Here is a 56,804-nt window from a genome sequence, read left to right as displayed (position 1 = left end):
CAGGCCCCCAGCAGGCTTTGCCCGCAAACGCGGACCACCTGCCCATTGATCCCGCCGGAAGCCGGATGCGCCAGCCAGGCAATGGCTTGCGCCACATCCTCGGGCTGTCCGCCCTGGGCCAGGGAGTTCATCCGGCGTCCCGCCTCACGGATCAGCAACGGAATCTTCGCGGTCATCTGGGTCTCGATAAATCCCGGCGCCACCGCGTTGACCGTCACCTGCTGGCGTGCCGCCAATGGCGCCAGGCCCTGCACCAGGCCGATCACCCCGGCCTTGGAAGTGGCGTAGTTGCTTTGCCCGAGGTTGCCGGCAATCCCGGAAATCGACGACACGCCGATAATCCGCCCACCGGGATTGATCGCCTGCCCCTCGAGCAACGCCGTGCTCAGCCGCAGCGGCGCCGCCAGGTTCACCGCCATGACCTTGCTCCAGCCGGCCTCGGTCATTTTCGCCAGGGTCTTGTCCTGGGTGATTCCGGCGTTATGGACCACGATATCGAAAGCGCCCTGCTCACCGGCGAATGCCAGCAGCCGTTCCGCCGCCTGGGGCGCGGTGATGTCCAGGGCCAGCGCGGTTCCCCCCAGGGATGCCGCAACGCTCTGCAACTCGCTTTCCACGGCGGGGATATCCAGGCAGACGACCTGGGCCCCCTCGCCGGCCAGCACCTGGGCGATGGCCAGGCCGATGCCACGGCAGGCCCCGGTGACCAGGGCCCGCCGTCCGCTGAGCGGTTTGTCCCAAAGAATGTCCCTGGGCACGTCCACCGGCTCGGCGATCCGCACCACCTGACCCGAGACAAAGGCCGAGCGCCGGGACAGGAAGAAGCGCAGGCTGCTGTCCATTTCCGCTTCGGCACCGGGTTCGACATACAGCAGTTGCGCGGTGATCGCCCGCCGCAACTCCTTGCCCAGGGACCGCACGAAACCCTCCAGGGCCCGCTGCGCCACCGTCTGGCCGAGGGTCGCGCAGTGTTCCGGCGGCGTGCCGAGGACCAGCACCCGGCCCTGGGCGCTCAGGCGCCGGACATTGGCGTGGAAGAAACGATACAACTCGTCCAACTGCTGCACATCACTCAGGCCGCTGGCATCGAACACCAGCCCGCGGACCTTGACCGTGGACGGCGCATCGATGCTCGCCGGTACCGCGGCCACGGTCTCGGTGGCGGCGAAGATCCGTTGCAACTCGCCCAGCAGGCGGCCCTGGGACCCCGCCGCCAGCACCACCGGATTGAGCAGGTTGCCCGCCTGGCCCGGGCGATAGCGTTGCAACGCCTGGGGTTGCGGCAGACCCAGGGTCCGAGCCAGCCAGTGGCCCCAGGGGGTATTGACGAATGAAAGGTAACCGTCAGCCATGAATAGATTCCGATAAAAACCCGAGAAACATCATTTAAACCGGGCTGCCCGCGGCCACCCGACGCTTGCCCAGGCTCTTGTCGGCCTGATCGATATGCGCCTGGCGCCGCTGCAACGCCTCCAGCAGACCAAAATCCTGGGGAAAATCATCCACCTGGATCCCATGGTCGGCATATTCAACATAGCGGCCGAGCAGCTCCCCTTCCTCACCGCTGATCAGTTGCGCGGCCAGGGCCTGGGTCCGCCAGGCCACGAACGCCTCGCGGGAGAACGGCAATGGCGCGATGCTTCCCTGACGGACCGCCGGTTTCAGGCGGGTCTCGATCAGTTCAACCTGGGGCAGCAAGCGGAACGCCAACTCACCGTAGGCCAACTTGTCGATATCCGCTCCCGGGATATAGGAGTCGGCCAACAGCCGATCACGGCTCTCGCCAGGGGTCTGCACCAATTCGGCGACCTCGGCCAGCAGCCGGTCAGAGGGTTTGACCAGGGCAATGCCGAACGGGAACGCCAAGCCGCGAATCAATCGGCAGGCCGCTTTCGAAGGATAGTTGTCGAGGGTTTCGCCCAAGGCTTCATGGGCTCGCCACAGGGCGTCCTGGGCAGCCCAGTGCACCAACGGCAGGTCCGCGCGGGGCCGCCCGTCATCCTCGAAGCGCTTGAGGACACAGGACAGGATGTATAGCTGCGAGAGGATATCGCCGAGTCGTCCGGTGATGCTTTCCTTGCGTTTGAGCGCACCGCCCAGCACGCCCATGGAAATATCCGAAACCAGTGCCAGCACCACCGACAGGCGCTCGATCTGGCGGTAATAAGCGGCCAGCGCCGGCTCGGTTTGCGCAGGAGCCTTGAGCAGCCGGCCGGCCGTCAAGCCGTGCACCACGGCCCGGATCGTATTGGCCAGGACAAAGCCGATATGCCCGAACATCGCCTGGTCGAAGGCCTCCGCCCCCTCAGGCCCCTGGCGTCGGGCCGCTTCCATTTCACGCAAGACATAGGGATGGCAGCGAATCAGCCCCTGGCCGTAGATGATCAGGCAGCGGGTCATGATATTCGCGCCTTCCACCGTGATGGCAATCGGGCTTTGCTGGTAGGCCCGGGCCAGGAAGTTGTTCGGCCCCATGCAAATGCCCTTGCCGGCGGCGATGTCCATGCCGTCGTTGACAATGATCCGGGCCCGTTCGGTCACGTGGTACTTGGCGATGGCGGAGATCACCGAGGGTTTCTCGCCGGCATCCAGGGACGCCACCGAGACCTTGCGCACCGCATCGCAGGCATACAGATGCCCGGCCATGCGTGCCAGGGGCGCCTGCACGCCTTCGAACTTGCCGATGGGCAGGCCGAATTGCTTGCGCATCGCGGCATAAGCCGTGGTGCCGCGTACGGCCACCTTGCCCAGGCCGACATTCGCCGAGGGCAGCGAAATCGCCCGTCCGGCGGCCAGGCACTCCATCAGCATGCGCCAACCATTGCCGACCTGCTCGCGACCACCGATCACCCAGTCCAGGGGAATAAACACATTCCGGCCCTGGGTCGGACCGTTCTGGAATACCGCATTGAGCGGCCAGTGCCGACGACCATGCTGCACCCCCGGGTGGGACGTGGGGATCAGCGCACAGGTGATCCCCAGGCTGCCCGGGCTGCCCAGCAGGCCGTCCGGGTCTTCGGCGCGGAACGCCAGGCCGAGCACCGTGGCAATCGGCCCCAGGGTGATATAGCGCTTGTCCCAGGTGACGCTGAAACCCAGCACTTCCTCACCTTCGAACGTGCCTTTACAGACCACTCCGAGATCGGGAATCGCCCCGGCGTCGGAACCGGCGTAGGGGCTGGTGAGGGCAAAACAGGGAATATCCTCACCCCGGGCCAGACGCGGCAGATAGTACTGGCGCTGGGCCTCGGTGCCGTAATGCAGGAGCAGTTCGGCCGGACCCAGGGAGTTGGGCACCATCACTGAGATCGCTGCCGCCGAACAGCGGGTCGAGAGCTTCATCACCACCTGGGAATGGGCATAGTGGGAGAACCCTTTGCCACCGTATTGCCGGGGAATGATCATGCCGAGAAAGCCGGCATCCTTGGTGTACTGCCAGGCCTGGGGCGACAGGTCCTGCCAGACCTGGGTGGTTTCCCAGTCGTTGGCCATGTCGCAGAGGGTTTCCACCTCGTTGTCGAGGAAGGCCTGCTCCTCCGCGCTCAGGCGCGCCGGTGCTGCACTCAACAGACGCTCCCAGCGCGGCTTGCCGCTGAACAGCTCGGCGTCCCACCAGACGGTGCCGGACTCGATCGCCGCGCGTTCGGTGTCGGACATGGCCGGCATGACCTGGCGAAACAGGACCAGGGCCCTGCGTGAGAGCAAGGCCCGGCGCAAGGGCCTGACCGCCAGCACCAGCGCCGGAACCAGGGCCAGCAGCCCGCCGATGGCCGTGCCCAGTGGCCCGACCACGCCGAACAGATAACCGCCGGCCAGCCAGACCAGCACGCCCGCCAACCAAAGGCGCGCGGGCGCCTGCCGATACCCCAGGGCCAAAGCCCCCACTACCGCCAGCAACAACCAGAAAGTCATGAGCACACCTCTTTGAACAGTCAGGAGAAACCACGGGCACTGATCGCGAATCGCGCCTTGGGTCGGCCATCGCCATGCCGACCCGCTGGTCCTACCTTACAAAGAATAAATATAATTTAAAATTATTTTTTAAAATAAATATTTAATCCTACTGAAAGACGCGCACAAAAAAGCCCGACCTGATTGCTCAGGTCGGGCTCTTCAAGACTGCCCGGATCAGGCCGTCATAGGCTTCAGACCTTGACGATCCAACCCGCAGGGGCTTCGACGTCGCCGGTCTGGACACCGGTCAGCTCGTTGTACAGACGCTGGGTCACCGGACCGACTTCGGTCTCGCTGTGGAACACGTGCAACTGGCCGTTGTACTCGATGCCGCCGATCGGCGTGATCACTGCGGCAGTACCGCAGGCACCGGCTTCCTTGAAGTCGGCGAGCTTGTCGATCAGCACGTCACCTTCGATGACCTTCAGGCCCAGGCGCGATTCAGCCAGTTCGATCAACGACAGACGGGTGATACCCGCCAATACCGAAGGCGATTTCGGCGTAACGAATTCGTTGTTCTGGGTGATGCCGAAGAAGTTGGCCGAACCGACCTCCTCGATCTTCGAATGGGTCAGCGGGTCCAGGTAGATACTGTCGGCAAAGCCACGCTTCTTGGCCTCGGCACCCGGCATCAGGCTGGCGGCATAGTTGCCACCGACCTTGGCCGCACCGGTGCCTTGTGGCGCGGCACGGTCGTAGCTGGAGATCACGAAGTTGTGTGGCTTCATGCCGCCCTTGAAGTAGGCGCCGACCGGAATGCAGAAGATCGAGAAGATGAATTCGGGCGCGGTACGCACGCCGATGTTGTCGCCCACGCCGATCACGAACGGCCGCAGGTACAGCGCGCCGCCAGTGCCGTAAGGCGGGATGAAACGTTCGTTGGCGCGAACCACCTGCTTGCAGGCTTCCATAAACACATCGGTCGGTACATGCGGCATCAGCAGACGCGAGCAGCTGCGCTGCATGCGCGCGGCGTTCTGGTCAGGACGGAACAGGTTGATCGAACCATCCTTGCAGCGATAGGCCTTCATGCCTTCGAAGCACTGTTGACCGTAGTGCAGCGCGGTCGAGCCTTCGCTGATGTGCAGGACGTTGTCTTCGGTCAGCGCACCGTTGTCCCACTCGCCGTTACGGTAGTACGACAGGTAGCGCTTGTCGGTCTTGACGTAATCGAAACCCAGCTTGTCCCAGTTAATGCTTTCCTGACCCATGGCATCCTCAATCATCTGATAACCGCCTGATTCGCTCAGGCTTATGACATTTTTTTCGCAGACCCACACAATACTCTATTCAGGCAGGAAATCGCAGCCTGGGCGACGCGCATGTCCTACATGCGTTTATGCCCGGTCCGTCATGCTGTACCCCAGTTGGGGGTCGTCAGTCGGCATGCACCGCCGAGACGGCCTGGTGCCCGAAGCGGTATTGATTGTTGCCACTGCGCTTGGCTTCGTACATCGCCAGGTCGGCGGTATGGATCAGTGTGTCCATGCTCGGTGCATGGTCGGGGAATACCGCCACACCCAGGCTGCAACCGATCTGCGCCTGGTGATCGCCAAGACTGATCGGCATCGACAGCTCGACGAGGATTTTCTCGCACAACGGATGAATCTCATCCGACAATCCGCTGTCCCGTTGCGCCTGCCCTTCGAGGACCAGCACAAACTCATCGCCACCGATGCGGGCTACGGTGTCCGAGGTCCGCATCAGGTTTTTCAGGCGGGCTGCCGTGGTGATCAGGATCCGATCACCGGCGGCGTGGCCGTGGGCATCGTTGATGTTCTTGAAGCCGTTGAGGTCGAGAAACACCAGAATCACCCGGGTGGCCTCCGTGCGGGCACGCTCCAGCGCCCTGGACAGACGCTCTTCCAGCACCAGTCGATTGGGCAGTCCGGTCAGTGCGTCGTTGTGGGCCAGGGTGTGCAACTGGCGAGCCCAGGCTTTTTCCTCGGTGATATCACGCACCACGCCCATCATCTTGATCGCCGAGTCATGGACGTTCTTCACCACATTGCCGGTCTCGCGCAGCCAATGGACGCTGCCGTCCGGCCAGATCACTCGGTATTCCTCGTCGTGGTTCTCACCGGTCTCGATGCAACGCGCCTCCCCGGCCCTGACCCGGTCCCGGTCTTCGGGGTGCACGCTGGCGCAGAACAGTTCGTAGGACGGGGTCACCTCATCCACCTTGTAGCCGAACATGCCGTAGATGGCCTCCGACCAGTAGAGTTTTTCGGTGTCGACGTCCCAGTCCCAGGTGCCGATGCGGGCAAAGTACTGGCTGCGCTTGAAGCGCTCGATATCATCGCCGGTGTCGAACCGCCGATTGCATTCGGTCAGTTGATGCAACTGCGCCCGACACTCGGCCAGTTCCCGACGGGCCTCGCGCTCATGACGTAGCAGCACCCAGATCAACGCGATCATGGGCACTGCGACAACCGCCTCGATCCATGAGGTCATCATTGAACAGCAGGTACGTTGAACATGGGCATGGAACTAATAAATGGCCAGTGGCTATCTTAATTCACGCTGAACGTGTGCCCATGTTTTTTTGGTGGGCCGAGGTTTCGGCGATCAACGACTGGTGAACAGCAAAACCTGCCATGACCCCGGCGGCGGCCGCGAATGTCGCATTGTGCATCGGGCTGGCGGCATCGCCGGCGGCAAACACCCCCGGCACGCTCGTCTCCTTGCGCTCGTCGACCCGGATATAAGCGCCCTGGGGGCCTTCGTCGAACAGACAACCCAATTGCTCCGCCAGTGGGCTGGCCATCTGGGTTTTCGGCCCGGTGAACAGCGCCTGGACCTCGATCACCCGACCGTCGCTCAAACGCACCGCCTCAAGCGCCGGTGCCTGCCCCAGCAGCTCGACCACCGGGGTCCGCTCGATCCGCACGCCTCGTGCTTGCAGATGGGCCAATTGCTCGGCGTCGGGTTCATGGAGCCCCTGGGTGAAATACACCGTCGGGCCCCAATCGGGGATCATCCCAGCCTGATGTGCGGAAAGCGGCATGGTGGCCAGCACGCCCAGGGAACGGTCGCGGACTTCATAACCATGACAGTACGGGCAATGCAGCACCGTGCGGCCCCAGCGCTCCGGCAAACCGGGAATCGCCGGCAACTCATCACGCAAGCCGGTGGCCAGGATCAATCGGACCGCCCGCTCTTCCCGGCCATCAGCCAGCAGCACGGCAAACCCGGCGTCGACCGGGCGCGCCGACACCACCTCCCCTTGCACGAATTCGACGGTCGGATAATCCAGTAGCTGACGCAACGCCTCGTCCCGGATCACCTGGGGTGACTGCCCGTCCTGGCCGAGAAAACCGTGGACAGTCGCCGCAAACCGATTACGCGGCCGACCGGAATCGATCAACAACACCCGCTGCCGGGCCCGCGCCAACTGCATGGCCGCCGACAACCCGGCAAAACTGGCCCCCACCACCACTACAAAATGCGACATGAGCAGAACTCCTCGTGGATCGAACTTACGAAACTTTATAAGTTACGTAATAGACTTCCGTCAACTCCTGTAACTCATCTTGTTACGGACGGTCGACTTTGCTATATCTGCGCTCTGTTTTTCACCTGCGAAACCGCCCCATGCGCAACGACAGCCGCCTTTCCCGCATGCTGCACGTGTTGATCCACATGGATCAGCACGACCAGCGCACCACTTCCGAGACCATCGCGCAGATGCTGCGCACCAACCCGGTGGTGGTGCGGCGGACCATGGCCGGGCTGCGGGATCACGGTTATGTGCACTCGGAAAAAGGCCACGGCGGCGGCTGGACCCTGGCCCGGCCCCTGAGCGAAATCACCTTGCTGGATATCCATCGGGCCCTCGGCGCCCCCGAAGTGTTTGCCATGGGCCTGTCGCGGGAAGAACCGCAGTGTCTGGTGGAACAGGCGGTCAACGCCCGGCTCACCGATGTCCTGCAGGAAGCCGAAGCCCTGCTGATCACGCGCCTGGGGCAAGTGACCCTGGCCGAGCTGGCGAGTGATTTCGACCAGCGCCTGGCGCAGAAGCGCCTGGAAAACCCTGATTTGGAAATCCTGCATGGGTTACCCACCCTGGAGAAGTCATGAGCAACACTGAATTGCAGGTGACAGACCTGCTGGAAGGCGACGGCAAGGTCGTGGTCAAGGGCGCACTGATCACCACGCAATACCGTGGTTTGCTCGAGGATGGCAGCGAGTTCGACTCGTCCTACAGCCGTGGCAAGCCGTTCCAGTGCGTGATTGGCAGCGGTCGTGTCATCAAGGGCTGGGATATCGGCCTGATGGGCATGAAGGTCGGCGGCAAACGCCAACTGTTCGTACCGGCGCACCTGGCTTATGGCGAGCGCGGGATGGGCTCGCGGGTGGCCCCGGGCGCCGACCTGACCTTTGAAATCGAACTGCTGGAAGTGCTGACGCGGGACGATTGAGCACGCCTGCGGCTATCCTTGAGCTTCGCTCACGACGACACGCACGGCCCGGCCCCATCAGCGCCGTGCCCGCCGCTCGATAACCGGAGATATCCCATGCCCGACCCGCAGGTCAGCGCGGCCCTGGAAACGCTCTTGCCACTGATGGCCGAACAGCCCTTTCTGGTGCTTACCGGCGCCGGTATCAGCACCTCCTCCGGCATCCCGGACTACCGCGACAGCGACGGCGTACGCCGGGGCAAGCCGCCGATGATGATCCAGGAGTTCCTCGGCTCGCCCCAGGCCCGCCGCCGCTATTGGGCCCGGGCCATGCTCGGCTGGCCACGGGTGCGCATGGCCCGGCCCAACGCGGCTCACCGCGCCCTGGCCAGCCTGCAGGCGCAACAGCACCTCAGCGGCCTGATCACCCAGAACGTCGACACCCTGCATGACCAGGCCGGCAGCCATGATGTGATCGAGTTGCATGGCAGCCTGCACAAGGTCCTCTGCCTGGATTGCGCGGCCCGCCTGGAGCGTGATGCCGTCCAGCTCATGCTGGAGGCGCAGAACCCTTATCTCACAGGGGTCGAAGCGGTCCAGGCGCCCGACGGCGACACCCTGCTGGACGCCGCCTTCGAGTCGCGCTTCCAGGTGCCCCGCTGCCCGCAGTGCGATGGCGAGCGCTTGAAGCCCGACGTGGTGTTCTTCGGCGAAAACGTTGCCCCGCTCACCGCCGCCAAGGCCTTGGCCAGCGCCGAGCAGGCGGCGGGGCTGCTGGTGATCGGCTCCTCGTTGATGGCCTATTCGGCCTTTCGCCTGTGCAAGCTGATGGCCGAGCGCGGCCTGCCACTGATCGCCATCAACCTGGGCAAGACCCGCGCCGATGAGTTGCTGGACTTCAAGTTCGAAGCCTCGTGCGAACAGTTGCTGCCGCTGCTGGTCGAGCGCCTGGGCTGATCAGCAACTGATGGGCAGCGCTTCGATCAGTGCCTGGGTCGAACGAACCCGGGCAATGCGCGGCATGACCTTTTCCATGGAGAACCGGTGGGTCTCTTCACCCAGGCCGGAACAGGCATCCTCGGCAATCACCACGGCGTAGTTGTGGTGCCAGGCATCCCGGGCGGTGGACTCGACGCCGGAATTGCTGGCGATCCCGCAGACAATCACCGTGGTAATCCCGCGACGACGCAATTGCAGGTCCAGTTCAGTGCCGTAGAAGGCGCTCCAACTGTGCTTGGTGATCTGCACCGGGGCGTTCAGGGCGGCAATCGCGGGGGTCAGCAGCGCCCAGTCTTCCGGCAGGCCACCCGCTGGCACGGCCATCGGCATATCCACCGGCTGGTTGAGCTTGTCGGCGTAATCACTGGCAAAACCCACACGCACAGCCACCACCAAACCGCCCGCCTGGGCCAGGTGCGCACCGAGCCGCGCCGCCCGCTCGGCGACCGCTTGCGAGGCATGGGGCGCCACCGGCATGGCCATGATCCCCTGCTGCAGATCGATGATCACAAGGGCACAGGTACGAGGATCGAGCGTAAGCGACATGATGATCTCCTGATCGACGGGCATCGGCTTGCGCAACCCGGCAAGCACGAACGTCAAAGCTGCGGTTAGAATATGAGGATAGCCTCACAACAAGGATATGAGGATGCCCTCACAAACTTCAAGTAAAAAAAATGTCAGCATCCACACGCCACGCCTGGAACGCGGCAAGCAGCGTGTGGCCGACCTGATGATAGCGGCGGCCCAGGTCTTCGCCGAACGCGGCTATGACGCGGCCACCATGACCGAAGTGGCGGCCCTGGCCCAGGCATCGATTGGTTCGCTGTACCAATACTTCCCCACCAAGGCGCTGTTGGCGCAGGCCCTGCACAACGCTCAGTTGGATGCGCTCCGAGGCCGGCTGGAAAGCCTCGCGCAGCAGGCGCCCGAGCTGAGCCCACGGCAGACCGCCGAACGGATACTGGAAGAGTTGTCGCTGTTTCTGGAAGAAAACCCGGCATTCGTCGCCCTGGCGGAGCGCCGGGATATCGACAAGGCAGCCAAGGCCGTGACGCGCTCAGGCTTGCTCGCACTGCTGGCCGGGTTGTTGGCCCTGGCACAACCGCCCCTGCCGACGGAGCGCCATGCACTGACGGCGGTGATGCTGCTGGAGCTGATGAAAATCAGCGTATCGCTCAAGGCCGGTGAGTCCCCCGAGATCGCCGAGGGCGTGGTCCAGGCTTTCAAGAACATGCTCGGCCAGCACCTGGACGCGCTGTAGGTATTGCCGGAGCCGGCAAACCCGCACCTGGGTCAACAGGCCCTTCCCGCCTCCGGTCACGCGTTTGCCCGCCCTGGGTGACAGGGCTGGGCGATCGCCTTATGCCGATGGAATCGTCAGGCCCTTGATCACTGCCGGGCGGGCGACGAACTGTTCCAGTGCGCGAAGCACATGGGGGAAATCCTGGATGCCCACCAGATCGCCGGCTTCATAGAAACCGATCAGGTTGCGGACCCACGGGAAGGTCGCGATGTCGGCAATGCCGTAGTCGTCACCCATGATCCAGCGGCGGCTTTCCAGGCGCTGGTCCAGCACACCCAGCAGGCGCTTGCTCTCGGCGACGTAACGGTCGCGCGGGCGCTTGTCCTCGTAGTCCTTGCCGGCGAACTTGTTGAAGAAACCGAGCTGGCCGAACATCGGCCCGATACCGCCCATCTGGAACATCACCCACTGGAGGGTTTCATAACGCCGGGCCGGGTCCTTGGACATGAAACGGCCGGTTTTCTCGGCCAGGTAGATCAGGATCGCCCCGGACTCGAACAACGGCAGCGGCTGGCCGTCGGGACCGTTGGGGTCAATGATCGCCGGGATCTTGTTGTTGGGGTTCAACGCCATGAATTCCGGCGTCAGCTGGTCATTGGTGGAGAAACTGACCAGGTGTGCTTCATACGGCAGGCCCAGCTCTTCGAGCAGGATCGAGACCTTGACGCCGTTGGGCGTAGGCAACGAATAGAGCTGGAGACGGTCTGGATGTTGTGCAGGCCATTTATGCGTGATGGTGAACTCGGAAAGATCAGTCATGGAAAGCTTCCAGCCAGCGTTAGGGAATGCGGCAACGGGTCAGGACCATCCACCCGTCCGGGCGCTGATTATAGGCACAGCCAGTGGCCGTGCCTGTAGCGTCGGGCCTGAGATTTTTCATCCGCCGTCAATCACTGAAACAGAGAGGACATCATGTATCTGAAAAACCTCAGCCTGCCGTTACTGGCAGCAGCAATTCTGACCCTGGCGGGCTGTTCCACGCCCACCGTGGTGACCTTGCAGAACGGCACCCAGTACTTGACCCGGGACACACCCGAAACCCACTCCGCCGACGGTTTTTATGAGTTCAAGGATATTTCCGGCAAAGAGGTTCGGGTCAAGGCCTCCGATGTGGCGACGGTGAAACCGAAGGATTGACGCCGAGCGCCGGGTTTCAGCGAAAATCCCGACTGCGCACGGTAATGTCCGTCAGCAGTGAACCCAGGTCGCTCAGGCGTCCGGCAATCACATGTCGGACGTCGCCCTCGGTTTCCAGGCGCCCGTCGACTTTCAGCAACTGCGCGCCCACCAGCACTTGCCGTTGCCGCTCGGCCAGGTCGCGCCAGACCACCACATTGACGTTGCCGAATTCGTCCTCGAGGGTGACAAAGGTCACCCCACTGGCCGTGCCCGGTCGCTGGCGTCCCGTGACCAGGCCGACAATGCTCACCGGCCGTCCGTGCTCAACCTCCAGCAACTCCCGTGAACTGCGGCAACGCAGGGCTTTCAGTTGACCGCGCAACAACGCCAGCGGATGCGGCCCCAAGGTCGTGCCGAGACTGGCGTAATCCGCCTGCAAGTCCTCGCCGACACTTGGGCGCGGCAACAGCACCGGGGTTTCGGCGGACCTCGACAACCCGGCAAATAAACCCAACTGCGTTTCCACCCCAGCCACTTCCCAGCGGGCCTGATAACGGTCGCCCGCCAAACCGCGCAAGGCACCGGCATCGGCCAGCAGTTCCTGGGCCCGACTATCCAACCGCGCCCGCTCGCCCAGGTCGGCGATATCCTCGAAGTCCCCCACCCTGCGCGCCGCTTCGATCCGCCGTGCATCCTCCTCGCGCAACCCACGAATCATCCGCAAGCCCAGACGCAGCGCCGGCTGCGGGCCATCCGTCGGTTCCAGGCTGCAATCCCAATCGCTGGCCCGCACGTCCACCGGACGGATCTGCAACTGATGCCGCCGGGCATCCTGGAGTATCTGGTCCGGGCTGTAGAAACCCATCGGCCAGCTGTTGATCAGCGCACAGGCAAAGGCCGCCGGTTCATGGCACTTCAGCCAGCAACTGGCGTAGGTCAGCAAGGCAAAGCTGGCGGCATGGGACTCGGGAAAACCGTAGCTGCCAAAGCCCTTGATCTGCTCGAAGATCTGCGCGGCGAACTCCGGCGCATAACCGTTTTTCGCCATCCCCTTGGCCAGCCGCAGGCGGTGCGGCTCAAGTCCGCCATGGCGTTTCCAGGCGGCCATGGAGCGGCGCAACTGATCGGCTTCACCCGGGGTGTAGTCCGCCGCCACCACCGCGATCTGCATGACCTGCTCCTGAAACAGCGGCACCCCCAGGGTACGTTTCAGGACCTCCTCAAGTGCCGGAGAAGGATAGGTCTCGGGCTCCTCCTGGTTTCGCCGCCGCAGATACGGATGCACCATGCCGCCCTGGATCGGCCCCGGCCGGACAATCGCTACTTCGATCACCAGGTCGTAGAAGTTCTTCGGTTTGAGCCGTGGCAGCATCGACATCTGCGCCCGCGACTCGATCTGGAATACGCCGATGGTGTCGGCCCGACCGATCATCGCGTAGGTCGGTTCATCGTCCGGCGGCAGGCTCGCCAGGGTCCAGCGCGGCCCGCCGCGATACTGCTGGACCAGGTCGAAACAGCGGCGCAGTGCGCTGAGCATGCCCAGGGCCAGGACATCGACCTTGAGCAAACCGACCTTGTCCAGGTCGTCCTTGTCCCACTGGATGATGGTGCGCTCGGCCATGGCGGCGTTTTCCACCGGGACCAGGGTATCCAGTGGCTGCTCGGAAATCACGAAACCGCCCGGATGCTGGGACAGGTGCCGGGGAAAACCGATCAGTTGCCGGGTCAGCCCCAGTACCCGACGCAGCACCGGGCTGTCGGGATCGAAACCGCTTTCGCGCAGACGTTCCGGCGCCGGCGGCTCATCGCTCCAGTGGCCGCAGGCGTCGGCCAGGGCATTGATCTGATCCGGCGGCAGGCCCAGCGCCTTGGCCACATCCCGCACCGCCCCCGCACCGTGATAGGTGCTGACCACCGCCGTCAACGCCGCCCGGTTCCGGCCATAACGCTGGAAGACGTACTGCAAGACCTCTTCGCGGCGATCGTGCTCGAAGTCGACATCGATATCCGGCGGCTCGTTGCGCTCACGGGAGAGGAAACGCTCGAACAGCATATGGGTGCGATCCGGGTTCAGCTCCGTCACGCCCAGGGCGTAACAGACCACCGAATTTGCCGCCGAACCACGGCCCTGGCAGAGAATGCCCTGCTCGCGGGCGAAGCGGACGATATCCTGCACGGTCAGGAAATAACTGTCGTAATTCAGCTCGGCGATCAGCCCCAGCTCGTTTTCGATCAGGTCCCGAGCCCGGGGGCTGATCCCTTCCGGCCAACGTCGATGGATACCCTCCTCCGTCAGATGCCGCAGCCAGGACGCCGGGGTCTGCCCTTGCGGCACCAGCTCACGGGGATACTGGTAGCGCAACTGGCCGAGATCGAAGGTGCAGCGTCGGGCAATGACCTGGGTCTCGGCCAGCAAGGCCGGCGGATAAACTCCGCGCAAGGCCTCGAGACTGCGCAGATGCCGCTCGCCATTGGCATGCAGTTGCTGCCCGGCATCGGCCACCCGGGTGTGCAGGCGAATGGCGGTCATGGTGTCTTGCAGGGCGCGCCGGGCCCGCACATGCATATGCACATCGCCGCTGGCCACGGCGGGAATCGCCAGTTCACCGGCCAGGGCCAGCAAGCGCGCCAAACGCCGTTCATCGTCCTGGCCACAATGCAGTTCCACCGCCAGCCACAGGCGTTCGGGAAAACGCTCGCGCAACCAGCGGCCATCGGCTTCGGCAGGGGGCTGCCCGGGCAACCATAACGCCAGCAGCCCCGACAATTCCTCTTCGAAGTCCGCCCGCAGCACTTGATAACGGCCTTTCTCCGCACGCCGCCGGGCCTGGGTGATCAATCGGCAAAGGGCCTGGTAGCCCAGCAGATCTTCCACCAGCAAGACGATCCGAGGCCCATTCTCGATCTGCATTTCACTGCCGATGATCAACGGCAGGCCGCTCTCCTGGGCGGCCTGCCAGGCCCGGACAATCCCTGCCAGGGTGCACTCATCGGTAATCGCCAGGGCTTGATAACCCTGCTCCTTGGCGCGTTCGAACAACTCCTGGGCACTGGAGGCCCCGCGTTGGAAACTGAAGTTCGACAGGCAATGCAACTCGGCATATTCGCCACTCATGCGAACCAGCCCTGCAGCAACAACGGGCCGCTTTCCCCCACCGTTCGATAGGCCCAGGCGTGGCGGCCGGCGCGGGTCTCGATCAGGTAATAGTCGCGGCGTACATCGGCGCCATCCCACCAGCCCGATTCGATCCGCTCCGGTCCCAGCAGGACTCGCGCGGCCTGTTCGGGCAATGGCAACGGCGCCTTGAGCAGCCAACCGGGGCGCAACGGGCCGACGGCGGCCAGGGGCTCGGGGCTGTTCGCCGACAGCGCTTGCCAGGCACATTCAGGGCGGTGATCGGCCTGGAAACGCAGGCCTTGTACCGCGTCATCCCCCAGCCGGGCGCGCAAGCGTTCGCGCAATTGCTCCCAGGGCAAGGACTGTTGCGGGCGCTCGTCGAAGAGTTCGCGGTGCTGCGGGACAAAGGCCGGCAAGTCCTCGGCCTCCAGGCGAAAACCGCGTACCGCCGACTCGACCTGGACCTGCTCCAGCCGCCCACGGGCCAGTTCGAAAAGCATCAAGGGATCACGCTCGGCACTCAGCAGGCCGACCTTGATCCGTGTCTCCGCGCACCCGGCATGTTCCAGGATCAGCTCGAAGCGCTGTACACCGCTGTCACGCCCACAGAGAAACGCCGACAGGTCCCCGGTCAAACGGCGCAAGGGAAACAGCAAGGCCTGATTCGAGGTCACATCAAAATTCAGCTCGATCCTGGCCGCAAAACGATCCGGCGGCAGGTAGAACGCCAGGGCCAGAGGTCGCTCACCGAGCAGGGTGTCGAGGTGCTTGAGCAGCGACGCCTCGAAACGCCGGGCCAGACTCTGCCGGGGCAAGGCCAGCACTTGCTCCAGGGTCCGCAGGCCCATGCGCGACAAGGCCGTGGCCGCCTCCTGTTGCAACCCGACCCGGTCGATCGGCATCTGTCCCAGGGCCTGGCGCAAGGCCCCGTCGTCCGCCAAGGCCAGGCCATCGTAGGCATTGGCCAGGACCCGCGCCGCCGCCGGATTGGGCGCGACCACGATCCGGTGGCGAAAACCCAAACCGCTCAACTCTTCGCGCAAGCGCGCTTCCAACTGCGGCCAAGGCCCGAACAGGCCCAGGCTGGATTCGATCTCGAACAGCAAGGCTCGCGAATAACACAGGCTGACCTGGGAGCTGAAGCGATAGGCCCAGGCGGCGAGAAACTGCTGCCACTGCTCGATTTCGGCGTGATCGTATTCGGCGCTGGCAAAGGCCTTGGTCAAGGCATGGGCGGCGGTCAGCGATTGTCCGGGGCGCAGGCCCAACGCCCGTGCCGCGGCGTTCACCGCCTGCACCACCCGACGTTGCGGCGAGCCCGTCAGCAGCGCCAATGGCGCTTCAGGTTCAAGGGTGCGGCGCAGCACACCGTCCAGTGCCAGTTGCGGAAAAACAATACAGACCCAACGCATACCGCCTCAATGCCCTGTATTGAAGGCAATCGGTGCCGAATGGGCCAGCCCGCCGCGGCACTTGAGCACCCGCAACTGCCCGGGCCGGCCCTCGACGGCAATCCGCAGGGCCGCCGGCGACGGATTGATCGCCTCTTCCAGCGAGCGATAGGCAAAGGCCAGGGTCTGACCGCTTTCCGCCGCCACCTGCAAGCGCCGCAAGGCCCGGTCATCGGCCTGTTGCGGCCAGCACAGGACCGCGCCGCAACTGCCGGAGCGCAGGCACTGTTCAGCGGCCCACAAGGCATCGCGCGGTGCCGCCTGGATCACCGATAACTGCCGCAGATCCACTCCCGCACTCAACCACGCCTGGGGATAGGGCACATGGGGCGGCGCCACCAGGACGATCCGCTCGCCCCGGGCCGACAACCGCGCCAGGGTTGGCCAGACCAGTTGCAACTCACCAACGCCCTCCCCGGCGATAAGGATTTCCGTCAGCGCCGCCGGCGGCCAGCCGGCACCGGGCAAGGCCGCGTCAAGGGCCGCATGGCCGCTGGGCTGGCGATCGGACTGCGGCTCGGCCAGCGGCGCAACCGCCCGGCCTTTCCATACCCGCCGCTCATCCAGCAGCGTATCCAGGGCCACCACCGCGTCCCTCATGCCGGCCGCACCAGACCGCAGAACACGCCTTCGATGCTCAGTTCCTGATGCTCGGGATCGACCACGATAGGTTCATAGGCCGGGTTGCGCGGTAACAGGCGGATACCCGTGGCCGTGCGCTCGAAACGCTTGATGGTGACCTCGCCTTCCAGCCGGGCCACGACGATCTGGCCGTTGCGCACCTCGCCCGTGCGGCGTACCGCAACCAGGTCACCGTCGAGAATGCCATCACCGATCATCGAATCGCCCTGCACCTGCAGCAGGTAATCCGGCGCGCGGGAAAACAGCGCCGGGTCAAGCAGCAGCCGGCGATGCTCCTGGGCATCGACATCGATCGGCCGGCCCGCCGCCACCCGCCCCAGCAACGGGATATCCAGCAACTCGGCCCGGGGTGCCTGATCGAGCAGGCGGATGCCCCGCGCCTGGTGGGCGTTGACCTCGATAAAACCGCCCTCGGCCAAGGCCACCACGTGCTTGCGCGCCACGCTGCGGGAGGCAAAGCCAAAGGCCTCGGCGATCTCGGCAAGGCTCGGGGGCTGGCCGTTACGCACGATGCGCTCGCGGATAAAGGTCAGGATGGCGGTACGGCGGGGGCTTAAAATCGTCATGGAGTACATTTGTACTCCTGTGGGATTTTCCTGACAAGAGCCATTAGTCGAGACACGGGCTCACGCGCCCTGGCTCCACGAAAGCGAATGGCCTGGCCGGAACGAAAAATTTGATACTCGCTCTTCATGTATGAATAGAACTACGGAACTATCTTACTTATAAAAAACTGCAAACCCTTTCAACAGAGACAACCCAATAACTTGCAGATTCGCTCATTTAAAACTTCCAGAAAATTAATAAGCACATATTGAAAAATGGAATCATCTTGCTATATTCACTCGGGCATCGCCCCACTGAAAACAGCCACAGGCCTGCTTCCTTATAAAAACTTCAATTATTACCCGGAGACCGCCATGCCTTATTCCAATAAAAACCATCAGGGACATCTCGCTATCCTTCTGGGTCGCGCAACCAGGGACGCGTCATTCGCCACCGAGTTGCAGGCAAACCCGATTGCTGCCGCCAAGGACCTTGACATCACCTTGCGCATCGACGAGGTGGTGGCGCTCAAGGGCCTGGATCTTGTCCAGTTGGCGGCGGCCTCGAACACCCTGCGCAGCCCTCTCGCGGCCCATGCCAACGTTGACCCGCAACAGGCTCGAACGAATTAAACCTGTGGGAGTGTCCTTGCTGTATTACCCACCGAATGATCGCAACGTTCCTGTTACAGCCCATTGAGTCAGTTGCTAACAGTCAGTTATTGATTCTCGCCCCCGGACACTGCCAACACTTCAAACTTCTCTATCTCTCTTTCTTGAAGGAGGGTTACTGCGCGCTCGTCATTCACCCAGTGATAGATCAAGGACACCGACATGACCACCCGACTGCAATCCCAGCTCGACGAACTGTTCCAATACAACACGTTTTTGCCCGACGCCACGCCGGACCGTTTCCACCGTTTGCTCGATCGGCTCAGCCAACAACGCTACAGCACCTTCGCGGCGCTCTATGCCGAATGTTTCCAGCACCTGGAGGGCAGCCCCAAGCTCAACCCGTTTTTCTCCAGCGCGGTGCACCTGATTCTCCTGCCGGTTGCCCAACGCCGCCTGATCATCAACGATCCGGTCTTCCAGATCTGGGTCGCCCTGACGTTTCAACAGGCCAATGCGGTCTTGACGGACCTGACGCGCGACAGCGCATCCCTGCAGGAGATGCTCCTGGAATTGCCGGCGATCCTGCAACGCATCACCCAGACCGCGGTCGATCACAAGTACTCGAACCATCCGCCGATCCGCCGCTTCAACGTCGATCCGCTGATCGCCGCCGCGACACCGCCCAGCTATGAATTCCCCGAAGACGAAAACACCCGCAAGCACCTGGAGCGCACGGGTTACTCCATCCATTTCTTCCGCGACGTGCTCAGCGTCGCCCTGTCGCGCATCGCCAACACCTGGCCGGCCTGCTACGAGCAGTTCCGGCACCTGGTCAAGCTGATCTGCTACTTGCCCGACGGCACCTTCCGCAGCTGTTCGGCGGCGCGCTACACCGGCGTCATCCTGCTTTCGGCCAAGGACCATTCGATTCTTGATATCGAAGAATCGCTGGTCCATGAAACCACCCAGCAACTGCTGTACAGCCTGGTCGAGGTCTGCCCGATCATCGACGAGCAACGCGCCGGGGAACGCCTGTACAGCCTGCCCTGGTCCGGCCTGCAGCGCGATCTCCAGGGTTATGTCCATGCGTTCTTCGCCGCGCTCGCCCAGGTCAAATACCTGGAGCGTGTGCGCCAACGCCCGGCCGTGGAAATGCAGCGGGCCGAAGAGCGGATGCTCGACATTCTGCGTGGCCTGCTCAAGGCCCTGCCGGAAATCGAGAGCTGCGAGGCGTTCACCCCCCGGGGCCGGACCCTCATGGACAATCTTGCCCAGGAAGTGCACGCCCTGCGCAGTCGCCATGCCGGCCTGCTGAGCCGTTCAAGCACGACGACAGGCAACAAGCCGGCCCTGGGCATGGTCGTGTAAAAACCTGGGTGGGCGGGGAGCCTAGTTGGGATCGAGCAACCCGCCCGTCCAGTTGTGCGACACCCGGCTGCCAGTGAATTTCGCCACCACCGAGCCTTGTGCGATCAAGCGGTCCCGGTGGCGGGTGATCATTCGCCCGGCCTGGGCCGCCAGCAGGATCACCTCGGACGATGCGTCTCCGGGGCGCCCGACGATCCGGGCAAACCGCTGCCCCTCTTCGACGAAGTCGCCCAGTTCCTTTTCGAAAACCAGGACCCCGGGCCGAGGCGCCAGAATCGTCTCCATATGTCCCATCTCCACCGCCTGCACCGGCCAATCCACCAGCGACGGCGCCTCGTCGATCACCCCGACGGCACACAACCAGGCGTACAGGCCGTCGGCATCCTGCCCGGCCAGGTGATCGCTGACATCACCCTGTCCACGCAACTCCAGGGTGGCGGCAAAGCGCTGCGCGGTATCGCCGTCACGCAGCCAGGGGGCGATAAGGGTTTCCTCGAAGGAACCATCACCGCCGTCATCCCAGATAATCGCCAGGTCCATCTTCAGCGCTGCCGCCAGAGCCCGGCCCCTGGGCCAGAACGCACGGTGGATATAGACATAGGGCAGTGCCTCGTCGTCGGTATGCAGGTCGAGCACCAGGTCCGCCGTGGCCGCCAGTTCCACCAGGCTTTTCTGCCAATGCTGGACATTGGTTGCGGACCGCACCAACGCCTGCGACTGGTCGAATGAGCGATTGAAGTTCTGCCCGGTGGCCTCATGAAAACGTCCGAGAATCCGCCCATGGCGAAATTGCCCGATACCCAGCGGGTTGGCTTGGGGCACCAGGGTCACGCGGCCCTTGAGGCGGCCCTCGGACTCGGCCTGGCAAAGGCGCGGCATCAGCAAGTGCAGCACCAGCATGCCGGCGATTTCATCGGCATGCACCCCGGCCTGCAAATGCACTGTCGGCCCGTCGCCGCGCCCCTCGAAACGCCAGGCACCAACCCGCAGGTCCTCGCCGTTATTGCCTCGAACACTGAACGAAACATCCTGCGCCATAGCCTTGCCCTCCTCTCATAAACGTTGAAAATCAATCCGTCGCCAGCCCCAACAGTGGAAATTGAACGTACGTTCAACTAAGCTCGCCAACCTGGCATCGAAACCAAGGATTCCCGTGAGCACCGACACCCGAAAATTTCGCCGCGCCGAACCCGACGAGCGCCGCGACCTGCTGATCGCCGCGGCCCTGCGCTGCCTGGCCCGGGACGGCCATGCGGGGATTTCCGTACGGCGTATCGCCACCGAGGCTGGGGTCTCCGTCGGCCTGCTCAACCATCATTTCGGCAGCATCGACGCGCTGATCGCCGACACCTACCACAAGCTCGCCAGCGAACTGACCAGCACCCTGCTCGAAGAGGTCCGCCAAGCCGGCAGCGCCGCCGAAAAGCTCGAGGCCTTCCTGGTCGGCTCCTTCTCGCCACGGGTCATGGACCCGCAATTGCTGGGGGTCTGGGTGGTGTTCTGGAGCCTGATCCGCCACTCCGAACACGTCAGCCAATCCCATGAAAAAAGCTACCGCGCCTACCTCGACCTGATCCGCCAACTGCTCGATGACCTGGCCAGCGCCGAAGGCTTCACGATTCATGACAGCCGCCTGGCCGCCATCGGCCTATCGGCGATGCTCGACGGACTCTGGCTCGAGTGGTGCCTCAACCCCGAGACCTTCAGTCCCGCCAACGGCTTGCACATCTGCCGCTGCTGGGTAAAGGGGTTGCGTCACGGAGCATTCGGCACCGACGACGTCCTGTGAGGCGTGTCGGCCGAAGACCATCGCCAGGGTGCCGCTGAGGGCAATCAGCCCCGCACCGATGATCAGCGACATGTCCATCAGCGTGCCCCAGATCAGGCTCGACAGCAGGAATGCCCAGATCAGCCCGGTGTATTCGAACGGGGCCAGCAAGGTCGCGGTGGCTCGCTGGAAACTGGCGAACAGCAGGAACTGGCCGATGCCCCCCACCAGCCCGGCGCCGAGCATTCCCAGCCAGGCCGGGGTCGATGGTGGTGTGTGGGTCCAGGGCAACGCCAGGGCCATGCAGATGACAAACACCCCGTTGGTGATCAACATCTGTTCCAGCACCGAGGTCTGTTCGTCCACCTGTCGCAGCTGGATGTAGGTAAAGGCCCAGCACAGCGCCGCCAGCAGCGTCAGCACGATGGGCCAGGGGTTGCTCATATTGCTCGGGCGACAGGCGATCATCACGCCGACAAAACCGATGATCAGGGTGAACCATTGCCAGCCCGTGGCGCGTTCCTTGAGGATCAGCGCCGCGAGCACCGTGACCATGATCGGTGCGGAGAAATACAGGGTGGTCATTTCCGCCAGGGTCAGGTCCCGCGCCGCCGTGTAATACAGCAGCCAGGCGACGATCGAGAGCAAGCCGCGCACCACCAGCAGGCGTCGGCTCGGCGACTGCCAGGCGCGCCGGACCAGGCGCATGCGCCCGGCCAACAGACAGGCCGCGACCACCACCAGACCGCGCCAGAACAGCACGGTGACCACCGAATAATCCGCCACCAGCCACTTGATGGCGGCGTCCTGCAAGGCCAGGAAGGCATAGCCCAGCGTGCACAGGCCGATGCCCTGCAACGAACGATCAACCCCTGGCGTCTTCATTACACCGACCTGCGCATCGGCGTTCCGCGCCGTTCGGCAAAGGCAAACAGCGCCTCGATCAGAAAGGTCAGGCAGACATAGACCCCGGCCACCAGCAACAACGGCTGGTAGACCTGCAACGTCTGCGCCCGGACCACATTGGCCGCCCCCAGCAGGTCGATCACCGCAATGGTCGACGCCAGCGCCGTGGACTTGAGCAGCATCACCGTCTCCCCGGCCAGGGTCGGCAACAGCAAACCCATGGCCCGTGGCAAACGCACCCGCCACAGCGACTGCCGTAGGGTCATGCCAAAGGCCGAAGCCGCCTCCATTTCACCCTTGGGCACCGCCAGCAGCCCACCGCGAATCACTTCGCCGACATAGGCGCCCACCGACAGCACCAGGGCGAACACGATGTACCAGTAACCGTCCCGCAGATACGGCCAGAGGAAACTGCCGCGAATCAGTGGGAACTGGGCGAACAAGCTACCCAGCCCGTAGTAGAAGATGTAGATCTGGATCAGCAGCGGCGTCCCCCGCAGCACGCTGGTGTAGAACAGGCTGGCCTTGGCGACCAGGCGGTTTTTCGACAACCGGGCCAAGGCCACCAGTACCGCCAGCCCGAACCCCAGGAGGCTGGAGATCAGCAACAGGCTGAGGGTCGTTTGCAATCCGCGGCCCAACAATGTCGCGTATTCGAGTGTCCACTCTGGAATCATTTCATTCACTCAGCCAAAGGCATCCAGCGACGAATCCGTCGCTCAAGCCGTCCCGACAGGGTGTTGGACACCAGCGTCACCGCGTAATACAGCGCGGCAGCCGTGAGGTAGAACAACAGGTAGTGGCGCGTCGACCCCGCGCCCTGCTTGGCGGTGTACAACAGCTCGTTGGTGCCGACCACGCTGATCAGCGCACTGTCCTTGATCAGGTTGATCCACAGGTTGGCCATCCCGGCCATGGCATAGGGCGCCATGATCGGCAGCGTGACCCGGCGGAACAGACCGAAACCGCTCAGGCCGAACGCCTTCGCCGCCTCGATCTGGCCGAACGGAATCGCCAGGATCGCCGCACGGAAAATCTCCGAGGCGTAGGCGCCCTGGACCAGCCCCAGCACCAGGATCGCCGCCAGCGGGCCGCTGAGATTCAACGCGTCATAGCCCATCTGCATCATCAGCGAGTTGAGCAGCATGGAGCCGACGTAGTACAGCAGCAGGATCAACAGCAGTTCCGGCACCGCCCGGAACAGCGTGGTGTAGCCGCGCATCAGCGCCGCGATCGGCTTGGGGGCGTTGAGCTTGAGACAGGCCACCAGCAGCCCGATGCACAACCCGACCACAAAGGCCCCGGCCGAAATCTGCAGGGTCATCCAGAGCCCCTTCAACAGCGCACTACCCCATCCCTGTTCGCTGAAATCGATCAATTCGAACATTGCTGGCTCTCCACTTCAGTGGCCTACGCGCTCACTGTAGGCGCGAGCTTGCTCGCGAAAAAACGTCAACGACAACGCGGGGTCTTTGAGAAAACGCAGCGCACTTACGTTCATCGCGAGCAAGCTCGCTCCTACAGGGGCCGTAGCCGCAGCCCATTCGCCGTGGTGGTTAAAACGCAGGTTTCACACTGGTACCGAAGTAGCTCTGGGAGAGATCGTCATAGTCCTTGCTCGCCAGCAAGGTCTGGATCGCCTTGTCGAGACGCGCCTTGAGCTCGGTGTCATCCTTGCGCAAGCCGGCGCCCACGCCCTTGCCGAAGATCGGGTCATAGGGCACCGCACCGAGGTAAGCCAGATCCTTCGCATCCGGGGTCTTGACGAAGGCGGTCATGGCCGTGCCGTCGGCCATCATCAGGTCGATGCGCCCGGCAATCAGGTCGGCGTTGGCCGAGTCCTGGGTGTCGTAGTACTTCACGTCGGCGATCTTCTCGTAGTAGGCCTTCAGGTAGCTGGCACTCACGGTGGAGTTCTGCACGCCGATGATCTTGCCCTTGAGGTCATCCGGGTACTTCTTCACCGAAGCGCCCTTGGGCCCGACAAGCGCAATCACCGAGTCGTAGTAGGCCTTGCTGAAGGCGATCTGTTTTTCACGCTCCTCGGTCACCGACATGGAGGAGAAGATCACGTCGATCTTCTTCGCCAGCAGCGACGGGATGATCCCGTCCCAGGCCACTTCCTTGATCTCGCACTCTGCTTTCATTTCGCTGCACAGCTTGTGGATCAGGTCGACTTCAAAACCCTTCCATTCACCATTGGGCTGCTTTTCGGTGTACGGCGGATAGGGTTCGGCCGCGACCGCGAAGCGGATGGGTGCAGCCTGCGCCGCGCTCATGCCGGCCAGCAGGACACAGGCCACGCCCGTCAACCAGTTTGCCAAACGTCGATTTCCCATGATGTTGCCCCGTCTTCTTATTTAGTGCATTAGCGAGTCTGATGAGCGTTGACGAATTGCCGGCAACGCTCGCTGCGTGGGTGTACGAACACTTCATCCGGCGAACCGGTTGCCTCGATCAGCCCCTGATGCAGGAACGCGACCTTGGAAGAGACATCGCGGGCGAAGGCCATCTCATGGGTCACCAGGATCATGGTCCGGCCTTCTTCGGCGAGGGAGCGGATCACCCGCAGCACTTCCCCGACCAGTTCCGGGTCGAGTGCCGAGGTGGGTTCATCGAACAGCATGACCTTGGGCCGCATGGCCAGGGCCCGGGCGATGGCCACCCGTTGTTGCTGTCCCCCGGAGAGAAACGCCGGGTACTCGTTGCGCTTGGCCGCGAGGCCCACGCGTTCAAGCAAGGCTTCGGCCCGTTCAATGGCCTCGGCCCGACTCTCACGCAGGACCTGGGTCGGCGCTTCGATCAGGTTTTCCAGCACCGTGCGATGGGGCCAGAGATTGAAGTTCTGGAACACCATGCCCAGGCTGGAGCGAATCCGCACAAGCTGCTGGGCATCGGCCACCAGCGGCGCGCCGGGGCGGTCGAAGTTCAGGTGAATGCTTTCGCCGTCCACCAGGATGCGGCCCTGGTCCGGCACTTCGAGCATATTGATGCAGCGCAGCAAGGTGCTCTTGCCCGAGCCGCTGGCGCCGATCAACGAGATCACCTCGCCCTCGCGGGCCGTCAGGGATACGCCCTTGAGCACCTCGATATTGCCGAAGCGCTTGTGCAGACGGTCGACCTCGATCATGGTCCTGGTCGCGACCGGCTCGACGCTGCTGGCCACCGTTACGGGGCTGATGGGCGGGCGCACCGGCTCGCCCCGGAGTACCGCGACAAACCCGCGGATCCGCTGGCAGGCCTGTTCCAGGCGCTCTTCGCCAAGGGTGAAGGAGATCCGTACAAAGCCTTGCGCCGGCTCGCCGAAGGCCGCCGCGTCAAGCACCGAGACCCCGGCTTCACGGAACAGCCGCCAGGCGAACTCCAGGGACGTGAGGCCGGTCTGACGTACATCCACCAGCACAAACATGCCGGCGTCGGGCTTGAGCACTGCAATGCCAGGACAATCGCCAAGCCCGCGCACCACCAGGTCGCGACGTCGACGATAGATCTCGCTCATGCCACGGGTCACCTCGTCATGGGCCTGCACCGCCTTGAGCGCGGCTTCCATGACAAAGCCGGGCAAGCCGTAGAGCATGCTCAGCACCAACGTCTCGGCATGGGCCACCAGGATTTCATTGGCAATGATCCAGCCAATGCGCCAGCCGGTCATGGCGTGGGATTTCGACAGGCTGCCAATGGTCACGCAACGCTCGGCCATGCCCGGCAGCGCCGCGAGGCTCAGGTGCTCGCGCTCGAACGCCAGGCTTTCATAGACCTCATCCACCACCACCCACAGGTCATGGGCAATCGCCAGGTCGGCGATGGCTTGCAGCTCCTCGCGACCGAGCACCACACCGGTGGGGTTGTTCGGATTCGAAAAGAAGATCGCCCGGGTGCGCGGAGTGATGGCCTTGGCCAACAAGGCCGCGTCCAGGCGAAAACCCGAGTCCGCCGCGCAGGGCACCCGTACCAGGGTCGCACCGGAAGCCTTGAGGGTGGCCTCGTAGGTCACGTACATGGGATCGAGGGCAATCACTTCGTCACCCGCGTTGAGCAGGCACATGGAGGTGATGAACAACGCGTTCTGCGCCCCGGCCACGGTGATGACATTCGCCGCCTGCAACTGGCGGTCGAACAGTTGGCTGTAGCGTGCGCCAATCGCTTCGCGCAAGGCCAGGCGACCGGCGATCTCGGTGTAGTGGGTATCGCCTTCGCGCAGGGCTTCGATGGCCGCTTCGGTGATGAAGTCGGGGGTGGCGAAATCCGGATCGCCGACGCTGAGGATGATCACATCCTCGCCACGGCGCTGGGCTTCGAACGCCGCGTGGTGGATATCCCAGGCGGCGACGCCTTTCCCGCTGATCCGCTCAACAAAGGGTGAAAACCGCATGCCAGTGCCTCGTTCGAATGTGAAGAAACGCAAGCCCGCAATCAGCCGGGGGTGGTGGAGCCAACATAGTCGAAGCTGAACAGTCGTTCAATAGCAAAATCCGCCCGCTGCGCGTTCAGTACAAACAGGTCGTTTTCACGACAGTCGTGACAGGCGTCAGCGGGCGCAGGCGTGCTTGAGTTCGATCAGGGTCACGCCGGGATGGGCAAAGCCGCTACGCAGGTCGCGCTCCAGTTCATCCAGGCTCTGCGGCTCATGCACGGTGCAACCAAACGCCCGGGCCAGCAGCGCGAAATCCGGGTTGCGCGGCAATACCCCTAGCGGCTCGATATCCAGGCTGAGCATGTCGTCACGGATCTGCCCGAGGGCGTCGTTGTTCCACAGCAGCACCACCAGCGGGCTGTCCAGTTCCTCGACCGCAGTGGCCAACTCCTGGACCGTGTAGAGAAAACCGCCGTCGCCCACCAACACCAGACCGGGTCGTTGCGGCGCAGCAAACTTGGCGCCGATGCCCGCGGGCAAACCATAGCCGAGGGTGCCGTAGCCGGTGGGGTGCAGCCAGCTGCGCGGCGCCCGGCTGGCAAAGGCGTAGTTGCCGGTGTAAGCCAGCTGGGTCATGTCGCTGCTGATAAACGTATCGGCCGGCATCGCCGCCGCAATCCGGTCGAGAATCTTCTGGTGAATGTTCTGCAACGCCCCGTGACCCGCCCGCACAGCGGCCCTCAGGTTCGCCACAGCCTGGATCGCCTTCCCGGCCTCCCGGGGCTCGACCGGCAATTGCGTCAGCAAGGCCGCCAGGGTCTGCGTGGCATCCCCGTGCAAGGCCACGGCACAGGGATAGAAGTCGTTGAACTTGCGCGGGTCGATATCGACGCGGATCACTTCGCCTGTCAGCGGCAGGCGCTCGCGCCAGTAATCGGTATCGGCCATTTCGGTGCCGACCGCGAGCACCACGTCGGCTTGTGCGATCAGTTCCCAGCCGGCTTCGACGCACAGGCTGGAGCCGGCATTCAACGGCGCATCCGGCGCCAGCAAGCCTTTACCGGCGACGCTGGTGAACAGCGGCGCCGCCAGGCGTTCGCTCAAGGCCTGCAACTCGCTCCCGGCAGCCAACGCGCCACCGCCGGCAATGATCATCGGCCGCTTGGCCGCTTGCAGCCGCCGGGCGGCTTCCTGCAACGCCGGGACACTCGGCAGTCCGCGCCCCGGACGGCGCACCACGTCACGGCTCCAGTCCCGGCTGATCGGCCCGGCCAGTACGTCCAGCGGCACCGAAATATGTACCGGCCGTGGCCGTTCGCTGTCGAACACGGCAAAGGCCCGGGCGAGCAGTTCCGGCAGGTCGTCGGTGCTCAGGGCCACGGCGGAAAACGCGGTGATCGGCGCGGTGATCGCCCGCTGATCCTGGGTCTCGTGCAGGCAACCCCAGCCCTTGCCCAGGCTGGCGGTGTGGTTGACGCTGGAAATCACCAGCAGCGGAATCGAATCGGCGTAGGCCTCGCCGATGGCGGTGGCGGCGTTGGTCACGCCGGGACCGCTGATGATGAAGCAGACGCCAGGCTTGCCACTGACCCGGGCATAACCGTCGGCCATGAAACCGGCGCCCTGTTCATGGCGGGTCAGCACATGGCGGATGCCGCTGCCGGGCAGGCCGCGATACAGCTCCAGGGTATGCACGCCGGGGATGCCGAACACCGTGTCGACACCGTAATGGGCCAGCAGGCGAACCAGGGCCTGGCCACCGGTGAGCGGAGTGGAAGAAGCTTGCGGAGTCGATTGGGAGCTCATGCTAGCCCTCGGCTTGTTGTGATGGGGGGATGGCGGATCGCTCGACGATATTAAACACTTGTTCAATAGCATGGCAATCCTTCCGCAGCCGCCCCCAAAAGCCTCACCTTCGACCCAAGTCATTGTTTTAACTATCAATAGATTCACAACAGGCTTCTCTGCATGCGGGCCTGTTACATCTTTGAACATCCTCGCCTGCAGCATTAATTACCGCCCCCTGCCCTTGGCTTGCGCGTTGAATAACGGCCATCACGCCATGACAAGGACCGCAACATGAGCCCCCCGATCACCTCGAGCGATCCCCCCGCCGACGCCACCACAGCGCTGTCGCTGGACCACGCCATCGAACATTTCCTCAGTGACCTGCCCGCCGAGACGGCCCGACGTATTCGCCTGGCCAGCGGTATCGACACCACCACCTTGCGCGCCGCCTACAGCGAATCCCGACAGGTGCCGGCATTATTGCTCGACACCCGCCTGCGCTTCGAACTGGACCAGGAGATACAGGACTTCATCGATGGGCTGAGCCACGATTCCCCTGCCGTGGCCGAGGTGACGACCCTGTCATGGCAGTTGCAGTTGCTCAGCCTGGAGCAGCTCTGGCCGGCGACGAGTGTCTTGCAGATCTACGATCCACCCGAGGACTCGGCGGCGGCCGAATATGGCCCCGACCTCTCGCCCCATCTGCCGAGGGTGCGTGTCAGCCGGGCCTGGGTGCTCGATGGCAGTCTGTGGAGCAGCGTCCTGCAACAACTGTGTCCGGCACAGAGGGCGGCACTGCTGGGTGGGCAGTACCCGACCCTCGAGACCCAGTTATCGGCACTCAGGCACAAGGCCGCCGTTCTTCTGTCTGCCCAGCGCGAGGAGCTGTTCGACAACCTCCATGCCTTCCGGCAGCAATCCCGTGATCCGCTGGTGAATCTGCTGCGCAGCCGAATCCCCCTGCTCTCGCGGTTCGCGGCCCACGAACTGCTCGCCAACTCGACCGAGCATGACCTGCGGTCGCTGAAACTCTCCGAAGGCGAACTGAGCGAGCGGCAGAGGCTCGACGCCCACTGGTATCTGCAGGAACAGCGCTTGAGCCAGGCCTATGAAGGTCTCTTTCTGCGGGGCCGGCAGCGCAACGACGACACTCGGCGCCTGACAGGTCAACACCCTCCTCTTTCACGCGCCCATTTGCGCGCCTTGCTAGGACTCTCCCCCATGGAACCTTCACAGCGTCTTTCCAACGGCAACGGCTACCAGCAGGATCCACCCGGCAACTTCGCCGCCCCCGACCAGCTCGCCCAGAGCCAGCGCACGACCTTCGATGCCCTGGCCGCCACCAATGAGCGGACCCTGTTGCTGGCACGCCAGCAGCCAAATTTCCACTGGTTCGCCGCCCTGCTCCTGGGCCGGCAACTGGCGCGCGACTTCCCCCAGGCCGCCTCGAAGGATCCCGATGCGATCTTCCTCAATACCTATGAGGAAACGCGGTATTGGCCCCTGTCGGACACCGGCGAGCGCGGCGAGCAGGTCCGCTATCGTGGTGTCAGGCAGTCCCATACCCTGACGGAGATCTTTGCCCGGCACCTGGCCGGCAATGTCCAGACGTTCGACCCGACCACCAGCGGTTTCTACGCCAGCGCAACCGCCGCCTACAACGAACAGCAACTGGCCGGCCTGGACCTCCGACGCTTCAAAAAAACCCTGGACGATGCGGGCATTGGCTTCGACACCCGCCTTGCAGAACAGCTGGACAGTTTCTGGATCAGCGCCGCGCCACTGCTACGGGAAAACCTGCAGACCCAGATGCGCCTGGAAGCGCAATTGCGCGAACTGGATCTGAGCCTGGAGAAAAGCCAGCGAGAGGACCTGGAACGGGTTCTGGACCAACCCACCCATGAGCAACGCCTGAAAAAATCCCCCGTGGACGGGCCGATCCACGTCTATCGGATCGCCCTGCAACCGCTCGACCTGATTCTGCAAGGCTGCCTGGTCATCACCCGCAGTCCCGATGAGGACAGTTACAAACTGCCGGCGCTGCTCTATCAGATCGGCCGTGGCCTGGAGCCGTTCGTCTCGTTGCAGGCACTGAAGAAGAGCCTGGTCCAGCGCCTGGATGATGAGGTCGAGCGCGAATCGCTGCTCGATCTGCTGCCGCAACGACAGCGCACCTGGAGTCCTGCGAGCACGGCCGATCGCACCACGTCGTTCAGCTTGCGGATCGAACAAGGCGATCCCTTCCAGCGTCTGGTGGACGGCCTGCTCGCCAAGCAGAAAGAGGATTTCACCGACACCTGGCGCTTCGCCAGAGGCGCTCCGGGCCTGCACACTGATGTCAACGAATTCGCCCGGCAAGTGGACGGCGCCATCAGCCTGGCCAGGCTGCTGGATATCGTCCCGGTCCTCAGGCGGCGCAATCGCGACCTGATGTTCAGCGACCTGTTGAATCGAATCAACCGCATCAGCCCGGACGAACAGACCCGTCTCGCCACCTTGTGGCGACCGACCCTGGAAGCCAACCCGGTCCCCGCTTCGCTCAGCGACCTGCCGGCCCTCAAGGCCTACGCCGCCGGTCTGCTCAAGACCCATCTGCAACAGCACCATCCCCAGGTCCTGAGCGACCCTGACCATATCGTGGTGCAGGTCACGCGCACCACCCACCACCTGAGCCCGGCCTGGCAAAGCCATCCGCCGATCGACAGGGTGCACCCCCGCAGCCTGTCGCTGACGGCCCTGGCGCTGGAGAACATCAAGGGCTTGCGCCTGGGTGAAACGGTCAGTTTCAAGGCTGAAATCAGCAGCGCGACAGGCCCCACGCTGACCCTGTCGAACACCCAGGTGCGGGCCATCGTCAGTGCCGTCGACGCACCGGGTCAGTACAAGACGCTGCTCGAGACAAAACTGCTGGGCCCGGACCATGGGCCACTGCGCGCGACCTGGCTCGAAGGGCAACGGGCACGGATGAAACTGCAGGCCTATGTCGCACGTCTGAGCGGAGACTTTCTCGATGCCAGGGACGGCACCCTGGAGCGTGGCTACCGGCGCATCGAACACCTGCTCAAGTACCCGTCGGCACAGCGCCGCCCGCTGCTGGACGGCTACAGTGTCCACGCCAACTACCTGATGCTCGGCGGCACGGAAGCCGGGCGCAACGGCTCGACCATCGATGAGATCCTGGTCGTCAGTACCGACGCCCCCGCCGATACCCTGCTGCTCTACACGCCGCAAGGTCCCGATGGCAAAGCCTGGCGCGAGCTGGCGGATGCCTCGGCGATCAAGGCGTTGCTGCGCCAGCAAGACTGGAAAGACCACTGCATCGCACGGGCCGCCCGGAACGAACAGTGGGATCCGGCCCAGTTGTTCGCGCGTCAGTTCCCGCTGGTCCGTTACTTTCCCATCGAAGGCGACTTGTTCACCACGCTGTATGAAGCCAGGGCCAGGCACCTGATCAGCAGCGTGGAATACCTCGGGGCCAGCAACGAACGGGTGGGCCGTGAAACGCTGTGGTACTGGATCAACGTGAGCTGGCGCCTCGCCCTTGAAGTGATCCTCGGCGTCTCCCCCTTGCAGCTCAGCCTGCCGGTCTACCTGTTGCGGGGTCTGTATGGCCTGTCCAACTTCGGTCAGGCACTTGCCCTGGGTCATCATCAGGAAGCCGAGGAGGCTCTGATCCAGACACTCCTTGACGCCGCAGCGCCGCTGCCGATGCAACTGATCAAACCCCTGCTGCGCCAGATCCGGCCGTTCCCCGTCGCCAGAATGTCCCGTCTGGTCAAGACGCGCCGGGTCGGCCAGGACGGTATCGGCCAGCAGTTGCTGACCGCGGAGTCTTCGACGGCGACGTCGATCAGGTCCCTGGCCGCGGACCTCAAGGACTATGAAATCCGCACACCGCCGGAACTCAACTATATGCGCGACGGCCTGTTCGTCGACCGCACGCCAAGCATGAACCAGTACGTGAAACTGGAAGGCAAGTGGTACCGCACCGGCTCCCGGGGTGGCAAGCGCTACCTGCTCAAGGCACACACCTGGGCGGAAGACATCGAGCTCGTCCAGGTCGGCAACCATTGGCAGCCCTTGCCCATGGCTCGCGGGTTGGGCGGCGCACCCGAGACGGTCGGCAGCGCACGCTATGAGATCCCGGCCACCCACCGGGGTACGCTCGAAGAGATCATTCGCACGCTCAGCAGCAGGCTTGATCACGCCAGGAGCACGCCGAATGCTTCCGCACTGGAGCGCCGGGCTGCCGCCCAGGTGTACTCACTTTCGCAACGCCTGGTTGAAGACGCCCAGAGCTTCTTCGCCGAACGCCCGGTCCCCGTGGCCAGGACACTGGCGCCCGACCTGCTGGACGCGGCGCTGGCGAGCCAACTGATGGAACGTGGCTACCAGAGCGGGAACGGTATCGTCCTCGGTGCGGCCTACCACGCCAGGGGCGGCCGCCAGTTCCTGATCGACAACCTGCGCGCGCTCGCCACGGAACACCAGGTCAAGACCCTGTACCTGGAAAACCTCCTGACGGACTTCGACCAGGTTCACCTCAATGACTTCCATCGCACCGGTGTCATGCCCCAACGCCTGAGGAACGCACTGGCACTGCAAGATAACTTGCAAGCCATCGACGCCCAGGGCCCGCATGCCTTGCATGAGGTGATCCAACTCGCACAAAGGCATGGCATTCGCGTCCAGGCGCTCGACTGTGCCACGAGCTACCGCCAGGGCCTGGGCAGCTACAACACGAATCGGGCCAGGGCCTTCAAATACTACGCCCGACAAATCATCCATACGGACCAGCTGCAACAAGGCCCGCATCGCTGGATTGCCCTGAGCCAGGACTCCCATGCCAGCACCGTGCACGCCGAACCGGGCCTGGCCGACCTGTTGGGGGCCGTCCACCTGCGCAGCGTCGATGTCGGCGGGCACCCCTCGCCGCTGCGCGTCCTGCGTGATCCGGGAGAGTTCACCCAAGGCAAATATTCACAGGATATTCAGCTCGTGCAAGCCGATGCGAAACTGGAAGTGAACGTGGCACCCCAGGCGCTGCCAGAGGCGCCGAAACCCCACAGGGGGCTGCTGAACCAGCCAGGGGATTTCCTTATCGAACAACAGGGCGATCAGTACATCATCGTCTACCGGCCGATCAGTGCCCGCCTGCTGGCTCCCGAGGCGCATCCGGTGGTCAGGAGCCAGCTGGTCGATGGTTCAGGGCGCCTCTACGATGTGTTTCATCTCGAGCCCGAAATGTTCGGCAACATACGAGGCATCAAGTACAGAGGCCTCGACGACCTGATATGGGCACTCAAGCAGGTCAAGATGAAACAAGTGGCCGAACTCAGCGATGTCACCTACGTGCGCCAGCCCAGGCTCGACACCCATCCGAAACTCGATCGTGCCGGCATGTTCACCGTCGAAACGGCACCACAAGGCCCCGTGGTGATCAATCGCTCCAAGGATAGATCACTGACAACGACGCTGATTCGAACCGACCGGGACACCGGCAAGTTCTATATCGTCCACCCGCGCTGGGGATTCAACCAGGCGCAACTGTTCGCCAGTATCGACGACCTGAGCCAAGCGCTGGTCAACAAGGTCGGGCTGGAGCGTCTGGCGGAATCCAGCGATCTCTGATGCCACCCACGCAAGGCTCAAGCCGCCCTCGAGGTCCGGGCGGTGAACAGATAGCCCGCCCCATGGATGGTCATGATCAATTCCGGCGCTGCCGGGTTGTCATGGAGCTTGCGCCGCAGGCGCCCGACCAGGACATCGATGGAGCGGTCGCTGGGCAGCCACTCGCGGTTGCGCAACTGCTCCATCAACTGATCGCGGTTCAGGGTGTGGCCGCTGTTGCGCATAAACACATTGAGCAACTGGAACTCACCGTGGCTGAGCAGGGTTTCACTGCCGTCGCAGGCCTTCAGGCGACGGCGGTCGAGGTCCAGGGTCCAGTCGGCGAAATGCTCGAGGTGCCCGGCAGGCTGCGCAGGCGTCGGCAGGCCCACCCGGCGCGTGAGGTTGCGCGCGCGGGAAACCAGCTCGCGGGTGTTCAAGGGTTTGATCAGGTAGTCGTCGGCACCGCATTCCAGGCCGGCGATCCGCTGCGCATCGTCGTTGCGCTCGCCGACCAGGATGATGCCGACCTCCGAGCGCTCGCGCCATTGGCGAGTCAGAGACAGGCTGTCCGTCCCCGGCAACTGCCCGTCGAGCAGCACCAGCGCCACCGCTAAACGGCTCATGCAGGCCTCTGCCTGCTCGGCACCGTCGACACAGTGAACTTCATAGCCATCGAGACTCAGGCATGCCTCCCACTGTTCACGGAGCAGCCGATCATCTTCGACGATAAGCACGCGCGGCATCACCTTCATTACCTGGCTCCTGTTCGTGCCGCGAGCGGCCGATTCTTGGAATTATGCGAAGCGGTAGGGATTTTCGATGCACTGTAGCGCTTGCTGAACAATCGATCAACAAGAAGAAAAATGGTCGGTGACGAACAGGTCTGGGCAATACCTATTTACCCCATTTCCACAACAAAGCCGTTGTTAGATAAGCGCCATGCACCCCATGACGGGCTCAGCCGGATAGCGCAAATGAACAGCGAGAAACAACACCATGAAAAAAACCTTGGCCATTGCCTTGATAGCCTCCCTGGGCCACTGGGCACTACCGGCCCATTCCACGCCAGCAGAAACCCATGACGCCGCCCCGGTCTTTCCACCCGCACAAAGGCTGTACAACAAGGATGGCGCCTATAGCCATCTGACCGGCATCGGTCGGTTCAAGTCGAACATGCAATGCACTGCCAGCCTGATCGATACCCGCCACCGCCATGAAATCCTCGACCAGCCCGCTTATGTCCTGACCAGCGGGCACTGTGTCGACTCGGGCCAGGGCAAGATCCTGACGAATACCCCCATCACCGGGCATGTCGAATTCAACTACTTTGCCGATACGACCGACAGCACCCGGCAGTACGCCCTGAAGCAGGTCCACTGGAGCAGTATGCGCGGCATCGACCTGGCCATTGTCGAACTGGACGCCAGCCTGGGCGACCTGATGCAAGCCGGTATTCAGCCGCTACTCATCGCCGCCCCGTTGAAACCGGGCAGCGATATCGTGATCGTCGGCGCCCCACAGGGCGAGCACCTGCAACTGTCGAGCTGCCGGCTGGAGTCTTTGCGGGACATCATCGAACACCCCTGGATCTGGCCCGACAGCCTGAAAACCCGGTGCCGGGGACTCGGCCAGGGCAGCTCCGGCAGCCCGATCCTGGATCCGCGCAGCAACACCCTGGTTGGCGTGGTCAACACCCTGAACAAGGCCTCCACCAGCCACGCCAAGTGTCATCGGAACGCGCCTTGCGAAATCAGCGACAACGCACTGCATTGGCAGGGCAATGTTGTCTATGGCCCGTCGACCAAACGCCTCCTGGGCTGCTTTGTGCAAGGCCGGCTCGACCTGTCGCCACGGCAATGCCGGTTATTTCCAACCTATGCCATTGATGCCCCATCCCCCAGGCTTCAGCAGAACTACCTCGGCGCCAGGCCGGAACTCGACCTGAAAGCACTGTCCCCCACCTGGAACCTGAAGTTTTCCGCCAGCACCGCGTTCTATCGTTACAAGGTCGATAGCCGACAAAGCTGCGCGAGCGCAGCGGGATACAGCATGGCCATGTCCACGGCGAACGCCCATATCAATGGCCCCATCGGTACGGATCCAGGCCTGCACTGGTTGTGTCTAGTCGGTGTCGAAAGTCCCGAGCAGAAACCCACCTGGGGCCTGCTGGAAAATGCCCTGATCGTCGCGACCGAGCTGCGCGACCAGCAGAACCAAGCGCCTGAGCTGGTCATGTTGCAGGGGTGGGGGGCGGCGGCAGGCTACAGGTCCGCAATGGTCCTGTTCGAGCCTCCCGCCCATGAGCGGATTTTCATCAAGACGGGCGTACTCGAACACCCGGATTGTGATGATCCCAAGGATTACGAGGAAATCTTCCCCCGCAGCAACCACTACGGTTTTGTTGCCGAGAACGACCAGGCCGGGGAGAAAAAAATCTGCCTTTACAGTCAGAATATACGTGGTGAACCTTCAAAGACCGCGAGTCATTTCCTCAAGTCCCGCAATGAAAGCAAAGGCAAGGACAAGGACCAGGACCGCCTCGACAAACCCTAGGCGCTCAGCGCAGGAAACGCCGATAGCCGCCCATCTGCAGGCCATCGACCCAGGCCTCGCAGATCTGTACGCCTTCGGCCGGGGTGAAGGTCGTCGGGTTGAGGCCGCATTCGAGCCACAACCCATCGAGCAAGGCACTCAGGCCGATGGCTGCCAGGCCACTGTCGAAACCGCTCCAGCCCTCCTCCTCCGCCAGCAGGGTCAGGGCATTGCCCATGATGGTGCGGTACTCACCATAGGAGTGGTCGTGAGCGCGGTTGATCGCTTCGGCGGTTTTCACCGCCCCCCAGAAGGCCAGCCAAGCCTCCAGCAACTCGGGGTCGAGCATGCCTTCGGAAAACGACGCTTCGAAAAACGCCGACAGGTGCCGTCGGGCACCGCTGCCGGCGCTCGCCACCGATTCGCGCAGCAGGCTCATGACCTGCCCGGTGATATGCAGGTAGGCATCGGCCACCAGTTCGTCCTTGCCGCTGTAGTGATGGCTGATCAAGCCCACCGAGACCCCGGCTTCGGCGCAGATCTTGCGGATCGAGGTGCCGACAAAGCCGTACTTCTTCAGGCAGCGCAGGGTCGCCGCCACCAGATTGGCCTTGCGCAATTCAGGGTCCATACGCAGAAAACGCGTTTCCTCGGCCATAGTGCTCCTGTCCTCTCAACGTCAATGGCTGACGGTCCTGTGGGGCGTCAGCGAATGGGGTACAGCGCCTCGTCGAACTGCGCAAGGCGCGCAAAGACCAGGGGACAATCCTGATCGAGGTTTTCCAGGCGCTGATGGTAACCGACCAGGAATTGTTCGCGGGCCTGGGCACTGATATAGGGCACGTGCCAGGCCACGAACGGTGGCAGCACGTCGAGTCCGACGTAGGCCAGGGTGCCACGCAACAGTGGGCGTAGCATCTCTTCCAGCGGGCCGTGGATCGCGCCTTCGCCGAACATGTGCTCGCGCCCGCCGAGGGTCACGCAGACCAGCGCTTTTTTACCCGCCAGGCCGCCCTGGTCGTAGAAACGCTTGCCACCGTAGCAGACACCGGACACCAGGACGCGGTCGATCCAGCCTTTGAGGATCGCCGGCACGGAGAACCAGTAGATCGGGAAGTTGAGGATCAGCAGGTCGGCCCAGAGCAACTTGTCCAGTTCTGCCTGGATATCCGCGGCCAGGCTCCGGGTCTTGGCACCCAGGCGTTGCTCCAGGGCGTAGACCAGGTAGTCGGGGTTATCCCGGGCGGAGAAGTCCTCGGCGCTGGCCACCGGGTTCCAGTGCATGGCGTAGAGGTCGGAAACCTTTACCTCGTGGCCTTGGGCTTGCAGGGTGTGTATCGCCTGGTCGCGCAGGGCGGCGGTGAAGGATTGTGGTTCGGGGTGGGCGTGGATGATCAGTACGTTCATTGAAGTCACTCATCAATCTGAAGGTTTAAACATTCTCGATTTGGAAAACAGGCTTGTTGTGGAAAGCGCGCCTGTTGTGGCGAGCGGGCTTGCCCGCGCTCGGCTGCGCAGCAGTCGCAAAACCGGCCGTTTCGGTCTAACTGATACACCGCAGTAGCCGGTTTTAGGGCCGCTTCGCGACCCAGCGCGGGCAAGCCCGCTCGCCACAAGGAAGATGGTGTTCCAAAGTGAAAACTCATTGCGTCACAGCACGCTGTTGCAGGATCCGATCCAGCCAATCCGGGTCCATTTCCGGCTCCGAGGAAAACAGCAGGCCGGTGTAGTCGCGGTGCGGCGGCGTAAAGATCACCTCCCGCGCGCCGGCATCGACCACCTTGCCGCGCTGCATCACCACCACCTCATCGGCAATCGCCCGCACCGTCGCCACGTCGTGGGTAATAAACAGGTAGGACACCCCCAACTGCCGCTGCACCCGATCCAGCAACTTGAGAATGCCCTCCGCCACCAGCTGATCCAGCGCCGAAGTCACTTCATCACAGATGATCAACTGCGGTTCGGCGGCCAAGGCCCGGGCGATGCAGACCCGCTGCTTCTGCCCGCCGGACAGCTCCGACGGCAGGCGTTCCATGAACCTGGCAGGGTCGAGTTCGATCATCTCCAGCAACTCGGCCACCCGCTGGCGCAGCGCCTTGCCCTTGAGCCCCAGGTAGAACGCCAGCGGCCGGCCGATGATGTCGATGACGCGCTGGCGTGGATTGAGGGCCGTATCAGGGATCTGGTAGATCATCTGGATACTGCGCAATTGCGCCTTGCTGCGGCAGCGATAATCCGCCGGCAACACCTCGCCATCGAACAGCACCTGGCCAGAACTCGGTTGCAGCAAACCGGTAATCAGCCGCGCCGTGGTGCTCTTGCCGCTGCCCGACTCGCCGATCACCGCCAGGGTCTGGCCACGATAGAGACGCATCGACACATCATGCAGCACTGGCTGATGGCTGTAGCTGGCCGAGGCATTGCGCACTTCGAGCAAGGGCCCAGCCTGCTCCGGCCGGCCCTTGGGCTCAGTACGGAAACAACGCACCGCCCACAAGGACTTGGTGTAATCCTCGCTCGGCGCTTCAAGCATCTGCCGGGTCGCGGCCTCCTCCACCAACTTGCCATGGCGCAGCACCATGATCCGGTCGGCCATCTGCGAGACCACCGCCAGGTCATGGGTGATGTATATCGCCGCCATGCCGAAGCGCTTCACCGCATCGCGAATCGCCGCCAGCACTTCGATCTGGGTGGTGACGTCCAGGGCCGTGGTCGGCTCGTCGAAGATGATCAGGTCCGGCTGGCAGGCCATGGCCATGGCGGTCATCGCCCGCTGCAACTGGCCGCCGGACACCTGGTGCGGATACCGCTGGCCAATGCTTTCCGGATTCGGCAGGCGCAACACCCGGTAGAGTTCCACGGCCTGGGCCTCGGCCTCCGCACGCTTGATCCCACCATTGATCACGGCGCTTTCCACATGCTGGTCAATCAGCCGTTGCGCCGGGTTGAACGAGGCCGCCGCGCTCTGCGCCACATAGGCGATACGCAGGCCGCGCAGCTTGCGCAAGGCCTCGGCGGAACACTGGCGCAGGTCCTGGCCGTCGAAATGAATCGAGCCGCCGGTGATGCGGCAGCCGTCGCGGGTATAGCCCATGGCAGCCAGCCCGAGGGTCGACTTGCCGGCACCGGATTCACCGATCAGGCCCAGCACCTCGCCCCGCGCCAGGCTCAGGTCGATGCCTTGCACCAACGGATGCCAGGCATCGTCGTAGTGCCCTTCGATATGCAGGTCGCGGATCTGCAACAGGGTCGGGTTCGCTTCGCTCATGCTCAACATTCCTTCAGCCCGCTGGAGCGATAGAGCATCCAGTCGACGACAAAATTGACCCCCACCGTGAGCAACGCCACCGCCAATGCCGGGAGCAACGGCGTGAGGTCGCCGAAGGTGATCAGCACCGCGTTGTCGCGCACCATGCTGCCCCAGTCGGCGGTCGGCGGCTGGATGCCCAGGCCGAGAAACGACAGCGCACTGATAAACAGGAAGACGAAGCAGAAGCGCAGGCCGAACTCGGCGATCAGCGGTGCCGCGGCGTTGGGCAGGATCTCCCGGGTCACCAGCCAGACCGTGCCCTCGCCCCGCAACCGGGCCGCCTCGACAAAGTCCTGGACCACCACGTTCATCGCCACCGCCCGCGCCAGGCGGAACACCCGGGTCGAATCCAGCAGCGCGATCACCAGCACCAGCGAGGTCGCGGTGGTGCCCACCACACTGAGGATCAGCAAGGCAAAGATCAGTTGCGGAATCGCCATGAGAATATCCACCAGTCGCGACAGGCCCATATCGACCCAACCGCCCTTGAGCGCCGCGATCAGGCCGGACAGGCCGCCCAGCAGAAACGCCAGCAAGGTGGTCAGAAAGGCGATGCCCACGGTATTGCGAGCGCCATAGAGCAGGCGGCTGAGCATGTCGCGCCCGAGGTTATCGGTGCCCAGCGGAAACTGCGTGCCCCAGGCCGCAAAGCCCTCGCCGACCACCTGGGTTTCGCCATAGGGCGCCAGGTGCGGGGCCAACAGCGCCACCGCGACATACAGGACAATCACGCAGAAACCGAATTTCGCACTCCAGGGCGCTCGGATCAGCTCTTTGAATACGGACTTCATGGGTTACCCCTTCGGATGCATCAGGCGTGGATTGCTGGCGATGGACAGCACGTCGGCCAGGGTGTTGAGCACGATGTAGGTCGCGGCGAAAATCAGGCTACAGGCCTGGACCACCGGGATATCGCGCTTGGCCACCGAGTCCACCAGCAACTGCCCCAGGCCCGGATAGACGAACACCACTTCGACCACCACCACCCCCACCACCAGGTACGCCAGGTTCAGCGCGACCACATTGACGATGGGCGCCAGGGCATTGGGCAAGGCGTGGCGAAAGATGATCCGGCCCTGGCTGATGCCCTTGAGCCGGGCCATTTCGATATAGGGGCTGGCCAGCAGGTTGATCAGCGCGGCACGGGTCATGCGCATCATCTGCGCGACCACCACCAGGCTCAGGGTCGCCACCGGCAACACCGAGCGCTCCAGCAGTGTGCCGAAGGAGGCATCCGGCGGCAGGTTCGATAGGCTCGGCAGCCAGCCGAGCTTGACCGAGAACAACAGGATCAACAGGTAAGCGACGAAAAACTCAGGGAACGACACTGCACTCAGGGCCAGGGTATTAAGTAGCCGGTCGAACCACGAATTGCGATACAACGCGGCGAGCATCCCCAGCAACAGCGCCAGGGGCACCGACACCAACGCCGCCAGGCCAGCCAGGCACAGGGTGTTGCCCAGACGGCCGCCGACCAGTTCGGCGATGGGCCGCTGGTTGGCCAGCGACGTGCCCAGGTCACCCCGCAAAAGATGCCCGACCCAGTGCACGAAACGCCAGAATGGCGGCTGGTCCAGGCCCAGTTGGGTGCGGAACGCCGCCAGGGTTTGCGGGGTCGCCGACTGCCCGAGCATGGCCTGGGCGATATCCCCCGGCAGCAGCCCCACCGCCAGGAAGATGATCACCGACACCGCGAACAACGACAGCAGCCCCAGCGCCAGGCGCTGGGACAGCAACTTCAGAATGCTGTTCATCTCGCGCTCCCGCCTCAGGCCTGCCACCAGCGCTCGATCAGCCGCAAGCCATCCAGTTCGCCATAAGGCGCGGTGAGCCCGCCGTGGGCCACGCGGGTCGAACGCGCCGCCACGGAGCTGGCGAACAGCGGGATGATCGCGCCGCAATCGTCGCGACAGATCGCCTGCATTTCGTTGTACATCTCGCGCCGCAACGGGTCATTGAGTTCGCCCCGGGCCTGGTTGAGCAGGACGTTGAAGCGCGGGTTGTCCCAGTGGGATTCGTTCCAGGCCGCGCCCTTGGCATAGCCGATGCTGAACATGCGGTCGGCGGTCAGGCTGCTGTACCAGAAAGAGGTGGTGAACGGCTGCTTGTTCCAGACATTGGAGAAGAACCCGTCCGCCGGCTCGCGCACCACGTCGATGTCGATACCGCCCGCCTTGGCCTGTTCCTTGAACAGCACCGAGGCATCCACCGCCCCGGAATAGGCCGCATCGCTGGCTTGCAGGCGGACCTTGAGCGAATCCACCCCGGCTTTGCGCAGGTAGAACTTCGCCTGCTCGGGATCGTATTTTCGCTGCGCCAGCTGGGTATTGAGGAAACGGCTGCCGGGTTGGATCGGATGGTCGTTGCCCACCGCGCCGTAGCCCTTGAGTACCGACGCGAGCAGGGCTTCGCGGTCGATGCCGTGTTTCATCGCCATACGGATATCGTTGTTCTTGAACGGGTCGCTGTCGCAGAGCATCGGGAAGGTGTATTGCTGGGCGCCCTTGGTTTCCTCGATGACCATGTTCGGGTTGCGCTTGAGCAGGCCGACGGTCTTCAGATCGACCTTGTTGATCACATCGACTTGCCCGGTGATCAGCGCGTTGATCCGCGCCGCGCCGTCGGAGATCGCCAGCAGCTCCGCCGCATCGAAATGCGCGCGACCAGCTTTCCAGTAACCGCTGTTGCGTTCCAGGGCCATGCGCACGCCGGGCTCGAAGGACTTGAGGCGATAACCGCTGGTGCCGACGCCGGCGCGCCAGTCGGCCAGGCCATCCTTGGCGGGCATGATCACCAGGTGATAGTCGGCGACCACATAGGGGAAGTCGGCGTTGCCCGAGTGCAGTTCGAAGGCCACGCTGTCGTTGCCGGCGGCGCGTACCGCGAGCACTTCGCCGAGGACGGTCTTGGCCGCGGAGGTGGACTTCTCGCCGAGGTGATGCTCGATCGAGGCGATCACGTCGTCGACGGCCAGGGGCTTGCCGTTGTGGAATTGCACCCCGGGGCGCAGCTTGAAGGTCCAGATCCGCGCATCCGCCGAGGACTCCCAGCTTTGCGCCAGTTCCGGGATGGCGGAACCGTCCACGGCGATTTCCACCAGGGTGTTGTAGATGGCCGAGAAGCCGACAAAGGTGAAGGTGTCGCTCCAGGAACCGGGATCGTAGGAGTCGGAGGTGCTGCCGCCGGCCAGGCCCAGGCGCAGGGTGCCACCGGGTTTGGGCGTGGCATCGGCAGCCCAGGCGCTCAGTGGAAAGCCCATGGAAACGGCGGCGCCGGCCAGCCCGGCAACGGCGCCGAGCTTGAGAAAGTCGCGGCGCTCCAGCGAGAGGCCGTGGGAAAGTTGAGGAATCTTGTTGTTATTATCGCTCATCGAATTACCCCAGTTGCGTTGCGGGAAAAGGGTTCGTTTGCTGATTCGGTATTACGGTAAATCCCCGTTCCTTCGGATGACCACGGTCCTTGTAGGAGCCGAGCTTGCTCGCGATGAGGCCGGCAAGTCTGGCGTCGATCTTGCGGACGCTATCGCGAGCAAGCTCGGCTCCTACAAGGTTCGGTGGCGGCCTTTCAAAAGCGTCTCAAGCCAAACGGATCAAGGCATCCACCGCCACCGCACCCTCGGCGTTGACCAGCAGTGGATTCACATCCAGCTCCAGCAGCGATTCGGCGTTCTCGCAGGCGTAATCCGCCACGGCGCGAATCGCCTGGACCAAGGCCGGCATGTCCACCGCGGGGCCGCCGCGAAAGCCGCTCAGCAGCGGTGCACAGCGCAAGCCCAGCAGCGCCTGGTGAATGGCCTGGTCGGTGGTCGGCAGCAACAGGCTGCAACTGTCCTTGAGCAATTCCACCAGAATCCCCCCGGCACCAATCACCAACGCCAGACCGAAACCGGCTTCGCGCTTGATGCCGACGATCAGCTCCGCCAACGGTGGCGGGGCCATACGCTCCAGCAGCAGCTGATCGAAGACCAGCTCCGGCGCATGCCGGGCCAGGTTGCCGCGCATCGTCTCGAGCGCCGCCTGCAACGCCGCCTCGTCCTTGAGGTTGAGGGCGACGCCACCCGCCTCGGTCTTGTGCGGCAGATCGGCACTGACCACCTTGAGGACCAGCGGATAACCCAGGCTGCGCGCCTCGGCCACAGCCTGCTCCGGACGGCACAACCGGGCTTCGGGCAACGGCAAGCCGAAGGGCCGCAGGGCCTGCTTGGATTGCCACTCGTCCAGCAGCCGTCCGCTACCCGCGACAGCCCCAGGGCAAACCAGCGCCAACGCGGCCTCGCCGCCCGCCAACAACGCCTCACGGCGGCGACGGTAATGGGCGATCCGGCCCCAGGCCGCCAGCCCATCCTCCACCCCTTGCAGCGCCGGCACGCCATGGGCATGCAGACGCTCACGAGCGTGGGCCGGGAGCAATTCGGGAAAAGCCGAGGCGACGAATCCGCTCTTGCCATGCCGCGCCAGGCACTCGCAATACAGCTCCAGCAAGAGGTCGCACTCCTTGCGTTCACCGGTAAATTGCGCCGGGTAATCGAGGACCAACAAGGCGGCATCGGCCGGGGTACGCAAAGCCGTTTCCAGCATCTGCTCCAGGGCCTCGCGATCGCCCCAGATCGCCGTGGTGAAATCCAGCGGGTTGACCAAATTCGCGTAGCTGGGCAGCACCTGCGCCAGCTCGCGACGTTGCCCTTCATCCAGCGCGGGCAAGGTCAGGCCATTGCCCTCGGCATAGTCGGCGATCAGCCCGGCATCGCCACCGGAGCAGGCCAGCCCGATCAGACTCGGTCCTTGCGGTAAATGACCGCAGGCCGCGGCCTTGAGGGTTTCGACAAAACTCACCGGGCCACTGACCCGGATCACCCCGAGACGCTCGAACAGACTGTCATACAGCGCATCGGAGCCGGCCAGGGAGCTGGTGTGACTGAGGGCCAGCTCGGCACCGATCTGCGACACCCCGGTTTTCAAGGCGATCACCGGAATCCCTTGCTCCAGCGCCTTGTACGCGGCCCGGGCAAAGCCCTGGACGTTTTTCAAACCTTCCAGGTGCAAGCCAATGGCGGTGACCCGTGGCTCATCGAGCAGCACGTCCATCAATTCGGCTACGCCCAGTTGCGCCTGATTACCCACCGAGGCCATATAGGCCAGGGGCAACGAACGGTCGCTCATGGACAGGTTGTAGGCGAAGTTGCCGCTCTGGGTCAGCACCGCCACGCCCTTCTCCACCGTCTGGCCGCCGTGGGCCACCGGCCACAGGGCGACATTGTGCAGGTAGTCGAGCAAGCCGTAGCAGTTGGGTCCGAGCAGCGCCATCTGGCCCGCCGCCCGCAGCAGTTGTTCCTGCAGGGCCTGCCCCGCTTCGCCGGTTTCGGCAAAACCGGAGGCATAACAGATCGCTCCGCCCGCGCCCCTGGCCGCCAGTTCGGCGACACAGGTCAGGGTCAGCTCACGGTTGGTGGCGATAAAGACCGCATCGGGCCCACAGGGCAGCTGCGCGACCGATGCCACGCAGGGAATCCCGTCGAGTTCGGCATGCTGCGGGTTGACCAACCACATCTGGCCCTGGAAACCGCCGTCGGCGCAGCGCTTGAACGCCCGCGCCATGCTGCGTCCGCCAACGAACGCCAGGTGACGCGGCGCAAGCAGGCGCTTGAGATTGTCCCTGATGGACCCTTCTCGGCTGGACATAGTGTCTTCTCCTGGTCCAATCAGCGCAGCAGCGGCCGCAGCAGTTCACGGGAAATGATGTGACGCTGGATTTCCGAGGTGCCTTCCCAGATCCGTTCGATCCGCGCATTGCGCCAGATTCGCTCCACCGGTCCTTCGTCCATCAGGCCCATGCCGCCGAAAATCTGCACCGCTTCGTCGGCGGCCCGCCCCAGCACTTCGCTGGCAAACAGTTTGGCCATACCGGCCTCGCCGTCGGTCATGGTGCCCTGGTCCATTTTCCAGGCGGTGTGCAGGGTCATCAGTTCAGCGGCGCGGATTTCCGTGGCCATGTCCGCCAGCTTGAAGGCGATGCCCTGGTAGGTGCCGATGGCCTGGCCGAACTGCTTGCGATCGGCCGACCATTGCAACGCCACATCCAGTGCCCGCTGGGCCTGGCCGACGCAGTTGGCGGCGACCATCACCCGCCCGGCGGTCAGCCAGGCATTGGCGACGTCCCAGCCCTTGCCGATTTCACCGAGGACTTTGGCTGCAGGGACACGGCAGTCGTCGAAGAAGATTTCACTGGTGTGATAACCCCGATTGCTCACACATTTCGGGCCACGGCGAATGGTCATGCCGGGGGTGTCGCGGTCCACCAGGAACGAGGTCACGGCATTGCGTTTGCGACCGCTGTGTTCGTAGGTGTCGGTCACGGCGAAAACGATGGCGAAGTCCGCGTGCCCGGCATGGCTGATAAAATGCTTGCTGCCGTTGAGGACGAAATCATCGCCAGCGCGCACCGCGCGGGTCTTGATCGCATTGGCATCGGAACCGGCGCCGGGTTCAGTCAGGGCGAAACAATCGACCTTTTCACCGCGCACGCAGGGCAACAGGTAGTCTTCGATCTGCGCACCGGTGCAGGCCATCAGGATCTTCGACGGGCGCGCGACAAACACATGGAGTGCCCAGGACACCTTGGACAACTCACGCTCGATCAAGGCCTGGGACAGGTAGTCGAGCCCGCCACCGCCGACTTCTTCCGGCATGTTGAAGGCATAGAAGCCCGCCGCAATGGCCTTGGCGCGAATCTGCGCGGCCAGCTCCGGCGACACGGCATCGGCACGGTCAACGGCTTCTTCATGGGGCAGCAGCTCTTTCTCGACAAAGCTGCGCACCGCGTCCACCAGCATGTCCTGCTCTTGGGTCAGTTGGAAATTCATGGGGTACCTGCTGTTCGGTTACTGGCCGATAAAATGAGGAGCGCGTTTTTCCACCGCGGCTTGCAGCGCTTCGGCGCCATCACGGCTGCGGCCGCAGAGCAAGCCGGCGGCCTGTTCGGCCTGGAGCTGTTCAGCCAGGTTGCGCTGGGCGCCGTCGCGGATCAGCAGCTTGGTCTGGGCAAAGGCGAAGGTCGGGCCTGCCGCCAGTCGGGTGGCCAGCTCGGTGGTGGCGGCGGCCAGTTGCTCATCGGCGCAGACTTCGCTCACCAGGCCACAGGCCAGGGCACGGTCGGCGCTCCAGAGTTCGTCGAGGAACAAAAGACGCTTGGCCTGTTCCGTGCCGATCAGCCGTGGCAGGTGCCAGCTGGCTCCGGCGTCCGGCGAGTAGGCCATGCTGGTGTAGCCGGCCTTGAAACGCGCCGATTGCGCGGCCAGGCGGAAATCGCAGCACAGGGTCAGGTCCATGCCGGCGCCCACCGCCGTGCCATTGATGGCGGCAAGGGTCGGCTTGCTGAAGTCGTGCAGGCGATTCATCAGCACGTGGGCGGTTTCGGTCCAGCCATAGCTTTCGAGCATTCCACGGCGTTCGGCATCGGCCCATTCGGCCAGGTCCGCACCGGCGCAGAAGCTGCGGCCGCTGCCGGTCAACACCAGCACCCGGACAGCCGGATCGGCGTCGAAGCGATCCAGCAGTTCGATCAGTGCCTTGAGCGTGGGAATGTCCAGCGCATTGCGTTGCTCGGGACGGTTGAGGGTGATCCGGGCGATGCCGGCCTCGACCGCGTTGAGCAGTGTCGGGTGGGAGGTCATGAAGGGCCCTCGTCTTATTGTTTTTGAGCGTGAGGTGAAGCGCTGCAACCGATACTAAACAAGTGTTCAGTAACATCGCAATCTCTTGGAAAAATCCACGGATGCGCGGACTTATAAGACAAGTCATTGATTAAAAATAAGATTTAAAAAATCCAGGGCACGCCTACGGCCAAGTTGTTACATCTTCGAACAACTCCCCCCGAGGGTCGTCGAATAATCAACATGGCTGATATCAACTATGCCTGCGAGCCTCTTACACCGCCGCCCGGCAATGTCTAGACTCGCTTTCCGTCCGTTCCAGAGCCTTCGCTGATGAATACCCACCCCGCTCCCGTCATGACCCGCGCCCTGGTGATGCTCTTCGCCTTCTGCTGCGGCGCCATCGTGGCCAACATCTACTACGCCCAGCCGATCATCGAACTCATCGCTCCGGACCTCGGCATTTCCACCCACAGCGCCAGCCTGATCGTGTCCCTGACCCAGATCGGCTATGCCCTGGGCCTGTTCTTCCTGGTGCCGCTGGGTGACCTGCTGGAAAACCGCAAGCTGATGATCGGCACCGCGCTGGTCGCGGTAGTCAGTCTGGTGGCCGCCGGCCTGGCGCAACAGCCCAGCGTGTTCCTGGTGGTGTCGCTGTTGATCGGCTTCAGTTCGGTGTCAGTGCAGATCCTCATTCCCCTGGCCGCCCACCTGGCCCCTGAAGAATCACGCGGGCGTGTGGTCGGCGGAATCATGGGCGGCCTGCTGCTGGGCATCCTGCTGGCGCGACCGCTGTCCAGTGTGGTCGCCGACCACTTTGGCTGGCGCACGGTGTTTATCGCCGCAGCGGTGCTGATGCTGTTCATCATGCTGGTGATCCTCACCACCATGCCCAAACGCCAGCCCAACCACAGTGCCACCTACGGGCAACTGCTGGGCTCGCTCGGCAAGCTGTTCCGCGACCAACCGGTGCTGCGCCAGCGCGCCTGGTACCAGGGCCTGATGTTCGCCACCTTCAGCCTGTTCTGGACCGCCGTGCCGCTGGAACTGTCGCGGGTCCATGGCCTGTCGCAATCGCAGATCGCCCTGTTTGCCCTGGTCGGTGCGATGGGCGCCCTCGCCGCGCCACTGGCCGGTCGCCTGGCGGATGCCGGGCATACGCATCGGGCGTCCTGGCTGGCGATGTTGCTGGCCACCCTGAGCTTTGCCCCGGCGCTGATTCATCCGGCCTACAGTGTGATCGGCCTGGCCGTGACCGGTGTGCTGCTGGACTTCGCGGTGCAAATGAACATGGTGCTCGGGCAGCGCTCGGTCTACGCCCTCGACGCGGCCAGCCGGGGTCGCCTGAATGCCTTGTACATGACCAGCATCTTCATCGGTGGCGCCAGCGGCTCGGCCCTGGCCAGCGTGCTGTATGAACAAGGTGGCTGGCTGGCGATCATGGCCCTGGGCAGTGCCCTGCCGCTGGTGGCGCTGTTGAGTTTCTGGAAAGTGGCGAGCAAACAAAAGCGTCGATTGGCGCTGGCCTGACACGTCAGCGCGTCTTGTGGGAACAATTCCCACAAGACGCCCATTGCGCTTTATGATTCGGCCTTTGCACACCACAGGGCGTGGATCATGACCGCAACGAAAGACCGGGTTCGTATCGTCGACAGCACCGTCCTCTCGGACGACTGGTATCTGCTGAAGAAAACCACCTTCGACTTCCTGCGCAGCGACGGCACCTGGCAGCGGCAAAGCCGCGAGACCTACGACCGAGGCAATGGCGCGACCATCCTGTTGTTCAATCGCGAAAAACAGACCGTGGTGCTGACCCGGCAATTCCGCTTCCCGGTGTTCGTCAACGGCCACGACGGCATGTTGGTGGAAGCCGCCGCCGGCTTGCTGGAAAATGCCTCGCCCGAGGACCGTATCCGCGCCGAAGCCGAGGAAGAAACCGGCTACCGCGTGCAGAACGTGCAGAAGATCTTTGAAGCCTTCATGAGCCCGGGCTCGGTGACCGAGAAACTGCATTTCTTCCTCGGCGAATACGATGGCGATAGCAAGGTCAGCCACGGTGGCGGCCTGGAAGCCGAGGGCGAGGACCTGGAAGTGCTGGAGCTGTCCCTGGACGATGCGCTGCAAGCGGTCCGTCGCGGGGAGATCGTCGATGCCAAGACCATCATGCTGTTGCAGTATGTGGCGCTGAACAAGACCCTTGAATCCCCGCACTGAAGTGTCTTTTTAGCGACAGCACCTGCCAGGAACAGAGGACATGTCGATGAACAGGATCAACGCCCAATGGCTCGGCATGTTGTGCCTGGCGTCCGCCCTGGGCGCTTGCAGTGCAGTGGCCGAACCCTCGCCAGTCGCCGGGGACGGCGGTGTCCCCGGGTTTTATACCTGGACCGACAAGGTCCCCGGCACACCCGGTCGCCTGTTGCGCAGCGAACCACTGACGTCCGGGCAAAGCCTCGCCGAAGCGGGCCTGAACCTGCGAATCCTCTACACATCGACCGATGGCGTGGACAATCACAGGGTCAACGTCGTCTCCGGCGCCCTGTTTGTGCCCAAGGGCACACCGCCCGAAGGTGGTTGGCCGCTGATGGCCTGGGCACATGGGACGGTGGGCAGCGCCGATGTCTGCGCACCGTCGTTCAACAGTCGCAGCGCGCGCGACAGCCATTACCTCAATCACTGGCTGGCGCAGGGCTACGCCATCGTCGCCACCGACTACCAGGGCCTGGGAACGCCGGGCCTGCATCCGTACGGGCTCACCCGCCCCTTGGCGTACAACATTCTCGACAGCATCCGTGCGGTGTCCCACGGTGATTTCGAGCTGTCGACACGGGTCGTGGTCTTCGGCCAGTCCCAGGGCGGTCGCGCCGCCTTCGGCACGGCCGTGTACGCCAGGGACTATGCGCCGGAACTCGATATCGTCGGGGTGCTGGCAACGGGGACACCCTATGCCGCCAGGCACCAGAAGGCGGCCAACCGGGAGCGAACCAATGCCCACCAGTCGGTGGTGCCGACCTTCGCCTACAACCTGCTGCGGCTCGACACCGCAAGGTTGCTGGATCCTTCGTTCGAGCCGGGCGACTACCTGGATGAACAGGCAAGGCCGACCTATGAACTGAGCCAGCGTGGCTGCCTGCATGAGATCGAGCAACAGGTCGTCGCCAACCAACTCACCTTCGACAACAGCTTCAAGCGTTCACCCAAGGCAGCCTTCGATACGGTCACCCGTGCGGCGGCCTACCCGACGCTGAAATCGGCTATTCCGATCTTCGTCGGTACGGGCGGCAAGGACCGCGATGTGTTCGCGCCAGACCAGCAGGCGCTGGTCCGCGCCGCCTGCAAGGCCGGTGACCGGATCGAATGGCACCTGTATCCGGCGCTCAACCATTCCGCGACCGTCAATGGTTCCCTACCTGATTCGACGCTGTTCGTGGCCAAGGCCTTTGCCGGCCAGCAGATCGTCGGGAACTGCGGATCACTGCCGAGCCTGCCCTGACGGCATCGGCCGCTGCGCTTACACCGGTGAGTACGGCAGGGTCCGCTTGTGCGCGGTCCTGGCATAGGCCGCTTCGATAATCGCGCTGACCGGCGCCGACACCGGTTGCCCCAACAGGTAGGCGTCGATCTCGGCATAGGTGCAGCCATAGGCGACCTCGTCCAGCTTGCCTGGCAGCAACTCTTCCAGATCGGCCGTCGGCGCCTTGTACACCAAATGCTCCGGCGCTCCCAGGGCCGACGCCAACTGCCGCACCTGGCCCTTGGTCAAACCGGACAAAGGCGCCAGGTCGCAAGCACCGTCGCCGAACTTGGTAAAAAAGCCCATCAGCGCCTCCGCCGCGTGATCGGTGCCGACCACCAGCCCGTTGACGAAGTTGGCGAGGGCGTACTGGGTCATCATCCGCGCCCGGGCCTTGACGTTGCCTTTGACGAAATCCACCTGCGCCGGCGTTGCTTGCAACCCCTCGACATCGACGCTGCCCATCAAGCCTTCCACGCAGGCCGAGATATTCGCGGTGCTGACCTGGTCCGGCCGGATAAACGCCAGGGACGCCTGGGCATCGCTTTCATCCGCCTGGGTCCGGTACGGCAAGCGCATGGCGATAAAACGCGCCGTACCGCCCTCCTCGCGCAACTGCTCCACCGCCAACTGACAGAGCCGGCCCGCCGTCAGTGAGTCGACGCCGCCACTGACCCCCAGCACCAGCGCCCCACAACCGGAGCGCTTGAGCAGCTTCTTGATGAAGTCGATGCGGCGGGCCAGCTCCGCCGTCTCGTCGCCCGGTGCCAGTTGCCGATTCACGCCAAGCGCCTTGGCAATACGATCCTGATTCCCGGTTCCCATCTCACACCTCCAGCTTCTGGTTGAATTCAGTCACGTTGAACACCTGCGCCGCATAGCGCAGGAACGACGGGTCTTCACAAACGTTCTTCACCGGATCATCGGAAAACTTCACCACCGGTTCGCCGTGAACCCGCACCAGTTTCATCACGATACTCAGCGGTTCGACCCCCTCGACGTCGCAGGCCAGGCTGGTGCCCATGCCGAACCCGAAGCGGGCCTTGCCACGAATGTGGCGCAGGATCGGCAGGCACTTCTCGAAGTTCAAGCCATCGGAAAACATCAGGTCCTTGGTCATCGGATCGATCCCCAACTGCGCGTAGCGCGCCAGCACCTTGTCGGCCCAGACAATCGGATCGCCCGAGTCCTGGCGCAAGCCGTCGTAGAGCTTGGCGAAATAAAGGTCGAAGTCCTTGAGGAAAAAATCGGTGCTGATGCAATCGGTCAGGGCAATCCCGAGACGCCCACGGTATTCGCGCACCCAGTTCTCCAACGCCGCATTCTGGCTTTCCCGCAGGCGGCCGAGTTGCTGGTGCACCATCAGCCATTGGTGGGCCATGGTGCCGATCAGCGGAAGATCGAACTCATAGGCCAGGTGCGCATTGCTGGTGCCGACAAACACGCCGGGGAAATCGCGTCGCATGATATCCACCACCTCGCGCTGGGCGCGGAACGACAAGCGCCGGCGGGTCGAGAAGTCCGAGACCCGCAGGTCGGCCAGTTCATCGCGGCTGAGGTTTTTCTCCAGCCATTCAAATTTCTGGTAGAGCTTGCGGGTGACGTCTTCCAGGGTCACTTGCGGGTATTTGTCGCGGTTGCGCAACTCGCTGACCAAAGCCAGCAGCGGCTGTTCGAACATGATGCAGTGCAGCATCGGGCCACGGACGCGGAGGCTCAGTTGACCGTCGATTTCGCTGACATGGACATAACTCAGGTTGAACCGGAACAGGCCGAGGAACTGCTCGAAATCCGGGGTCAGGTATTCGCGAAAACGCCGGTTGAACAGGAAACGCAGTTCGCCGTCGCGCATTTGCAGGTCAGCGAGCTTTTCCAGTTCAAGGCGCAGCTCGGGGATCAGGTGCGTGAGTTTCTCCCGGGAACGCACGATGAACTGATACTCCACCTCGACGTTGGGGTACTGGTGCAGCACCGCCTGCATCATGGTGAAGGTGTAGTAGTCGGTATCCAGCAGACCCTGGATGATGCCGCCTTCGCGGTTGAATGCACTTTCCATGGCTTACTCCTTGTGGCTAGCCGCGCGGGCCAGCTGTTCGCGACTGTTGACGACCTCGATACGCGCCTGCTGCAGGTCGTGGACCGCCTGCTGCGCGCCGTCGGCACTGATGGCGCGGCAGGCCGGCAGGTAGACGATGACCTTGAAACCCGCCCCCGCCAATTGCAGCGCGGTGGTCTTGACGCAGTAATCCAGGGCCAGGCCGCCGACGATCACCTGCCGGATTTTCCGGGCATTCAGGTACTCGATCACGCCAGTGGAGAGCTTGTGCTGGAGGTCGTGGAAGCAGGCGCCGTAAGGGTGCAGGTCCGGCTCCACGCCCTTCCAGACGAAGTAATCGTAGTCCTGGGGCGCCGGTAGCTCATCGAGCAGCGTGAAACCTTCGGTACCGGGTACGCAGTGGCTGACCCAGGTCAGGTCGGCGTGTTCCAGCCCCGTGGGTTTGAACATCTGCTCATGGGAGCCCACCACCCAGGGTGCCTGGGGACTGTGAGCATCCTTGCTGCCGACGCGGAGATCGGCCAGCGAGGCCATGAAGTTCAGCTCGGCACCGATCAGGTGCCCGCCCACCACCGGCAGTTCATCCGGGCAGAGTGGTGTGAAGCCCTTCTGGGCGTCGACATCGAAGGCGGCGGTCTTGATCTCTTGAGCGTTCATGGCAGGTTCTCCCTTGGCGATGAATCAAAGGTACATGTCATGTACTTTTAAATCAAGCACAGCATAGTTATTTTTTGATTATCAAATTCCAGTGGGCCTTAACCGTGAATTACCCCCTTGATCAATAAGTACATGACGAGTACCTTAAAACAGCAAAAGGAGACCCATCCATGTACCAGCTGGCAATCTACGGCGGCGCCTTCAATCCCCCGCATGCAGGTCACGCCCAAGTGATGATCGAAGCGTCACGTCACGCACGCTCGGTGTGGGTGGTACCGTCCTTCCGGCATCCCCACGGCAAACACATGGCCGAGTACGAGCGGCGCCTGGGCTGGCTGCAGGCGATCGTCGAAGAGGTGCGCCCGGCCTGTGCGTCGGCGATTTCGGTGTGTCGGATCGAACAGCAACTGGCTGAAAATACCCAGGCACCCATCTACAGTTACGAGCTGCTGTGCGCCCTGGCCGAAATGACGGGCCTGCCCACCCGACAGATCGCCCTGGTGGTCGGACACGACGTCGCCGCGCAGTTGCCGGACTTCCATCGGGGGGCGCTGTTACTGGAACGGTTCTCGGTGCTTTGCGTGGAAGAACAAGCGGGTGTGCGCAGTACGCTGCTGCGCGAACGATTGGCGCGGGGCGAAACATTGCCCGCCCACTGGATGGCACCCGGCATGGATCCGGTAGACTACGGCCTCTATGCCGCACACAGGAATTGATATGCCGGACCCTACACCCCGCGCGCCAAGGAAAAGCGACTACCTGCACACCGTCGACCTGTGCGTGCTTTTCTACTGCCGTCACTCCCAGGCCCTGCAGATCCTGCTGCACAAACGTGAAGCCGATCCCTTCGAAGGTCATTGGGCCTTGCCGGGTGTGGTGGTCAACGGTGCGGTGGCCGACCTGACACTGGATGACGCGGTCGAGCGCCTGCGCTCCAGTGACAAGGTCAATCTGCCACTGGCCTGGATCGAACAGGTGGGCACCGTCGGCGACGCCTTTCGCGACCCGCGCTGCTGGTCATCCTCGACGTTCTACCTGGCCATCGTCAGTGAAGAGCCGCGCCTCAACGAGCAGCAGGCCTGGTTCGCCCTCGATAGCGTCGCTGACGCTTCGGTGCGCCTGCCCTTCGATCACAACGCACTGGTGGCCTCGGCACAGGAACGGCTGTTGTCAAAATCGCTGTACAGCAGCTTGCCGCTGATGTTCCTCGGCCCCGAGTTCAGTGCCCCGGAAGCCACCGCGATTTTTTCCCGGGTGCTCGCGCGGCCGGTGCTCAAGACCAGCACCCGGCAACGCCTGCTGAAGATGACCGACGCCGGCTACCTGCGTGAAACCGGGCGCAAGAAACAGGGTGATGGCGGCCGTCCGCAAGCCACCCTGGAAAACCTCAAACCTGACGCGCTCTATCTGTTCGACCGCTGCTTTCTGGAGTAATACCGCGCATGAAGCCCGACACCGAATCTGAATGCCTGCTGCACACGCCCTACTTCGACGTGGTCAAGGAGCGCGGTTATTTCATCGTCAAGGAAGCCCAGGCCATCAATGGCGTGGTCGCGGTGCCCGTCCTGCCGGATGGACGCCTGATGCTGGCGGTGCTGCAACGCCGGGCCATCGGCGCCCAATCGATCGAGTTCCCCCGTGGCGCCATCGACCGTGGCGAGACCGCCAGCGATGCCGCCGCTCGTGAACTTCAGGAGGAGACCGGCTGGCCGGCCCTGAAGGTCACGGAGTTGGGGCTGCTGCACAGCAACACCTCATTGATCGCCAGCGCGGTTTCCGTCTGCCGGGTCGACATTGACGGTAAAGCCGTCGACAGCACCGATGGCGAGGTCGACAGCGTGCTGTTCGTCACCCTGGCGCAGCTCACGGCAATGATTGCCGCCGGCGAAATTACCGACGGGCACACCTTGTCGGCGACGATGCTGCTGATCGCCCAAACGCCGAACCAACCCTTATAGGTTCAGGCTACCGGTGATACAGGTCACGGCAGCACCGCCGACCCAGATCTCGTCGCCCACCTGCTCCACCTGGATCCGCCCGGCACGGCCCATCGCCGTGCCCTGGCTGGCCCGGTAGGACTGCGGTGCCCGCCCCTCGCCCAGCAGCCAACGTGCAATACCGGCGTTAAGGCTGCCGGTGGCCGGGTCTTCGGGCACCCCGTCACCGGAGATGAAAGCACGCACTTCGAACTGACAATCGTCGCCGTCCAGCAGCGGATCCCAGGGCGCGACAACCCCGACCGCCAGCCCTTTCAACTGGGCCTGATCGGGTTTTAACGCCAGTACCCGCGCCCGATCGGGCAACATCAGCACCAGCCAATCGACGCCGTTATCCACCCACTGGGCATCGAGCACCTCCTCCGCGGCCAGCCCCAAACCCAGGCGAACCCGCTCACGCAGTGCCTCATCCAGGGGGCCTTCACGGCGAAACGGCGGAGCGATAAACGCCAGGTCATCACCTCGGCGACGAATCCGCACCAGGCCGATGCCGCACTCCTGAATGATCTCCTCGCCCTGGGGCACGCCCCCGGCTTCCAACCAGGCATGGCAGGAGCCCAGGGTCGGGTGACCGGCGAATGGCAGTTCCCGGCTGGTGGTGAATATCCGTACCCGATAATCCGCCCGAGGGTCCTGGGGCGTCTGCAGGAAGGTGGTTTCGCTGAGATTGGTCCAGGTCGAGAAGGCCTGCATCTGCTCGTCGGTCAGTGAGTCGGCGGCGAAGACCACCGCCAGGGGATTGCCTTTGAAGGGCTCGCGGCTGAAAACATCCAGTTGCTTGAAATCATGCTGGCTCATGGTCTGGCTCTCTGGCGAAAAGGGTCAACTTCAGTTCGCGATTTCATCACACAAGCCTTCTGTTGAACCTACACAGTCGGGCCATTTTCAGCCCCTACACCTCTCCATCATTGCCATCGATGGTCACCATCGACCCAATGAAGTTCTCTTAAAAATCCAGGCGCGTAACCTTCGCTCCATACCCAACGCATAACACCCGGAGCACACCACCATGAAACGTCAACTCTTTCTCGGCCTCGCCTTTTCGGTACTCGCAGTCAACGCTTTCGCCGCTTCTTCGGCTCAGCCCGTGGTCGCCCACACTCAACAAGCAGTCGCTCAAGATGGTTCTGATCGTCTGATCGAC

48 protein-coding genes and 1 pseudogene (1 of these 49 cut by a window edge) are annotated in these 56,804 nt (G+C 63.4%); 17 read left to right on the top strand and 32 right to left on the bottom strand.

Going from position 1 to position 56,804, the window contains the following annotated elements:
* The 5 genes from HX866_RS25690 to HX866_RS25670 form a co-directional block, all read right to left on the bottom strand.
* A protein-coding gene (locus tag HX866_RS25690) for a 3-oxoacyl-ACP reductase (RefSeq protein ID WP_177123921.1) crosses the window boundary here: on the bottom strand, positions 1–1,352 show its 5' portion. 1 nt of this gene lie to the left of the window's left edge; only the first 1,352 of its 1,353 coding nucleotides appear in the window; it begins with the start codon at positions 1,350–1,352; only part of the stop codon is in view: it crosses the left edge, with 2 bases visible at positions 1–2.
* A 34-nt stretch (positions 1,353–1,386) separates the two neighbouring features.
* A complete protein-coding gene (locus tag HX866_RS25685; protein WP_177140641.1) occupies positions 1,387–3,912 on the bottom strand; it encodes an acyl-CoA dehydrogenase in 2,526 nt (841 codons plus the stop codon).
* 233 nt (positions 3,913–4,145) lie between these two features.
* Positions 4,146–5,165, bottom strand: coding sequence for a branched-chain amino acid aminotransferase (locus tag HX866_RS25680; protein WP_177097660.1), 1,020 nt, complete (start codon positions 5,163–5,165; stop codon positions 4,146–4,148).
* A gap of 166 nt (positions 5,166–5,331) precedes the next feature.
* Positions 5,332–6,411: a diguanylate cyclase domain-containing protein gene (locus HX866_RS25675; RefSeq protein WP_371318779.1), complete on the bottom strand. Its 1,080-nt coding sequence runs from the start codon at positions 6,409–6,411 to the stop codon at positions 5,332–5,334.
* Between the two features lie 61 nt (positions 6,412–6,472).
* Complete coding sequence (locus tag HX866_RS25670) at positions 6,473–7,408, bottom strand: NAD(P)/FAD-dependent oxidoreductase (protein ID WP_177140640.1); 936 nt, start codon at positions 7,406–7,408, stop codon at positions 6,473–6,475.
* A gap of 140 nt (positions 7,409–7,548) precedes the next feature.
* On the opposite strand from HX866_RS25670, the gene HX866_RS25665 reads away from it, so the two are divergent.
* The 3 genes from HX866_RS25665 to HX866_RS25655 all read left to right on the top strand — a co-directional run bounded on the left by HX866_RS25665 (position 7,549) and on the right by HX866_RS25655 (position 9,311).
* Positions 7,549–8,034, top strand: a complete 486-nt coding sequence (locus tag HX866_RS25665) for an RrF2 family transcriptional regulator (protein ID WP_177125258.1) — start codon at positions 7,549–7,551, stop codon at positions 8,032–8,034.
* A complete protein-coding gene (locus tag HX866_RS25660) occupies positions 8,031–8,375 on the top strand; it encodes an FKBP-type peptidyl-prolyl cis-trans isomerase (protein ID WP_177104257.1) in 345 nt (114 codons plus the stop codon). The genes HX866_RS25665 and HX866_RS25660 overlap by 4 nt, the downstream gene beginning before the upstream one ends.
* A 96-nt stretch (positions 8,376–8,471) precedes the next feature.
* Complete coding sequence (locus HX866_RS25655) at positions 8,472–9,311, top strand: NAD-dependent protein deacetylase (RefSeq protein ID WP_177140639.1); 840 nt, start codon at positions 8,472–8,474, stop codon at positions 9,309–9,311.
* Here the strand turns inward: HX866_RS25655 and HX866_RS25650 are convergent, their stop codons facing one another.
* Positions 9,312–9,899 (bottom strand): hydrolase, encoded by a 588-nt coding sequence (locus HX866_RS25650; RefSeq protein ID WP_177104253.1) that lies wholly within the window; start codon positions 9,897–9,899, stop codon positions 9,312–9,314.
* A 103-nt stretch (positions 9,900–10,002) separates the two neighbouring features.
* Here HX866_RS25650 and HX866_RS25645 point away from each other — a divergent pair, with 103 nt between their 5' ends.
* Positions 10,003–10,617 carry a TetR/AcrR family transcriptional regulator gene (locus tag HX866_RS25645; RefSeq protein WP_177140638.1) on the top strand — a complete coding sequence of 205 codons (615 nt, stop codon included), beginning with the start codon at positions 10,003–10,005 and terminating at the stop codon, positions 10,615–10,617.
* 99 nt (positions 10,618–10,716) lie between these two features.
* Here HX866_RS25645 and HX866_RS25640 read toward each other — a convergent pair whose 3' ends face one another.
* On the bottom strand, positions 10,717–11,418 hold the full coding sequence (locus HX866_RS25640) for a glutathione S-transferase N-terminal domain-containing protein (RefSeq protein ID WP_177097547.1): 702 nt from the start codon (positions 11,416–11,418) through the stop codon (positions 10,717–10,719).
* Between the two features lie 153 nt (positions 11,419–11,571).
* Between HX866_RS25640 and HX866_RS25635 the strand changes: the two genes are divergently transcribed.
* On the top strand, positions 11,572–11,796 hold the full coding sequence (locus HX866_RS25635) for a YgdI/YgdR family lipoprotein (RefSeq protein ID WP_177097548.1): 225 nt from the start codon (positions 11,572–11,574) through the stop codon (positions 11,794–11,796).
* A 16-nt stretch (positions 11,797–11,812) separates the two neighbouring features.
* On the opposite strand, the gene HX866_RS25630 is transcribed toward HX866_RS25635, so the two are convergent.
* From HX866_RS25630 to lexA, 4 genes are read right to left on the bottom strand one after another with little or no spacing between them, the layout of a single operon-like run.
* Entirely contained in the window at positions 11,813–14,893 is a 3,081-nt protein-coding gene (locus HX866_RS25630) for an error-prone DNA polymerase (RefSeq protein WP_177140637.1), read from the bottom strand.
* The gene (locus tag HX866_RS25625) at positions 14,890–16,308 is read right to left on the bottom strand and encodes a Y-family DNA polymerase (protein WP_177140636.1); all 1,419 of its coding nucleotides are present in this window, start codon (positions 16,306–16,308) and stop codon (positions 14,890–14,892) included. The genes HX866_RS25630 and HX866_RS25625 overlap by 4 nt, the downstream gene beginning before the upstream one ends.
* Before the next feature lie 6 nt (positions 16,309–16,314).
* Positions 16,315–16,947 carry a translesion DNA synthesis-associated protein ImuA gene (gene imuA, locus HX866_RS25620; protein ID WP_177140635.1) on the bottom strand — a complete coding sequence of 211 codons (633 nt, stop codon included), beginning with the start codon at positions 16,945–16,947 and terminating at the stop codon, positions 16,315–16,317.
* Complete coding sequence (gene lexA / locus HX866_RS25615) at positions 16,944–17,564, bottom strand: transcriptional repressor LexA (protein ID WP_177097552.1); 621 nt, start codon at positions 17,562–17,564, stop codon at positions 16,944–16,946. Before lexA ends, imuA begins: the two co-directional genes overlap by 4 nt.
* 345 nt (positions 17,565–17,909) lie before the next feature.
* Between lexA and HX866_RS25610 the strand changes: the two genes are divergently transcribed.
* A complete protein-coding gene (locus HX866_RS25610) occupies positions 17,910–18,167 on the top strand; it encodes an Os1348 family NHLP clan protein (protein ID WP_177097553.1) in 258 nt (85 codons plus the stop codon).
* 201 nt (positions 18,168–18,368) lie between these two features.
* The gene (locus HX866_RS25605) at positions 18,369–19,517 is read left to right on the top strand and encodes an aKG-HExxH-type peptide beta-hydroxylase (RefSeq protein WP_177140634.1); all 1,149 of its coding nucleotides are present in this window, start codon (positions 18,369–18,371) and stop codon (positions 19,515–19,517) included.
* Between the two features lie 21 nt (positions 19,518–19,538).
* Here the strand turns inward: HX866_RS25605 and HX866_RS25600 are convergent, their stop codons facing one another.
* Positions 19,539–20,555 (bottom strand): succinylglutamate desuccinylase/aspartoacylase domain-containing protein, encoded by a 1,017-nt coding sequence (locus tag HX866_RS25600; RefSeq protein WP_177140633.1) that lies wholly within the window; start codon positions 20,553–20,555, stop codon positions 19,539–19,541.
* 115 nt (positions 20,556–20,670) lie between these two features.
* On the opposite strand from HX866_RS25600, the pseudogene HX866_RS34465 reads away from it, so the two are divergent.
* Positions 20,671–21,210 (top strand): annotated as a pseudogene (locus HX866_RS34465) (TetR/AcrR family transcriptional regulator); the annotation flags it as partial.
* Here HX866_RS34465 and HX866_RS25595 read toward each other — a convergent pair.
* The 6 genes from HX866_RS25595 to HX866_RS25570 all read right to left on the bottom strand — a co-directional run bounded on the left by HX866_RS25595 (position 21,166) and on the right by HX866_RS25570 (position 28,351).
* Positions 21,166–22,170 (bottom strand): DMT family transporter, encoded by a 1,005-nt coding sequence (locus tag HX866_RS25595; RefSeq protein ID WP_177140632.1) that lies wholly within the window; start codon positions 22,168–22,170, stop codon positions 21,166–21,168. The pseudogene HX866_RS34465 and the gene HX866_RS25595 sit on opposite strands and share 45 nt — an antisense overlap.
* Positions 22,170–22,868 carry an ABC transporter permease gene (locus tag HX866_RS25590; protein ID WP_177140823.1) on the bottom strand — a complete coding sequence of 233 codons (699 nt, stop codon included), beginning with the start codon at positions 22,866–22,868 and terminating at the stop codon, positions 22,170–22,172. The genes HX866_RS25595 and HX866_RS25590 overlap by 1 nt, the downstream gene beginning before the upstream one ends.
* A gap of 5 nt (positions 22,869–22,873) precedes the next feature.
* Positions 22,874–23,578 (bottom strand): ABC transporter permease, encoded by a 705-nt coding sequence (locus HX866_RS25585; protein ID WP_177097557.1) that lies wholly within the window; start codon positions 23,576–23,578, stop codon positions 22,874–22,876.
* A gap of 169 nt (positions 23,579–23,747) precedes the next feature.
* The gene (locus HX866_RS25580; RefSeq protein ID WP_177097558.1) at positions 23,748–24,530 is read right to left on the bottom strand and encodes a transporter substrate-binding domain-containing protein; all 783 of its coding nucleotides are present in this window, start codon (positions 24,528–24,530) and stop codon (positions 23,748–23,750) included.
* A 29-nt stretch (positions 24,531–24,559) separates the two neighbouring features.
* Complete coding sequence (locus HX866_RS34615; RefSeq protein WP_177140631.1) at positions 24,560–26,563, bottom strand: aminotransferase class I/II-fold pyridoxal phosphate-dependent enzyme; 2,004 nt, start codon at positions 26,561–26,563, stop codon at positions 24,560–24,562.
* Positions 26,564–26,719: 156 nt separating this feature from the next.
* Positions 26,720–28,351 (bottom strand): 5-guanidino-2-oxopentanoate decarboxylase, encoded by a 1,632-nt coding sequence (locus tag HX866_RS25570; RefSeq protein ID WP_177140630.1) that lies wholly within the window; start codon positions 28,349–28,351, stop codon positions 26,720–26,722.
* A 273-nt stretch (positions 28,352–28,624) separates the two neighbouring features.
* On the opposite strand from HX866_RS25570, the gene HX866_RS25565 reads away from it, so the two are divergent.
* Positions 28,625–33,964, top strand: coding sequence for a membrane-targeted effector domain-containing toxin (locus tag HX866_RS25565; protein WP_177140629.1), 5,340 nt, complete (start codon positions 28,625–28,627; stop codon positions 33,962–33,964).
* Positions 33,965–33,981: 17 nt separating this feature from the next.
* Here the strand turns inward: HX866_RS25565 and HX866_RS25560 are convergent, their stop codons facing one another.
* Entirely contained in the window at positions 33,982–34,698 is a 717-nt protein-coding gene (locus tag HX866_RS25560; protein WP_218179773.1) for a winged helix-turn-helix domain-containing protein, read from the bottom strand.
* Positions 34,699–34,942: 244 nt separating this feature from the next.
* Here HX866_RS25560 and HX866_RS25555 point away from each other — a divergent pair, with 244 nt between their 5' ends.
* Positions 34,943–36,499: a trypsin-like serine peptidase gene (locus tag HX866_RS25555; protein WP_177140628.1), complete on the top strand. Its 1,557-nt coding sequence runs from the start codon at positions 34,943–34,945 to the stop codon at positions 36,497–36,499.
* A gap of 4 nt (positions 36,500–36,503) precedes the next feature.
* Here HX866_RS25555 and HX866_RS25550 read toward each other — a convergent pair whose 3' ends face one another.
* Together HX866_RS25550 and HX866_RS25545 are read right to left on the bottom strand one after the other, a co-directional pair.
* On the bottom strand, positions 36,504–37,136 hold the full coding sequence (locus HX866_RS25550) for a TetR family transcriptional regulator C-terminal domain-containing protein (protein ID WP_177097563.1): 633 nt from the start codon (positions 37,134–37,136) through the stop codon (positions 36,504–36,506).
* Between the two features lie 47 nt (positions 37,137–37,183).
* Positions 37,184–37,885 (bottom strand): NAD(P)H-dependent oxidoreductase, encoded by a 702-nt coding sequence (locus HX866_RS25545; RefSeq protein WP_177125273.1) that lies wholly within the window; start codon positions 37,883–37,885, stop codon positions 37,184–37,186.
* Here HX866_RS25545 and HX866_RS25540 point away from each other — a divergent pair.
* A complete protein-coding gene (locus HX866_RS25540; RefSeq protein ID WP_177104219.1) occupies positions 37,869–38,042 on the top strand; it encodes a hypothetical protein in 174 nt (57 codons plus the stop codon). The two genes, HX866_RS25545 and HX866_RS25540, sit on opposite strands and share 17 nt — an antisense overlap.
* 78 nt (positions 38,043–38,120) lie before the next feature.
* On the opposite strand, the gene HX866_RS25535 is transcribed toward HX866_RS25540, so the two are convergent.
* The 7 genes from HX866_RS25535 to HX866_RS25505 all read right to left on the bottom strand — a co-directional run bounded on the left by HX866_RS25535 (position 38,121) and on the right by HX866_RS25505 (position 47,457).
* Complete coding sequence (locus HX866_RS25535) at positions 38,121–39,746, bottom strand: ABC transporter ATP-binding protein (protein WP_177140627.1); 1,626 nt, start codon at positions 39,744–39,746, stop codon at positions 38,121–38,123.
* A 2-nt stretch (positions 39,747–39,748) separates the two neighbouring features.
* Positions 39,749–40,579, bottom strand: a complete 831-nt coding sequence (locus HX866_RS25530; protein ID WP_177097566.1) for an ABC transporter permease — start codon at positions 40,577–40,579, stop codon at positions 39,749–39,751.
* 3 nt (positions 40,580–40,582) lie between these two features.
* Positions 40,583–41,542: an ABC transporter permease gene (locus tag HX866_RS25525; protein WP_177140626.1), complete on the bottom strand. Its 960-nt coding sequence runs from the start codon at positions 41,540–41,542 to the stop codon at positions 40,583–40,585.
* A 14-nt stretch (positions 41,543–41,556) separates the two neighbouring features.
* Complete coding sequence (locus tag HX866_RS25520) at positions 41,557–43,158, bottom strand: ABC transporter substrate-binding protein (RefSeq protein ID WP_177140625.1); 1,602 nt, start codon at positions 43,156–43,158, stop codon at positions 41,557–41,559.
* Positions 43,159–43,363: 205 nt separating this feature from the next.
* The gene (locus tag HX866_RS25515) at positions 43,364–45,466 is read right to left on the bottom strand and encodes an acetate--CoA ligase family protein (RefSeq protein WP_177140624.1); all 2,103 of its coding nucleotides are present in this window, start codon (positions 45,464–45,466) and stop codon (positions 43,364–43,366) included.
* A 20-nt stretch (positions 45,467–45,486) separates the two neighbouring features.
* Positions 45,487–46,647 (bottom strand): acyl-CoA dehydrogenase family protein, encoded by a 1,161-nt coding sequence (locus tag HX866_RS25510; RefSeq protein ID WP_177140623.1) that lies wholly within the window; start codon positions 46,645–46,647, stop codon positions 45,487–45,489.
* Positions 46,648–46,665: 18 nt separating this feature from the next.
* Positions 46,666–47,457 carry an enoyl-CoA hydratase/isomerase family protein gene (locus HX866_RS25505; RefSeq protein ID WP_177140622.1) on the bottom strand — a complete coding sequence of 264 codons (792 nt, stop codon included), beginning with the start codon at positions 47,455–47,457 and terminating at the stop codon, positions 46,666–46,668.
* 312 nt (positions 47,458–47,769) lie between these two features.
* On the opposite strand from HX866_RS25505, the gene HX866_RS25500 reads away from it, so the two are divergent.
* From HX866_RS25500 to HX866_RS25490, 3 genes are all read left to right on the top strand, one after another.
* The gene (locus HX866_RS25500) at positions 47,770–48,966 is read left to right on the top strand and encodes an MFS transporter (protein ID WP_177097572.1); all 1,197 of its coding nucleotides are present in this window, start codon (positions 47,770–47,772) and stop codon (positions 48,964–48,966) included.
* A gap of 87 nt (positions 48,967–49,053) precedes the next feature.
* Positions 49,054–49,650, top strand: coding sequence for an NUDIX domain-containing protein (locus HX866_RS25495; RefSeq protein ID WP_177097573.1), 597 nt, complete (start codon positions 49,054–49,056; stop codon positions 49,648–49,650).
* A 46-nt stretch (positions 49,651–49,696) separates the two neighbouring features.
* On the top strand, positions 49,697–50,929 hold the full coding sequence (locus tag HX866_RS25490) for an alpha/beta hydrolase (protein WP_177097663.1): 1,233 nt from the start codon (positions 49,697–49,699) through the stop codon (positions 50,927–50,929).
* A gap of 18 nt (positions 50,930–50,947) precedes the next feature.
* Here HX866_RS25490 and nadE read toward each other — a convergent pair whose 3' ends face one another.
* From nadE to HX866_RS25475, 3 genes are read right to left on the bottom strand one after another with little or no spacing between them, the layout of a single operon-like run.
* Positions 50,948–51,775: an ammonia-dependent NAD(+) synthetase gene (gene nadE / locus HX866_RS25485; RefSeq protein WP_177097574.1), complete on the bottom strand. Its 828-nt coding sequence runs from the start codon at positions 51,773–51,775 to the stop codon at positions 50,948–50,950.
* A gap of 1 nt (position 51,776) precedes the next feature.
* Positions 51,777–53,006 carry a nicotinate phosphoribosyltransferase gene (pncB, locus tag HX866_RS25480; protein WP_177097575.1) on the bottom strand — a complete coding sequence of 410 codons (1,230 nt, stop codon included), beginning with the start codon at positions 53,004–53,006 and terminating at the stop codon, positions 51,777–51,779.
* Between the two features lie 3 nt (positions 53,007–53,009).
* Entirely contained in the window at positions 53,010–53,663 is a 654-nt protein-coding gene (locus HX866_RS25475; protein ID WP_177097576.1) for an isochorismatase family protein, read from the bottom strand.
* Between the two features lie 170 nt (positions 53,664–53,833).
* Here HX866_RS25475 and HX866_RS25470 point away from each other — a divergent pair, with 170 nt between their 5' ends.
* From HX866_RS25470 to HX866_RS25460, 3 genes are read left to right on the top strand one after another with little or no spacing between them, the layout of a single operon-like run.
* Positions 53,834–54,379: an adenylyltransferase/cytidyltransferase family protein gene (locus HX866_RS25470; protein WP_177097577.1), complete on the top strand. Its 546-nt coding sequence runs from the start codon at positions 53,834–53,836 to the stop codon at positions 54,377–54,379.
* A 1-nt stretch (position 54,380) separates the two neighbouring features.
* A complete protein-coding gene (locus HX866_RS25465; protein WP_177140621.1) occupies positions 54,381–55,097 on the top strand; it encodes an NUDIX hydrolase in 717 nt (238 codons plus the stop codon).
* An 8-nt stretch (positions 55,098–55,105) separates the two neighbouring features.
* A complete protein-coding gene (locus HX866_RS25460; protein WP_177104196.1) occupies positions 55,106–55,621 on the top strand; it encodes an NUDIX hydrolase in 516 nt (171 codons plus the stop codon).
* On the opposite strand, the gene HX866_RS25455 is transcribed toward HX866_RS25460, so the two are convergent.
* Positions 55,616–56,458: a PhzF family phenazine biosynthesis protein gene (locus HX866_RS25455; RefSeq protein WP_177140620.1), complete on the bottom strand. Its 843-nt coding sequence runs from the start codon at positions 56,456–56,458 to the stop codon at positions 55,616–55,618. The two genes, HX866_RS25460 and HX866_RS25455, sit on opposite strands and share 6 nt — an antisense overlap.
* Between the last annotated feature and the right edge of the window lie 346 nt (positions 56,459–56,804).

This window comes from Pseudomonas gingeri (assembly GCF_013386165.1).
GTDB classification, from domain to species: Bacteria; Pseudomonadota; Gammaproteobacteria; order Pseudomonadales; family Pseudomonadaceae; genus Aquipseudomonas; species Aquipseudomonas gingeri_C.
This window is presented reverse-complemented; position numbering and strand designations above follow the sequence as displayed.

What these genes read in the sequence shown, in the direction of transcription:
- HX866_RS25610 (WP_177097553.1), top strand. Translation starts at nt 17,910, where the DNA reads ATGCCTTATTCCAATAAAAACCATCAGGGACATCTCGCTATCCTTCTG.
- HX866_RS25655 (WP_177140639.1), top strand. Translation starts at nt 8,472, where the DNA reads ATGCCCGACCCGCAGGTCAGCGCGGCCCTGGAAACGCTCTTGCCACTG.
- HX866_RS25465 (WP_177140621.1), top strand. Translation starts at nt 54,381, where the DNA reads ATGCCGGACCCTACACCCCGCGCGCCAAGGAAAAGCGACTACCTGCAC.
- HX866_RS25505 (WP_177140622.1), bottom strand. Translation starts at nt 47,457, where the DNA reads ATGACCTCCCACCCGACACTGCTCAACGCGGTCGAGGCCGGCATCGCC.
- HX866_RS25500 (WP_177097572.1), top strand. Translation starts at nt 47,770, where the DNA reads ATGAATACCCACCCCGCTCCCGTCATGACCCGCGCCCTGGTGATGCTC.
- HX866_RS25630 (WP_177140637.1), bottom strand. Translation starts at nt 14,893, where the DNA reads ATGAGTGGCGAATATGCCGAGTTGCATTGCCTGTCGAACTTCAGTTTC.
- HX866_RS25540 (WP_177104219.1), top strand. Translation starts at nt 37,869, where the DNA reads ATGATCAGTACGTTCATTGAAGTCACTCATCAATCTGAAGGTTTAAAC.
- HX866_RS25580 (WP_177097558.1), bottom strand. Translation starts at nt 24,530, where the DNA reads ATGGGAAATCGACGTTTGGCAAACTGGTTGACGGGCGTGGCCTGTGTC.
- HX866_RS25605 (WP_177140634.1), top strand. Translation starts at nt 18,369, where the DNA reads ATGACCACCCGACTGCAATCCCAGCTCGACGAACTGTTCCAATACAAC.
- HX866_RS25455 (WP_177140620.1), bottom strand. Translation starts at nt 56,458, where the DNA reads ATGAGCCAGCATGATTTCAAGCAACTGGATGTTTTCAGCCGCGAGCCC.
- HX866_RS25555 (WP_177140628.1), top strand. Translation starts at nt 34,943, where the DNA reads ATGAAAAAAACCTTGGCCATTGCCTTGATAGCCTCCCTGGGCCACTGG.
- HX866_RS25625 (WP_177140636.1), bottom strand. Translation starts at nt 16,308, where the DNA reads ATGCGTTGGGTCTGTATTGTTTTTCCGCAACTGGCACTGGACGGTGTG.
- HX866_RS25645 (WP_177140638.1), top strand. Translation starts at nt 10,003, where the DNA reads ATGCCCTCACAAACTTCAAGTAAAAAAAATGTCAGCATCCACACGCCA.
- HX866_RS25565 (WP_177140629.1), top strand. Translation starts at nt 28,625, where the DNA reads ATGAGCCCCCCGATCACCTCGAGCGATCCCCCCGCCGACGCCACCACA.
- HX866_RS25595 (WP_177140632.1), bottom strand. Translation starts at nt 22,170, where the DNA reads ATGAAGACGCCAGGGGTTGATCGTTCGTTGCAGGGCATCGGCCTGTGC.
- HX866_RS25685 (WP_177140641.1), bottom strand. Translation starts at nt 3,912, where the DNA reads ATGACTTTCTGGTTGTTGCTGGCGGTAGTGGGGGCTTTGGCCCTGGGG.
- lexA (WP_177097552.1), bottom strand. Translation starts at nt 17,564, where the DNA reads ATGTACTCCATGACGATTTTAAGCCCCCGCCGTACCGCCATCCTGACC.
- HX866_RS25530 (WP_177097566.1), bottom strand. Translation starts at nt 40,579, where the DNA reads ATGAAGTCCGTATTCAAAGAGCTGATCCGAGCGCCCTGGAGTGCGAAA.
- HX866_RS25495 (WP_177097573.1), top strand. Translation starts at nt 49,054, where the DNA reads ATGACCGCAACGAAAGACCGGGTTCGTATCGTCGACAGCACCGTCCTC.
- HX866_RS25600 (WP_177140633.1), bottom strand. Translation starts at nt 20,555, where the DNA reads ATGGCGCAGGATGTTTCGTTCAGTGTTCGAGGCAATAACGGCGAGGAC.
- HX866_RS25470 (WP_177097577.1), top strand. Translation starts at nt 53,834, where the DNA reads ATGTACCAGCTGGCAATCTACGGCGGCGCCTTCAATCCCCCGCATGCA.
- HX866_RS25670 (WP_177140640.1), bottom strand. Translation starts at nt 7,408, where the DNA reads ATGTCGCATTTTGTAGTGGTGGTGGGGGCCAGTTTTGCCGGGTTGTCG.
- imuA (WP_177140635.1), bottom strand. Translation starts at nt 16,947, where the DNA reads ATGAGGGACGCGGTGGTGGCCCTGGATACGCTGCTGGATGAGCGGCGG.
- HX866_RS25460 (WP_177104196.1), top strand. Translation starts at nt 55,106, where the DNA reads ATGAAGCCCGACACCGAATCTGAATGCCTGCTGCACACGCCCTACTTC.
- HX866_RS34615 (WP_177140631.1), bottom strand. Translation starts at nt 26,563, where the DNA reads ATGCGGTTTTCACCCTTTGTTGAGCGGATCAGCGGGAAAGGCGTCGCC.
- HX866_RS25475 (WP_177097576.1), bottom strand. Translation starts at nt 53,663, where the DNA reads ATGAACGCTCAAGAGATCAAGACCGCCGCCTTCGATGTCGACGCCCAG.
- HX866_RS25665 (WP_177125258.1), top strand. Translation starts at nt 7,549, where the DNA reads ATGCGCAACGACAGCCGCCTTTCCCGCATGCTGCACGTGTTGATCCAC.
- HX866_RS25650 (WP_177104253.1), bottom strand. Translation starts at nt 9,899, where the DNA reads ATGTCGCTTACGCTCGATCCTCGTACCTGTGCCCTTGTGATCATCGAT.
- nadE (WP_177097574.1), bottom strand. Translation starts at nt 51,775, where the DNA reads ATGGGAACCGGGAATCAGGATCGTATTGCCAAGGCGCTTGGCGTGAAT.
- HX866_RS25510 (WP_177140623.1), bottom strand. Translation starts at nt 46,647, where the DNA reads ATGAATTTCCAACTGACCCAAGAGCAGGACATGCTGGTGGACGCGGTG.
- HX866_RS25675 (WP_371318779.1), bottom strand. Translation starts at nt 6,411, where the DNA reads ATGATGACCTCATGGATCGAGGCGGTTGTCGCAGTGCCCATGATCGCG.
- HX866_RS25545 (WP_177125273.1), bottom strand. Translation starts at nt 37,885, where the DNA reads ATGAACGTACTGATCATCCACGCCCACCCCGAACCACAATCCTTCACC.
- HX866_RS25660 (WP_177104257.1), top strand. Translation starts at nt 8,031, where the DNA reads ATGAGCAACACTGAATTGCAGGTGACAGACCTGCTGGAAGGCGACGGC.
- HX866_RS25585 (WP_177097557.1), bottom strand. Translation starts at nt 23,578, where the DNA reads ATGTTCGAATTGATCGATTTCAGCGAACAGGGATGGGGTAGTGCGCTG.
- HX866_RS25525 (WP_177140626.1), bottom strand. Translation starts at nt 41,542, where the DNA reads ATGAACAGCATTCTGAAGTTGCTGTCCCAGCGCCTGGCGCTGGGGCTG.
- HX866_RS25590 (WP_177140823.1), bottom strand. Translation starts at nt 22,868, where the DNA reads ATGATTCCAGAGTGGACACTCGAATACGCGACATTGTTGGGCCGCGGA.
- HX866_RS25635 (WP_177097548.1), top strand. Translation starts at nt 11,572, where the DNA reads ATGTATCTGAAAAACCTCAGCCTGCCGTTACTGGCAGCAGCAATTCTG.
- HX866_RS25640 (WP_177097547.1), bottom strand. Translation starts at nt 11,418, where the DNA reads ATGACTGATCTTTCCGAGTTCACCATCACGCATAAATGGCCTGCACAA.
- HX866_RS25490 (WP_177097663.1), top strand. Translation starts at nt 49,697, where the DNA reads ATGAACAGGATCAACGCCCAATGGCTCGGCATGTTGTGCCTGGCGTCC.
- HX866_RS25515 (WP_177140624.1), bottom strand. Translation starts at nt 45,466, where the DNA reads ATGTCCAGCCGAGAAGGGTCCATCAGGGACAATCTCAAGCGCCTGCTT.
- HX866_RS25550 (WP_177097563.1), bottom strand. Translation starts at nt 37,136, where the DNA reads ATGGCCGAGGAAACGCGTTTTCTGCGTATGGACCCTGAATTGCGCAAG.
- HX866_RS25570 (WP_177140630.1), bottom strand. Translation starts at nt 28,351, where the DNA reads ATGAGCTCCCAATCGACTCCGCAAGCTTCTTCCACTCCGCTCACCGGT.
- HX866_RS25680 (WP_177097660.1), bottom strand. Translation starts at nt 5,165, where the DNA reads ATGGGTCAGGAAAGCATTAACTGGGACAAGCTGGGTTTCGATTACGTC.
- HX866_RS25535 (WP_177140627.1), bottom strand. Translation starts at nt 39,746, where the DNA reads ATGAGCGAAGCGAACCCGACCCTGTTGCAGATCCGCGACCTGCATATC.
- HX866_RS25520 (WP_177140625.1), bottom strand. Translation starts at nt 43,158, where the DNA reads ATGAGCGATAATAACAACAAGATTCCTCAACTTTCCCACGGCCTCTCG.
- HX866_RS25560 (WP_218179773.1), bottom strand. Translation starts at nt 34,698, where the DNA reads ATGAAGGTGATGCCGCGCGTGCTTATCGTCGAAGATGATCGGCTGCTC.
- pncB (WP_177097575.1), bottom strand. Translation starts at nt 53,006, where the DNA reads ATGGAAAGTGCATTCAACCGCGAAGGCGGCATCATCCAGGGTCTGCTG.